This window comes from Blautia acetigignens, assembly GCF_025566865.1.
GTDB classification, from domain to species: domain Bacteria; phylum Bacillota; class Clostridia; order Lachnospirales; family Lachnospiraceae; genus Blautia_A; species Blautia_A acetigignens.
In genome coordinates, this window is record NZ_JAOQJM010000002.1 from 114,296 (window position 1) to 155,683 (window position 41,388).

The following is a 41,388-nucleotide window of genomic DNA, read 5'->3' on the forward strand; positions in this document are numbered from 1 at the left end:
TTTGCATTTGCCTTCTTGTAGTAGATTCGGTAGGAAGAGGCATTGGAAGTTTTGTTCCAGGTTACCGTTACCTTATTGTACACATTTGCCTTTACAGAAACCAGCTTCACTTTGCCCGGCACAATGGGAACTGTCACGCCTTTTCCATTTTTATCGTATGTACCCCATTTGCGGCTTGTCTTATTGTAAGCCCTTACCGTGTATACATATTTCTTTCCGCCTGCCAGAGGATTCCTGCTATTAGAAGTATGGGTATAGCTTGTTTTCCCGGAACTCACATCTGCTATTGCTTTCCAGGACCTGGCACCAGACTGCTTATAGTAAATCCGGTACTTCGTAGCATTCGAAGCTTTTTTCCAATTAATGGTTACCTTGTTGTTTCCAGTCATTTTCACACTGGTAATATTCACTTTGCCGGGTGTTTTCACTCCTGCTGCCTGTACAGACACCGCCGGAATTCCCATCAGCAGCACTGCCAGAAGCGCCAAAAACAGTGAGTAAAACGGGCAGGAAGTGACTTTCCTGCAATTTTCCTTCATACATTTTCACCTCGTTTAATAAAAATCCATTTAACGTCATTTTACACCCATTTGCTCAAATTGCCAATTGCAACAATGTCAGTAATATCAAATAATTTCCACTAACAAAAATATTCTTCAGCTGTAACTCACCATGGCTCTACTATCCGGTAAACTATCTGCTTTCATTTATTACCTCCTGAATATTTCTGTACGGTACCTGGGAAAAAATGTTCCGCAGTTCGTCTGCCATATCAAGTGCCATGGCAATTTTAGTCAGAGCCAGCAGGGAAATCTGTCCGCTGGTTTCAAAACGTTTTATGGAACCGTAGCTTACACCGCTTAAATCAGCCAGCTTCTGCTGGGAAATCTTGCGGCGTTTTCGTATTTTGCGCACTCGCAGTGCCAAATTTTTATCAAGTTCCTCAGCTGTTTCCCATATAAGCGCTTCCATCTTTTCTCTCCTTTTACAGATAATATTTTATCTATAAAAAAATCATACCACACAATGCGTGTAACGGCAACGAAAATGTCTACCCACCATTGCCAAATCCCACTAAAGATGGTACTATATTCCTATGTGATTGCTCCCTGTGAACATTTTTGCACAGGGAGCTTATTTTACCAGATGAGGAGGTACATAATGAACGATTACAGAATGGGAACAAAATGTGTGCAGGCAGGTTATAAGCCTGGAAATGGGGAGCCGAGACAGATTCCGATCATTCAGTCAACAACATTTAAATACGATACCAGCGAGGACATGGGCAAGCTGTTTGACCTTGAGGCAGAAGGATATTTTTATTCCCGCCTTCAGAATCCAACCAATGACCATGTAGCAGCCAAAATTGCAGCCATGGAAGGCGGCACAGCGGCTATGCTTACTTCTTCCGGACAAGCCGCTAACTTCATGGCTCTGTTTAATATCTGCGAATGCGGAGACCACATTGTGGCCTCTTCCTCCATTTACGGCGGAACCTTCAACCTGATTTCCGTCACTATGGCAAAGATGGGAATCACAGCAACCTTCGTTTCCCCAGACGCTACAGAAGAAGAATTAAACGCGGCATTCAAGCCGAACACCAAAGTCATGTTTGGAGAAACCATTGCCAACCCGGCACTGACAGTCCTGGATATTGAACTGTTTGCAAAGGTTGCTCATGCGCATGGGGTTCCCCTTGTAGTAGACAATACATTCCCCACACCAGTAAACTGCCGCCCGTTTGAGTGGGGTGCTGATATTGTTACCCACTCTACCACCAAGTATATGGACGGCCACGGTGCAGCACTTGGCGGTGCCATTGTAGACAGCGGTAATTTCGACTGGATGGCTCATGCTGACAAATATCCGGGACTTTGCACTCCGGATGAAAGCTATCACGGAATCACCTATGCTGAGAAATTTGGCAAAGAGGGCGCATTCATTACCAAATGTACTGCACAGCTGATGCGTGATTTTGGTTCTATGCAATCTCCCAATAATGCCTTTATCCTGAATCTTGGACTGGAGTCCTTACATGTCCGCATGCCGAAGCATGTAGAAAACGGCCAGGCCGTTGCAGAATTCCTGGAGAAGCATCCGAAGGTTGCCTATGTGAATTACCCGGGTCTTCCTTCCAACAAGTATTATGAAAGAGCTCAGAAATATCTGCCAAACGGCGGATGCGGCGTTGTTTCATTTGGCTTAAAGGGCGGACGCGAAGCAGCTTCCACTTTCATGCAGAACTTAAAGCTTGGTGCCATTGAGACACATGTCGCAGACGCAAGAACCTGCTGCCTGAACCCAGCCACCTCCACCCACAGACAGATGACCGACGAGCAGCTCATCGAAGCCGGCGTACCAGCCGAACTGATCCGCATCAGCCTTGGTCTTGAGGACAAAGAGGATTTGATTGCTGATATTTCAAATGCACTGGATGCAATTAAATAACTTTTCCATATACCAAAGGGCGGCCGGATTATTCCCGCCGCCCTTTTTTATGAAATCCCTATTTACATTTCCTTTTCCCAAAACGAAATTGCCTCGTCCATCCAGCCGTCTGCGTCTGTTCCGGCTCCGGTGCCGAAGCCGTGATATGCATGGTCGTAGGCGCGCACTTCAATGTCTTTGTCCAGATTCTTCATGATATCAATCGTCTTTTCGATATCCTTCACATTCTGTTCTCCAATAACCTTATCCTCTTTTACATAAGCAAAGAAGGTCGGCGGCTGTGTTCCATAGCATCCTGCAAAGTCCTCATCATACCAGCCGGAATATGCAAGCATTGCCGCTGCAGGAGACGGAAGCCCATACCTTTGGTAGCCATACTCATTATCCAGGCCCCATAGCTGCGAAAGCCTTCCGCCTGCCGAAAATCCCCAGACAGAATAATTCTCAGAAGACACCTGGAACTTATCCGCATGATCCAGAATATATCCCATTGCTTTTCCAAAATCCTGATTTGCAATCGCTTCCTGGCTTTTGATCAGCTCGTTCGTGGTTGTCTGTCCGGTTGCTACCCTGTATTGAAGAATAAATACATTATATCCTTCTTCATGAAGCTTTTGTGCCACCGGAAATCCCTCCCCAAAAGAACATACAGCAGTAAAGCCGCCGCCTGGTACCACAAAAGCAAAAGGTGCATTTTTTTCTCCGGGAATAAAAAATAATCCGCAAGCTTCAAGGGTCTGATCCTCTTTCATTTCTGCTTCAGAATAATAGCGGTAAAACACCTGCTGCTGATTTTCGCATACGTCTAGCATGAAATTAAACCCATTTATGATAGCTTTCGTATTATAGTGATTCATGTCACATACACTCCGAAGTGTCTGATACGGCATTACAAGACTGTTCCAACGATCCTTCCAGGGAATAATAAAATCAGAAAAATCAGAAAATGCCGGATGCTTTACAATATGTCCGAAAGAATTTTTCTCATTTATATATGCATACGTCTGGCTTCCATCTTTTGCAGTCTGATAGTAGCTGCCGTCTCTTCCGATAAAATAATTTCCTGCCGCAGCCAGTCCCCCAAGTACAATCACGCTTACTGTTATTTTCACAATTTTTCCAGCTTTCATAATACTTTTCCCTCTCAAGAATGTTGCTCTTCCTTTAATTTCTTCTCCACTGTAAAGAAAAAAATCAGAATTGCACATATAAAATAAGCCGCTGTCTCTGCTCCAATGTAGCTTACAGATATTACACTTCTCACGCCTGTATTCTGTGCTGCCGCCCCCATTGCAATATCAGCAGTCTGATCATATCCTGCCCAGTTAAGCAAAGCACTGAAAACCGCATTGCAAACAGGGGTTCCCGCAACTGCGATCGAGCTGTAAATCGACATGGTAAATCCATCTGTTCTGATAGAGTTTTTCTTCTCTATGTAATCTATAACATCAGATAACATTGCAAGAATCATATAGCATACCGGAGAGGAGCCAAGGCATTTTAAAGCCACGCCAACTGCCACCGGTATCATCTGATCTTTCCCAAGCAGTGCAATAACTCCGCCAATACCGCCAAATATCATTCCCGCCACACAAACATTTCTTTTTCCAAACTTATTGCAAAGAGGAATCACAACTACTGCCGCCATAGCCATTGGAACAGCTCCCATAATACTTAAAATTGACTGAGAAGCCCCCCACGCATCCGCTGTGCCCAAAAATGTATTATCAAGCACCCATTTACAAAAATAAGACATGGAACCATTTTTCATAGCTCCACTCCACTGAAACAGCAGATAGAACACCATGACAAGCCACCACATTTTCTCCCCTGCAGCTGCTTTTATCTGTTTTTTCACAGATATCCTCTCTTTTTCCAAATCAGAATCTTTTGCTGTTTTAAAAAGTTCTTCAGTCACTCTCTCTCGTGTATAACAATACTGCAGATAAATTGTAAATGCAGAGAAAACAGCAACTACAGCCATTGTACAGAACCATTTATACTGATTTTCTTTTAATGAAAAAGACACAAGCATTGGAAATGCCATAGAACCAATTCCCATTGCGCCAAGGCCTGCAATATTTCCAGCAGCTGCAAGTGTTCCCCTTTTCTGGCTGTTCCTTGTTGATACCGAAACCAGCACAGAATTCGCCGTACTGTAAATCGGATATGCCACACTGTAAAACAGATTATACGCAACTGCAATCCATATATATTTCATCGTCCCTTGAAATGGTACTACAAACATTAAAACAGAAGATACAGATATGGTGAATGCAGAAAGCAGGATCCACGGTCTTGCTTTCCCTGCCATACACTTCGTTCTCTCGATCAATTGGCCTACGATCAGATTTGCTGCGATAATAAAAATTGTAGACATCAGCTGCAATCCTGTCAAAAAACCAAGATTTAACCTTAATACATCTGTAAAGTAGTTCTGCAAAATACTGGTAAAAATTCCAGAAGACAGAACAGCTCCAAATGGTCCGATAAAATACCCTAATAAAATCTCCGGCATATTGACTTCTTCTCCGGTAATTTTGGATTGCGAAAGTTTACTGTCTTCAAAATTCTTATTCAAAATTTTAGCCATTTTTCAACCTCATTTTCTTGCAATAGCAGACCAGAGCATTTTCCCCAATCCAGTTAAAAGATGTCCATTCACGATTTTGACAAATCCATCCACCATTCCACTTGTAAAAATTCCATGAGTTGTATTGATCAGGCCTCTAAAAGGCATATTATAGAAAAATAATATATCCAGATTTGCTTCCCCCTTCTTTTCACTTTTTTTCATCATTTTATCAAGTATCCTATAAATGATTCTTCCAACTGTTCCCTTTGCATAATACAGCTGACAAAAAGCATCATTTTTTTCTAATTCACCATTCCATGCTCCATCTGGAATTTTATATCCAAGAAGTTTTTCATATGAATCATCTGAAACCTGCTCTACATGTCCTGTTTCGTACTCGCTAAGATGAACTTTGTATGGATTTTTGGCTCCTGTTCCTTTTTGATAAACGTTTTCCTGTAAAACACATTCTCTGGAATTTTTCGCTATCAGAATTTTATAGTTTCCTTCTTCAATTTCCCATTCTCCTGTTTGTACATTAAAATATGCAAATGTCCTTTCTTCAAATGGAATCTCAATTCTTCCAGTCTCTCCTGGCTTAAGAAATACTTTAGAAAATCCTTTCAGTTCATGCGCAGGCCTGAAAACTTCCGGGGCTTCTTTCTCAATATAGAGTTGAGCAATTTCAGCGCCAGCAAAATTTCCCGTATTGGTAATACAAAAGCTTACTCCTTTTTCTGATACGCTTAAATCCGAATATGTAAAATCCGTGTAACTCAATCCGTATCCAAATGGAAAAAGAACATCTTTTTTCACTGTATCATAGTAACGGTATCCAACGTATAAACCTTCCCTGTACTCGCTGTTTCTCTCTTTTCCCGGATAATAGGCATACGCCGGAGTATCTTCATAACAAATCGGGTAGGTTTCATTTAATTTTCCAGACGGATTTGTTTTTCCGGTAATCACATCCAACATTGCAGACGCGCCTGCCTGTCCGCCAAGGTAGCCGTGCACAACTGCTTTTACTTTTTGGATCCATGGCATTTCCACCACACTTCCGGCAGATACGATCACAACCGTTTCCGTATTCATTCCAGTAACTGCATTTATAAGTTCCAGCTGGTTTTGCGGCATTTTCATATGAACACGGTCCATTCCTTCTGACTCACTTGCCTCGTCAAGCCCAACAAACAGTAATACTGTATCTGCCTCTGCTGCTGCCTTTTTTGCACACTCGAGCAGCCTGTGATCTGTCTTTTGGTTTCTGTGATATCCTGGTTCATATATTACTTTTTTAAAAGAATATCCATCTATAATGTCCATGATATTCTCTACTTTTGTTGGATTCACAAGAGAAGAGCCTGCGCCCTGATATCTTGCCTTCTCTGCAAACTCTCCTATTACCGCTACTGTTTTATTTTCGGACAAAGGTAAAATATTATCCTGATTTTTCAGAAGTACAATGCTTTGGGCAGCTGCTTTTCTTGCAAGCTTATGATGCTCTTCCGCATCAAAACTCTTTTTCCCCATTTCGACTAACTGATGAACCGGAAGCATTGTTGTCAAAATTTCATCAATACGTTTGTCCAGTATCTTTTCATCCAGTCTGCCTTTTTGCACAGCTCTTACCAGTTCTTTCGCTGTTGTTCCGGAATTTCCTGGCATTTCAAGATTACTTCCGCATCTTACGCCCTCTGTATGGTCGTTGCTTGCCCCCCAGTCAGATACCACAATTCCATGAAATCCGAATGTATCTCTTAATAATTTCTGCAATAAATCTTGGTTTTCGTTTGCATATACGCCATTTATCTGATTGTAAGAAGACATGATTGCCTTTGGGGCAGCTTTCTTCACTGTTGTCTCAAAAGCCGCTGTATATATTTCACGCAAAGTTCTTTCATCTACTACTGAATTATTTGACATTCTTCGAAGTTCCTGACTGTTAACGGCGAAATGCTTTGGGCATGCAGCCGGGCCTTTGCTCTGAATTCCTTTTACATAAGCAGCTCCCAGTTCACCTGCAAGATACGGGTCTTCACTAAAATATTCAAAATTTCTGCCGCAAAGCGGACTTCTCTTTATATTCATTCCAGGTCCCAGAATCATGTCTACTCCAAAAGAGACTGCTTCCTCTCCCAATGCTGACGCAACTTCCTCAGCCAGCTCTGGATCCCAGCTATTTGCAATTGTTGCAGCTGTTGGAAAACAAGTTGCAGCTTTACTTTTATTAATTCCCAGCCAGTCCCCCTGTCCTTCCTGGGTTCTCATACCATGAGGACCATCTGACAGAAAAAAAGCTGGTATCCCATATGCCTCAAAATCATATGTTTTCCACATTCCCTTTCCACTTAACAGCAATGCCTTCTCTTTTAGTGTCATTTTATTTATAATATTTTTATTTTTTAATTCCACCTTATATCTCATCCTTTACCATAACATATCCAGATACAAAAGGCCTGGCAAAGATAAGACTGTATTATCATTGCCAGGTCTTTTTCGTCATTAAGCATTACCGGCTGCGTTCTCCCCGGTAATATTTAAATTTCATTTCCCTCTACAATCCCGGTAAAACCTGCCGCAACATTTAAAATCATTGCAATTGCCACTACAGCCGCATAGATCACATACGACCGGATCTGGCTGAACTGATATAATCCGGAAACTACAAGTCCAAATGCATCCAGCATAATACTGCAGCTGATAATAGCAGTAAGTGCAGTTACCACAGCATTAACAGGTCCAGCCCAGTTGAGAAGTTCTTTTGCGCCAGTCATTTTCATTCCGGCTAATACCAGTACAGCTACTATTGCCGGAATTACCGATAATCCATATACCATTCCCAACTGACTGAGAACTGTACGATAAATCAGCATACTCACCAGAGAAAGAACTGCTGCCGCCATGACCAGATAAAATCCAATTTTTTTTTCACCTGTTGTTTTTTTCATTCTGACTTCCTCCTTCTTATGCTTTCTTTAACTTTTTCGCATACACTACAATAAATAACAATGTCAGTAATGCCAGGAATGCGTCCACACCATAGAATGCTATCTGCCACCATGGAGTTACAGATTCCATTACACTTGTATTTGTAATTCCATTCATTGCATTGGATTTCACAAGATTATAAAGCCAGTATTTGATGTTCTGCTTTAAAGCTTCCTGGAAAGCTGTATCTTTTGCAATCTCTGCTTTTACATCTTCCATCAGTCCAATTTCAGAACTTGAATATGCAGAAGAGGTAAGTGCCATACCGCCGCCATTAAATACAATATCTCTCCAGTTCATATAGTCGGCACCATTGATCATATCTGTCACATAAGCGCCAGTAAAGCCCCATTCAGTTCTTGTAATTTGCTCCAAAAGACTCTTCTTGGCACCAGAATAATCAACTCCCATACGATTAAAGGCTGTCATAGCACCTCCGGCAATATTCTCTGCCATTGCTCCCTGGAAGCCTCTGAGTTCATTTTCCCTTGCAGCCTGCTCCGTAAAGAACACAGACATTCCGGAACGGTTTGTTTCCTGATGATTATAGGCAAAATGCTTTACTGCTGCCACAAGCCCCTTTGACTGGGCACCCTTACAGATTGCTTTTCCAAGAATATTGGTAAGCATGGAATCCTCGGAATAGTACTCAAAGTTTCTTGCACAATATACTGCTCTGTGAAGGTTTAATCCTGGTGCATTGATAACACTGATGTTAGACCATAATCCATCTTCGCCCAGCAGTTCTCCCTCGCGTTCCAGAAGATCTGTGTTAAATGTCGCAGCTACCACTACCTCTGTTGGGAAACTTACCATGGAAGTATCTGCATTTTCATCATCCTCTGCTACATAAGTAGGCTCATCTGATAAATCCTTTGACCATCTTGCACTATATCCTGCTACCTGATCATAAGAGAAACCAATCGGTCCATCCTGTTCATATGTTCTCGGAAGAAATACGGAATCAATATTTTCAATGTCGTCACCGCCATACTCAATGAACTGAATGGCCTCGTCCAAAGACATCTGCTCAATAAGCTGATCCCACATAGGATCATTAATATCAATCGCACCGGAATAATTTCCATTTTCATCGATAATCATCATATCAATTAATTTCAGCCCGTTATCTTTATCCCAGGTTGTTCCTGAACCATTTTCCGTAAGTTCTGTTCTGCTGTTTCTAAGACCTTCCATCATCTCTTCTGTTGGAGTAATGCTTGTAACAGCGGTCCAGCCCTTGCGCCAGTCTGTTCTGGTTGTATATTCTACTGTGTCTTCAATGACTTTATTAATGTCACAATCCTGTAATGCATTCTGTACATTTGCAGAATATGTTTCCATATCTTTTGCTGCCAGATTCCATATCTGTACATTATCCGCATTGATCACAGCATCATCATTTACAGATACAAGCCCTTCCTCGGATCCTGTTTTCTTCGCGAGAACATTATTCAGTGCTTCATGGGCGCCATTTCCAAGAGCAAAATAATAGTCACCTTCATCCAGAACCCATGCACCAGCTGTTCCATCTGCTTTCACTGCGGTTTCGTCATAGCTCGCAAAATATGCAGGATTGATTTCAATTTCCACTGTTTCAGACTCTCCTGGTTCCAGAATCTGTGTTTTGGAAATTCCTGCCAGCTGAATTGCAGATTTTTCTACTCCTCCTTCTGTATAAGGAGCCTGTACATAAAGCTGTACTGCGTCTTTTCCAGCAGTATCCCCGGTATTGGTAACGGTTACAGTGGCTTTTCCCACACTTCCTGTCTGTACTTCTACTTTTTCCAGTTTCTGTTCAAAAGTAGTATAAGAAAGACCATAGCCAAACGGATAACTTACTTCATCTGCATAATTCCATGCCTCTCCTGTGGAGGAACCTTCTGTGGTATCTGCATTTCCCTTTCCGAGAACACAATCTTCATAACGTGTTTCGTAATATTTGTATCCGTTATAAATTCCTTCTGACTCTACTTCAAACCAGTCTGCTTTATCGGTCTCGGTAAGTCCATCCTTTTCCCCGGAAACAGAACTGTTTGAATAAGTATAAATTCCAAAATTTACCATGGATGGAGCGGACAGAGAATTCACTGCATATGTATCGGAAATATGTCCGGAGGGATTCGCATCTCCGCAAAGTATATCTGCCACGCCAAGAAATCCATACATTCCAGGCAAACCGGTCCAAAGAATGGAATCAATCTCATCATCTTCCTTTAACTCTTCAATTTCAATGGGGTTATCTGAATTAATCAGCACAATGACTTTTGTACTGTGTTCCTTCGCAAGAGCGATCATCTGCCGCTCATAGTCGGATAACGCCAATGGCCGTTCAAAACTGTCGCCAGATGTTGTATTTACCATATTTGGTTCATAATCAGCTGCTTCTGAACCGTCTCGTGAAATTACAACAACAGCAGCCGTATCATCTGCACTTTTTAACAGTTCATCTGAATACTCACTTGCCGGAATCTCACCAATTGGATAATCTGTATTTACTTCATACATAGGACCAAATCCTGGTGTCAGACTATGTCCCGGCTGACCGAATCCGCCCATTCTCATATACTGTGCAGCTGTATCGCTTGAATAAAAATCAATCATATCCTGATTTACATCAAATTCTTTTTCTGCCAGAGCTTCTTCCAGTCCATAAAAGACTGCATCGTCCGGACCTGCAACAGAGGAACCAATTTCGCCTCCCAGAGTTGGCACATGGGAATTCATTCCCCACAATGTTACTTTTTCGCTTGCTTTGTTAATGGGCAGCGCAGCATTGATATTTTTAAAAAGAACACTGCCCTCTTCACTGATTTCTTCGGCAAACTGTTTTTTTGCATCAATCAGATCCTGAACAGAGGAAAATTCCGAATCAAAATAAATGGAATCGCCTGTTCCATCTCCTTTTTCAACCAGCTTAAAACTGGATGTTCCAAGTTTTGAATTGATAAAATCCGCACGTGTGGATGCAACTGCTGTGGCGGCACCGCTTATTGCCAGAAGGGTAGCCGATAAGCCAGCCAGTCCGCGCATCACATTTTTCTGTTTCATAGATGAATCCTCCTTTTTCTTGTGTAAGCGGATTATATCACCTCAGAACCTGTTATATATTTTTTTGACGTAAACCATCTTTTTTTAGCGTAATCTAACATTCTATTCAATTACATTTTATTTTTCTCTATTTTTATTGTGCATTATGCGCATTTTTCTTTTTATATTTTATGCAATTTTACCATTATATTTCATCCATGCTTTCCGGTATTGGAATCAGAATACGAAGCTCGAACCAGCCATCCTTTGCTGATACGGTCAGAGACCCTTTGTATTTTTCTGCAATTTCTTTCATACTTTTCACTCCAAAGCCATGGTATCGCCGATCCTCCTTGGTGGTAACCGGCAATTGGTTTTTCATTTTCAGTTCTCCCTGAAAACTGTTTTCTATCTTAATTCTTAGAAAACCTTTTTCCCTGGAAACCATTACATGAATCAGTCTTTTCTCTGGATTTTCTATCTTTTCTGTGCTTGTAATCGCATTATCCAGAGCATTTCCAAATAATGAGCATATATCCATGGAATTTAAAAAGTTCAGGGCTTTTCCATCCGCAACGCAGGTGATCTGAATATTTTTCTCCTGGCAAAGAAGACTTTTGGTCGTAAGGATTGTATCCAGAATATTGTTCCCGGTTTTATTCTCAGCTTCATACTGCTGAATCTCTCTTTCCATTCCGCTTAAATAGGCAAGCTTGTCTTCTTCAGAAATTTCTCTTTTCAGAAATTCGATCTGATGCTTCAAATCGTGATACTTCTGATTGATCAAATCCACACTGGTTCTGGATATCTGGTAATTTGCAAACTGCATTCTGTTCAATGCTGCCATCTGTGCCATTTCCATTTTTTCATGGGACTCTTTTAAAATAATATGATATGCTGTAAGAATGCTGACTCCTGCAAGATCTACGATTGTCCTGATAATATAAATGTCGCTTGGAATTCTGCTGGAAAACGGTGTACTGGAGCTCACATAGCTTAAATTACTTGCAGCAATCATACAGATACACATTACTGCCGAAAGAATCACTTCCCTTTTTTCTATGTGAATATGTTTCTGATCACGATTTATCCTTTTTTCTGCCAGAAGAACAATCACGAACAACACAGCTACTGTTCCCACTGTAATCAGACATTGAATGGCAGCGGAGTAGGAAACTCTTCGATTCTCAAATACATAACATACAAGCTGCCATCCAAGTGCCCCTGCAAGTTCTCCGAATGTATATGCGCGCACTGCATAGTAAATTACATTCCGGCGGTTCATATCGCATACTGCATAGATCATAAGAGCAGTAAACATAAATGCTATCATAATACTTGGAATGAACAGGACTGTTGATATATCTCTGGTAAAAAAATTATAGACCAGATACATTAACCCCAAAATCAGCAGTTCCGCATATGCCCATATATTTTTGCGCCTTCTTGGATTAAAAGCCGTATAAATGATTACTCCCAGAAAATTTGCCAGCACATAAGTAAAGCCTGGCGTTTTTGATAAATCGTACTCAAAAAAATAATTATAAATGTTTTGATACATCCACAGTGTCTCCTATTATTTTGATATTTCATTCAGATAATTATTAATAGCGTCCATCAACTGCTTCCGCCTTGGCCTGGTAACTGCAACTACATATTTTCCCAGAAGCACATCATTATTCTGGACACGTTCCACGTAAGCCAGATTGATCAGATAGCATTTGTTGCAGCGGAAAAAATGGAAATCCTTCAGAAGCTCTTCTGCCTCTTTCATCGATCCACGCGTCACGTATTTTTCACTTATCGTGTAATAAATTAGGTCATGATCCATTACTTCCACATATACCAGCTCCCGGATGTCAATGCGCTGAATTCCGTTTTTAATAGGAATGGTAGTATACTGGCGGTTTCTGGCAGCCATCCGCTCCATAGCCTGCAGCAGAGTTCTGGAAAAAGCATAATAAGTGATAGGCTTCAAAATGTAGTCAAATGCCTGCACCTTATAACCATCCATCACATACTGTGGCATATTGGTAATAAAAATAATGACTACTTCATGGTCCAGCTTCCGGATTTCCTCTGCGGCTTCCATTCCGTTCACAAAGCTCATCTCAATATCCATTAGAATAATGTCATAGTCCGCTCTGTAATTTTCCAGAATCCCATCCCCATCTTCAAATTCCCTGATCTGAAAGCTCTCCCCCATCTGTGCTTCCATCTGCTTCAGATAATCTCTATACTGGCTGCGATATTCCTTATCATCTTCTACAATTGCAATTGTAATCATATGGTTACTTCCTACTTTCCTCTGCTTTTCCTCTCTAACAGTAAAATTCAAACATTTATTTTCTGATGTTTTACAGAACCAAAGCTTATGCTGCTTCATTTTCAAATGGGCCGTCTTTTTCGACAGCCCATTGCTTTTTCCATCCTCTCACCAAATTTTAAATTGATGGAATCACATCCCATATTCTTTATATAATTTTCTTCTGATTTCTGCATTCGTAACAACTGACTGAATTTCGTCATTTCTTCCGTCCAGTATCAAATGATTAATCAGAATGCTTAAACGTTCCTCGCCCTCTGCTTTTCCGATTTCTTTTCCAACTACCTGCCCTTCTGCACGAAGCCTTTCTGTTTCCAGTTCAAGAACTTTTCCACCCATAACCTCACCAATTCCTTTCCTGACCACATCCTCATTCCAGTTCTTCTTATTATAGCCTTTTCCATTCTAATTCTCAATCTATTATTTTTTCTGTAAAGCGCCAACATCCCTTCTTGCATTTCCCAACAAGGTATGTTACAATTTACCCGGTTAACGGAATGCAGTGTCAGGGGGAGCGCCCTGGTGTTGCGGTCAGACTTTTTGATGACGAAAAACTGGTGCAGTGAACACGAAGTATCTGCCGCATTGACGCAGGATGATTTTCTCATATGCAAGACGGAGGAATGAGGCGTAGCGGTGGCTACGCCGATTGACGACAACGCAGCATATGAAAAATCAGGCAAGTCAATGTGGCGGTTACTTCGTGTTCGCTACACCAGATTGCGAGGGAGCCCGTAGGTCCGGGTTGAGAGGATCCCGTCAGGATCGACCGAAACCTGTTCACCTGAAATTACAGGTGGATTGTCAGCGTCTGCTCGAAAGTCATTTTCGGTACATGCTGAGAGGCATGTATTTTTTTTATTTCTTTCAGCAGAAATATATCACCCAATAAGGGCATGGAGGTATTTCATTATGAAGAAACACATTGTATCCGCACTTTCCATGGCATTGTGCCTGGGACTTACCGCAGGAAGCGCAGTCACTGTATTTGCAGATGACACAAAGACTATCGACTCTTTGAAAATCGCATTTTCTCCCTATGCGGATTCCGACACCATCACAACAGCCACAGAACCCCTTGAGGACTTACTGAAGGAAACCCTTCTCTCCAAGGGCTATGATGTAGAAAATGTGGACATGACAGTTGGCACAAGCTACACAGCTGTGGGACAGGCATTAAGTGCAGGCAGTGCAGATATCGGCTTTATTTCAGGCGGTAACTATGTACTGTTTTCTGATGACTGCGATGTTCTTCTTACCGCACTTCGCTACGCCATCAACAAGGATTCCGACGATCCCAAAGACTGGAACGACGGCACCATTGAGGAAAATACAGACGAAATGTCTACCTACTACCGTTCCATCATTCTTGCCGGACCAAGCGAGAAAGGCCAGACTTTGCTGGAAAAAGTAAACAACGGAGAGCAGCTCACCTGGGATGATTTAAATGATGCCACATGGGCAGTGATGGGACCGACCTCTGCTTCCGGCTACATTTACCCAAGCTTATGGCTGAATGAGAAATATGGAAAAGGCATCAGCGATCTTGCAAATGCTGTGGAGTCTGATTCCTACACCACTTCTCTTGCACGTCTTGCTTCCGGACAGGCAGATGTTATGGTTTCCTACGGACACATCCGCACCAAATATGCTCCAGAATGGCAGGAAACCTTCGGCGGCACCGATGAAATGGTGAATCAGACGGGCGTAATCGGCGTTACGGACAAGATTTATAACGATATGATCGCATACAGCAAAACCTCTGATGTAATGCAGGATGAGGATTTCCGCCAGGCACTTGGGGATTCTTTCATTGAGATTGCAAACACAGACGAGGGAAAAGATATTATCAGCGTATTCAGCCAGGTTGGCTATGAGTGGGGCGATGACGCGAACTATGACGGAGAGCGTGAGGCCCAGGAGCTGCTGAAATCTATGGAATAATAAATAGAATTTTTTGAAAATCATAACTGCCGGGTCAGAGCCTTTCAGTGCGTTTGCCTCGGCAGTCATTTTTGTTATAAAATGAGGTCATTTTCATTTATGAATTTACAAATTCAGCATGTAAAAAAGGAATTTAATCATACAATGGCACTTGCAGATGTAACTTTCGCAGTCTCACAGGGGGAATTTGTCTCTGTGATCGGACCTTCCGGGGCAGGTAAAACCACTTTGTTCCGTATTTTAAACGGAATGCTCCCCTGCACCAGCGGACAGATTCTTCTGGATGGAATCCCCTTCCAATCTCTGCACGGCAGGCAAAAGCGCCGCCTTCAAACATCCATTGCTACCATTTATCAGGATTTTTGTCTTGTGGAGAATTCCACCTGCCTGGAAAATGTGCTCACCGCCAGCCTTCCGGACCTTGGATTTTTCTCCGGTGTGCTGGGGCTTTATGGAAAAAATCGCGAAGCGGAAGCTCTGCAGCTTCTGGACCGGGTAGGACTTCTTGACAAGGCAGAGGAGCCAGTGAAAAACCTTTCCGGCGGTCAGAAACAGCGTGCTGCCATTGCAAGAGCCCTGATGCGTCACCCAGGTATTTTGCTGGCAGATGAACCGGTCGCTTCTCTGGACCCTGTGACTGGGCGGCAGATTCTTGAGCTCCTGAGAAGCATTCATGAGACAGAAGGTGTGACCATTCTGATGAACAGTCATAATCTGGAATTTTCCAGGGAGTTTTCCCAGCGACTCATTGGGCTTAGAGACGGAAAAATCGTTTTTGATGGAAAAACTGCCGAGCTGACCGAAGAAATCACAGAGCAGATTTACACCAACTCAGAAAACACAGTCAGGAAAAATGAGGTGTGATCTATGAATAAACGCAAGCTTCACCTGTTCCAAAGAGTGGCAATTCCCCTTGGTTTTCTCTGCCTTTTTTTCCTGGCTGCCAGGTTTACTGGCTGTGACCTCGCTGCCTTCTGGAAGCGCAGGAGCCATCTTACCGATCTTGTGGCAGACATGATCCCACCAGATTTTTCCTATATCCGAAAAATCCTTCTGCCCCTTTTTTATACCATACAGATGTCTGTGACTGGTACCGTACTGGGAGCGTTTTTCGCCATTGCGGCTGCTCCCTTTGCCGCGGCAAACCTGAAATTTCCTGCAGCTCCACGCAGAGTTCTCCGGATTCTCATCCAGGTTCTCCGCTCTTTTCCGGCACTGATTCTGGCGCTGACCGCCACATTTTTGTTCGGGCTTGGAACCTTTGCCGGTACTTTTGCAATTACCTTGTATACCTTTGCCATTATGACAAAGCTGACTTATGAGGACATCAGCGCAGCTGATCCAAAGCCTTACCTGGCCCTTTGCTCCATGGGAGTTTCCCGTTTCCAGGCATATGTGCATGCTGTTATTCCGGACATTGCCCCTGGATTTCTCACCAATGCACTTTATCTCCTTGAGGCCAATGTGCGCCACAGCTCCATCCTTGGATATGTGGGTGCCGGTGGAATCGGTCTGCTGCTTAATGAGAAAATCTCCTGGCTGGAATTCGACAAGGTTGGCATGATTCTCCTCATGCTGTTCCTTACCGTGTGCGCGATTGAATATTTCAGCCGTTATCTGGCTTCGCTGGTTCGCGGAGAACGAAGGATAAAAAAAGAACATGCCAGACTGCTGGTTCTGTTTCTTGCCGCTGTATTTGTTATTTGTACGGTAACTCTTTCCCCGCCGGATTTTTCCCGCACCAGCCCGCAAACTTTGAGAAATATGCTGGACGGATTCCTGCATCCGGACTGGAGCTTCTTTTTCTCCACAGGAAAAGACGGGCTTTTTTATCTGCTTTTGGAAACTGTGTGCATTGCATTTATTGGAACAGTAATTGGAGCAGTTCTCTCGATTCCGCTGGCTTTTTTGAATACCAGAAGATTTGTGCCTGCTCCGGTCTGCTTTCTTTTTAATCTGCTGATCATGGGAATCCGGTCTGTGCCATTTCTGGTATACGGACTGATTTTCATCCGCGTATCAGGCCCTGGGGCTTTTACCGGAGTCCTTACTCTGGCAGTGTGCAGCATCGGACTTCTCACCAAACGCTTTACCGAAAGCCTGGACGCCCTGGACATGCGTCCCTACCATGCGCTGCTTGCCATGGGTGTACGCCCTTTGCCAGCCATCTGCCACAGTGTGCTGCCACAGCTGAAACCGGTTTTCACCTCTATTGTGCTCTACCGTTTCGACGTGAACATCCGTGAGGCTTCCGTCCTTGGCCTTGTGGGCGCAGGCGGAATCGGCGCCCCCCTTATCTTTTCCATGAACCAATACGCCTGGTCAAAAGCCGGCGCCATCCTGCTTGGCCTGATCCTCCTGGTATGGCTCATCGACCTCTTATCATCCAAAATCGGAGAGCAGAATTAACTGCCCTCCGATTTATGCTTTATCTCTATACGCTACTATTGTTTCGTATATGGTATATCCATCCATTTCAAATTTCTTATCTTCTCTCGGAGATTTCACATTATCACAAAAACTAAGCAAATATCCTGTTTTCTGCTGTTTGATTGACAGATATGTTTTCAATTGCTCCAAAGCTTTTGTTCCTTTTCTTTGAGAATTCCATACATGGTGCCAAGATCAATTTCCGGATTATTAAACTGATACGGTATTTCTTCTCCAGTATAAAGAAGCGGAACACACGGACCAGTTATATTAAATACTCTTTCTCCCATGCAGGCTCCTTTCTGGAAATATCTTTTTACAGAAAAAAGGTTCCAAGATACCATCACTCTAACAATAAAATTATGATACCATGAAACCTGATTTCCGTAAAGGCAATCAAAAATTTTCCCTACATCATATCCCCAAACTTTTTCAGAACAATGTCACGGATCACCTCTGCGCTGTGGTCGATTCCCAGGGAGGCGCTGTTGATTGTGAAATCCATATGTTCGTAATCTCCCGGCAGATATCCGGCGTAATGTTTGTGGTATGATGCACGGGCTTTGTCTACGTCAGAAATCATTTTTTTCGCAGCGTCCGGCTTCATTTTCAATATATCTACGCAGTTTCGCATTCGCGCTTCATAAGGCGCATAAATATAAATTTTCAAAATATTATCATGATCCTGCAAAGTGTAATCTGCGCATCTGCCCACAATAATACAGTTTTCCCTGTCTGCAATATTGGTAATGATCTTCCTCTGCTCATAATAAATGTCATCATGCCTGGTAGTGTTTCCTACTCCCAGAGGAAATTTCATTGCATAAAAGGGACCTGACACTTTTTCCTCTTCTAATCGTCATAACAGACGAAAATACAGTCTGAAAGTACATATAGTTCTTGTAACCAAATACCGCAAACAACTACTAAAAGGCTCTATTGCTGATGATGTGAAACAAAAGATTCTCGATATAGCCAATACTCGTAGCTACGAAATAATTGCTATGGAAACAGACAAAGACCATATACATTTTTTGTTAAGTTATGATGCAACGGATAGAGTATGCGACATTGTTAAAATTGTAAAGCAGGAAACAACATAATACTTATGCCAAAAGTATAATTCGGTCTTATCAAAACAGTATTGGAAGAAAAAAATATTTTGGTCAGATGGTTATTTTGCTTGTAGCATTGGAGAAGTGTCATCAGCAACTATACAAAAATATATCGAGAGTCAGGGATAATAGATAACGATTTACAAGGCTCCTCCCACCGCCTAAAGGCAGTGGGAGGAGCCTATGATAAACGAAAGGATTTATTTATGAACATCTGTAAGCTTTACATTAGCCTGCAACATCTCAATAATATCTTCATAGGAATACTGGTATTTCTCTTTATCTCGTTCCAATGAACTATCTCCTAGTAGTGTCAATAGGTTCATTATTTATTTTGATACTCATATAGCAAATAATGTTGCACTAGAACGGCTTTGAAAATGGCTTTCTGCAAATTGTGACGCACATCTTGCAGAAAGCCTTTTTTTCTGAAATTTTTTCTAAAAATAAAACAGTTTGTTTTTTTAAGTAACTGGTTCTTGACAAATAATATCCCTTACATTATAATACATTTAGTAATTAGGTTAAATGTTAAATAAAGGGATGTGATGAATTTTTGGGTATACAAGATACATTAAAAGCACTGGCTGATCCAATACGACGTGAGATTTTGAACTTATTGAAGAATGGACGGCTTTCAGCCGGAGAAATCTGCGAACATTTTTCAGTAACGGGAGCATCCATATCAAGACATCTGGCAATATTGAAGGAAGCTGATTTGATCCGAAACCAAAGAGAAGGAAAGTTTATTTATTATGAATTAAACACTTCCGTATTGGAAGATGTCATGCTGTGGATCACAGATTTGAAAGGAGCATCGGACGATGAAGGAAATGATAAAAAAATATAGAGGTTCATTAATCAGCTCTATACTGGTAATTCTTGCAGGAGTCCTGGTCGGTTTTACGAGTACACACGGTAAATGGATAAATGTACTTTTTGTAGTAACGCACTGTATATTTGTAGCAATCATATTTTATGATAACAGAAGCAGACAACAGAGCCCTAAGGTTATAGGGATGGCTATATGGATGATACCTGTTATTACATTGCTTTATAATGGCATTGCCAGATTGGTAAATACCGGAGCAGATATGGAGAACCTGTTTATGGCATTCATGTATTATGGAACAGGCTTACTGTTCATGGTTATAGGAAATTATCTGCCAAAGGTAAAACAGAACAATACGATAGGGATCCGAGTTATATGGACATTGCAGGATGAAGAAAACTGGAATGCAACTCATAGATTCAGTGGGAAGCTATGGATGGCAGCAGGTATTCTGTGTATGCTCTGTGGTCTTTTTGAGGAAAATATGGCAGCCCTTGTCTTGTTTATTGTAAGCATTATGGCAGCTGCAATCATCAGCATTCTCTATTCTTATCTCTTTTATAAGAAAAAGATAGCGACCGGAGAAAAATTAAAAATTCAGTATAGCAAAAAAACAATTGTGGTATACGGAAGCATAGCCATTGTAACCATTATATTCGTTATATGGACGTTGTTCTTGGGAAGTATTGAAATTCGTTTCGAGGATAGAGATTTTACTATTGAGGCACAAGGCTGGAGCGATTATACAGTAGACTATACGCAGATTGACAGTATCTCATATGAAGAAAATCCATCTCAGAACCGGAACGATTATAGAACCAATGGTTTAGGAAATCTTAAATATGCTATGGGAAATTTTAGAAATGATGTCTATGGAGACTATATCCGGTATACCCATTCATCCTGTCATTCATATGTAGTCATGAGTATAGATGGAAAAATATTGGTCGTGAATGGTGCAAATGATTCAGAGACAAAGGAAATCTATCAGACTATTTGCGAAAAGATGTCAAATGAATTAGAATAGCATCAGGAACGCCGGGAAAATGTTCCGACTCATCAATTGATTTAATTTTTGCCATGCCAGAATTGTCAGGCAAGATGAACTAACATGTCTTGACTGACTTTCTGGCATTTTTTTAATTTTTGTTTTTTGCAGCAAAAAGGCCATTTAACAAGATGTAGTATGTGTCAACTTTTTTCTCATCAATCAATCTTCCTTAGTCCAATCCTCTAACGCTAACCCCTCAACTCTACCGTAACCACTTAAAAGACGGATAGTATCTTACAACAGCTTTTCCCACAAGCTGGTCAAATCGCACGAATTTGTTTTTCCATGAACGTGAATCTTTCGAATCATTCCGGTTATCACCAAGCATGAAATAACAATTTTCCGGAACTGTATACGGGCCATAGCTTCCGACCATTTTCTCCGGAATGAAAGAGTCATCCAATGGAGTGGGAGAACCATCAATATAAACCTTCCCATCCTTAATTTCCACTACCTCTCCCGGCAGTCCGATCACTCTTTTGATAAAAAGACGGCTTTCATCATCTGGGTATTTAAATATTACAATATCAAAACGCTCCGGATCCTTGAACTTTTCAGAGATTTTATAACCAAACAGATCAAGATTAATTCCATACGCAAGCCGAAAGCCGAAAAGACGGTCCTTCACCATAAGTGTTTTTTCCATGGAGGGTGAAGGGATTTTTGCGTTAATCAAAACAACATTATTGATAACCAGAGTAATCACCACTACTATTACAATCACTTTCACATAGCCTAACAGTTCACGCCAGATTTTCATGCTCTCCACCTACCGTTCTTCATCATTCATATATCTGAACAATCTTTTGTCGTATTTTGCTTCGCGATACCATCCAATTCCGATCATGATCACGCCTAATACAATGGTAACTGTTCTTGCCATTGTATCAGCTGAAAACAGGCAGGTGATTACAACTCCAGTTCCTGCACCTGTAAAAAAGTCAATAACGGACTTTTCCCGTTTTAATGATCCAAGCACTCTTTCTTTATCCATGGTTTTTACCATTTTGGCATCTTCCTTTATTAAGATGTCGAGAGAAATATCAAAACGGTTGCTGATGTCTATGAGAATCTGCAGATCCGGATAGCTCTTTTCATTCTCCCAATTAGACACAGTCTGTCTGGTAACATGAAATATTTTTCCAAATTCCTCCTGGGTCAGCCCCTTTTCTTTTCGTATTTTTAATATCTGCATTCCAATGTTCATATTTGCTTGTCTCCTGTTCTTCCAATCGGTTTTGCTTTCTCACTTGGATTATATAAAAATTTCTGCCAAATGAAAAGCAATTTGCCTTTTACAGCGGGAAAAACAGGTATGCAAAGCTTCTTTGACATGGGATTTTTCTTATTCTGTAGTTTTGTACTTCATACTACATTCCCTTGGCTCAGACAACCTCGACCTGACACGCTTTCATAGCCTCCAGAGCCCGTTCATGGCTATCTGGTGTCACACCTGCACAACAGAGGGAATCCACAATAACTGGCACTTCCGGCAAAAATGCTTTCAGCAGCATGGCGTTGGAAATTACGCAGATATCCGTGCAAAGACCAACCAGTGTAATACTGTCGATGGGCTCTGATTTATTAAATTCCTTTAACACTTTCCCCAAGGTTTCGCTTCCAAAGGTTGGCTTATCAATGGGAAGAGATTCCAGAAGCTCTGCAATCTCTTCCCGGATTTCCCAGCCATAGGTGCCACGAATGCAGTGCTCTACAGGAAGCATCCTGCCCTCCTGAGTCTGAAGGTAATCTTCGCCGTGAGTATCTCTCGTTGCCAGCACAAGCCCATTAAAATTCTTTACTTTATCTACTACATTTGGAACAATGGCTTCGGCCTCTGGTGTGCCAAGTGCTCCGTCAATAAAATCGTTCTGCATATCAATCACAACTAGAATGTTCATATTTTTTCTCCGTATATTATGCTTTACTTATTTCAAAAATTTATTTCGATATGGATAGATCACATCTTGCAGTCTACAGCATTCTTTCAATCATGTCAGCTTTTTCGCTTCTGCCCATCAGCCGATAGTATTTACACCATAATTATAGGGATTGCAAAGGAATGACTTCTGTTCCAAGCGTCATTCTTTCCACGATTTGTTCTTTGTCAAGAGAACAATCATAAACCTTCCCTTCGCTTACAATAGAAAATCCAGCCATAACATCAATATCAACAGAATCAATGGTGAATTCCATGAATACCTTTGTACGATACATTGGATCAGGAGCAGAAGCCGGTGGGTGAAGTTCTCCCATTTCTGATAAAATAGTCCGGACCTGTTCAGCATCATGAACAGAGACCATTAAATCAATATCATGAAATTCTGAAATAATCCCTTTAAAGTACAGCAGCATAGATGCGCCTAAAGCCCACTCTATATTTGCCTCATTAAATCGATGTGCAATTTTCTGTAGTAATTCGATTTTCTTCTGTATTTCACACATATAATAACCTCCCACTTGTATAGTTATCTGGATAAAATGTATTTGTTACTGATTCCTACGGATCACTCTGCAGGGACTGCCTGCAGCAATCACATTGTCGGGAATATTTTTTGTTACAACACTGCCTGCTCCGATCACAACATTATCTCCGATGGTAACGCCTGGCAAAATAATAGCTCCGCCACCAACCCATACATTGTTTCCAATGATAACTGGTGCTGTTTGCGTTTTACAAAATTCAAATGATCCGTCTTCTTTAGGTATCCCAAAGCGATCTATGGCATTTGTTGGATGAAATGCCGTATAAATCTGTACATTTGGTGCAATTAAGGCGTTATCCCCGATACGAATTACATTGTCATCAAGAAAAGTACAGTTCATATTTACTTCACAGTTGTTTCCGAAATAAATATTGTTACCGTAGTCAACGTAAAAAGGAGCCGTTATCCATAAATTTTTGCTTTTTCCTCCAAGAAGTTCTTTCAGAATTCTTTCTTTTTCATCCGCATCTGCAGAATTTGTCTGATTATAATCTCTTACTAAATCTTTTGCCTTATGCCATTGTGTCAGCAGTTCCGCATCTCCACAATCATATAGTTCTCCTGCCAGCATTTTTTCTCTTTCTGTCATAGGTACCTCCATCTGATATCCAATGCACATAGTTTTTTAATATTACCACAAAAACAGGACTCATGCATGATTTTATACATGAATCCTGTTCTTATGAATAGTTTTTGCATCACATCGTTTTTGAAATTTCACTATCAAATTCTGTTTTCCCGATAAAAACTCTACAAATAGTCTTCTAATCGGTTTTTTCTTTGTCATAATAAATTGTAGCGGGACTTAGTGAAGCAGTTGTTACCAGGACGTGAGTTCACAATGTATATTCATCGCAGGTCGTCGCAACACTTCGCCGAGCTAACTGTCAACTGCGACTAAACATCTCAGGAGAGCCTTCGATGTTAAGTCTTCGTAGACAGTGGATCTCGTCTCCGTTAAGAGCGCTCCTGAAATGACCTGCTCACGAATATACATTGCGAACTCACTGGTTACTGGTAAGGAGAATGTGCTAAAACGATACTTCTTCACTGGCACTGAGAGGAAATTCAGACTGGTACTTATTTACTGGCATTAAGGGGAATTCCAGCCGATGCACAGCCTCTGGACACCTGTTACTCCTAAGCAGGTCATTTCAGGTGCGCCCTTAGCCGTTAATTCACCGCTGTGCGTTGCAATATTCGGATGTGCGGATTGCGGGAATAGTTTTCAATAGCCAGCGTTCCCCCAGGTGTGCCGGGACAGACGGTTGGCGAATTTCGGGAATTTGGTGAGTAAGCGACAGGTGGGGATGCACTGTCTGAGCCCGATAGGGCGAGTTTGCTTCCCCACCTGTCAATAGGCGACGGAGCCAAATCCCGAAATTCGTCATTGGCTGTCCCGGCACACCTGGGGGAACGCGTCCGCCTTGATTAACTAAGTTCATCTTAGGCAAACAGACTGATTACAATTGCACAGATCAGTCCTGTAAAGCCTATAATCGTTTCCATCATTGTCCATGATTTTAAGGTTGTCTTCTCATCTATCTCAAGCAGGGAGCTTACCAGCCAGAATCCGGAATCATTCACATGGCTGAATGCTGTTGCGCCTCCATTGATAGCACAGACCATAGCTGCCAGATAAACAGGAGATAATCCTGCCACTCCTGGCATAGCTGCCATAATACCGGCTGCCATTGTCATAGCCACTACTGCTGCACCTACTGATGCACGGATTAATGCTGCAATCAGAAATGCCACAAGCACCAGCGGAAGACCGCTCTTCTCCAGTGCCGGTCCGATGATGTCACCCATACCACAGTCCTGCAATACCCAGCGGATAATTCCTCCACCTGTAATAACAAGCAAAATCTGTCCTGTAGGGCGCAGGGAACGGTCCATGATCTTCTTTAACTGTTCTCCGTTATAGCCATGCTTTTTACCAAGAAAATACATGGCGGATAATACAGCTATGATCAACGCTACAAATGGTGTTCCGAGAAATTCCAGTGCAGGACGGATAGCATCAATTCCCGGAATATATGCAGAAAGTGTATTGCATAAAATTAAAACCAGCGGAAAAAGGATAATACACAGCACAGTAGAGAATGCAGGAAGATTTGCTTCCTCTTCTTCCCTGACCTCCTGGATATTGAGCGGAAGTCCTGTATGAATACGGCTGCCGATAAATTTTGACCACAAAATCCCGGCAAAGATCAGAGAGAGAATACCAACCGGCACACCCACTGCAATCATAACTCCCAGATCCACATTGAGCATATTTGCAACAAGCACAGAGCCTGCTGATGGCGGAATAAATGCAAATCCTGTTGCAAGACCTGCTAATAAAGGAATCACATAATATAATGTGGATTTTTTTGTTTTTCTGGCAAGTCCGAATGCCAGTGGAATCAGAATCACAACACCTGCCTCAAAAAACACAGTTGTACCAACTACCAGTCCCGTGATTCCAAGTGCGATTCCAGCTTTCTTCTCACCAAACCTGTTTATCAGTGTCTGGGCAACGCACTGCGCGCCTCCTGACACCTCCAGAATTCCTCCAAATAAAGATCCAAGTCCGATCAATAATACAATCCCCTGCAGAGTTTCACCTGCACCCTTCTCTACTGTGCTAACCAGAGTCGGAACCGGCATGCCGGCTCCAAGCCCTATAACCAGAGCTGAGATCAGCAGGGATAATACCGGGTGAAGTTTAAACTTGATAATAAGCAGCAGTAACAATACAATACCTGCCGCTGCTGCGATCAACAGTCTTGATGGCTCAGCCGCAAATGCCGCTTCTGTCATTTTTATTTTCCTCCTGAAAATCAGTTATAGTCTCTGTCCGGCGAAAATCATCCAACATATTTGTGTATCGTTGCTCTTACAGCTCCAGGTCCTGCAAGCATCTCACGGAACATATCCTCAATCTTCTCTCCCACACCAGCTTTATAAAGATCCGTAAAGAACAGACGCTCATTGGAAAGAATTGGTTTTAACTGATCTGTGAAAGTCTCAGGTTTACCTGCTGCAATATCCTTAAACTGTTCCTGCAGCTCCTCATTCATCGGATCCGGTGCAAGCTCAAATTTATTTCCTTCATCGTCTACACCAAGCATATATCTGAGCCATCCTGCAATTCCAAGAGGTATAGCTGTCAGTCTGGAAGATTCACGGTGTTTCTGTCTGCCATATATACGCCAAAGCCTTTTTCCAGAGCCGGGCGGCCATTTGGAAAGCTGTCCTCAATTACCAGATACTGCGGTTTCTCGGCATTGACAAATGGCGCAATATATGTCTTCTTGCCTGTGATCACCGGCTGCATATTCTCAACACCCATATTTTCAAGGTCTGCTGCAATCTGCTCACTTGGACGAGGTGTGATCTTGTCGATCATTGTCCATGGAAAAGCCACTACCTTCTCATCACTTATGTAGTTCACAAATCCCTCATCAACAAATCCTGCCTTCTTCCACTCTTCTGTCATTGTCAGAACGGACTCTCTAAGCTTTGCGCCATTTTGTGAACAGTTATCCATAGAAACCAGTGCAATCGGATATCTGCCAGCTTTATATCTTTCATAAAGCATTGCAACCAGAACTGCCATAGCACCACACGCCTTATCCGGTCCGTTCTTGATATCTGCCTCAACAAACGGGAACCATGTTCCATCCGCTTTCTGCAATGCATATCCTTTCTCTGTGATCGTAAAAGAAACCATCTGCAAGGATTTACTGGTAAAGATCTCCTTCAGCCGATTCCACTGTGCTTTATCAGAGGACTGTGCTTTCACTGCTTCTGCTAAGGCTCCAATCACTTTGTATTCACGTGTACCATCGCCATGCAGGATTACACTTAATCCCAGATTGTCATAGGGATCATAAATCTTATCTACCACATCATAATCAAAGGTTTCCACACAGGTAATACCACGATCCAAAATTCCATCCTCCAGAAGGCCATCTGCAATCCCGCCGATAAATATGTGGAAAATATTTCCGATACCAAAATGAACCCATCCTGGTTCTTTCTTTGCTTTCTCAGAAACTGCTGCCACATCATAGCCCGGAAGGGTGATTCCTGCCTTATTCCATGCTTCCTGTTCCTTAATTCCATTCATTGATAACTTCATGTTATATCCTCCTAGTTTGTCTTCTTACTATACTTCTTATTTGTTGTTATGTCTTTTACTTACGCTTATATCTCAATCGTAAGTTGAGTATATATCTTTTCTTTTTAAAAATCTATTGACAGAAATAATAATTTTCAAAGAACTTTTTTGTCTATTTTTACCATTTCAATGTGATTCCTTTGTATTGCTTTTTTTTCGTTCTATGCTACAATAAGTTTGGAACTTAACATTATCTTATAACATAATCAGGAGAATATTATGAGCGAAAAGGGATTGACCAACATAAGTCTCAAAAAAATAAATAAATCAAAGGTTTACCAATATATTTACAGAAAAAAAACGACCTCCAAGCTGCAGATTGTTCAGGAGCTACAGATGGGTTTATCCACTGTCAGCCAGAATCTGAACCTTCTGGAGCAGGAAGGTCTTATAGAAAAAAATGGCTTTTTTGAATCCACCGGTGGAAGAAAAGCAAACGCCATTCAGATTGTGTCAGATTTCAAAATTTCCATTGGTGTCGGTATTTTAAAAGAAATGTTTCATATTACTGCTGTAGATCTGTATGGAAATGCTTTCTATACAGATACCATTTCGCATCCCTATTCTGACACACCGGATTACTATAAACAGGTTACAGACGCGATAAAGGAATTCCTTTTGTCACACCAGTATGACAATGACAAAGTACTTGGCATCTCCATTGCCACACAGGGCATCACCTCTCCGGATCATACTACTGTACTATATGGAGATATCATGAATAACGCAGGCATGAAGCTGGATGATTTTTCCAGATATCTTCCTTATCCCTGTTATCTGGAGCATGATTCCAAATCGGCTGCGTTCCTTGAGCTATGGAGGCATCCAGAGCTTGACAGTGCTGTTATCATCCTGCTGAACCGAAATCTGGGCGGCGGTATCATCACTAATCATCAGATTCATCAGGGACTCTCTATGCACAGCGGAACCTTTGAACATATGTGTATCAATCCTGATGGGCCACTTTGTTATTGCGGCAGCCGTGGCTGTCTGGAAACCTACTGTTCTGCCAATGCACTGGAACAGGCTGCAGGTATGCCCATCAAAGAGTTTTTCCCTCTTTTGCGCGAAAAAAAATCCCCCCAGATCATACAGATCTGGAAAGATTTTTTAAACCATCTGGCATTTGCCATGAAGAATCTTAACCTTATTGTCGATGCACCCATCATCCTCAGCGGCTATCTTGCACCTTATTTTACAGAGGAAGATATTGATTATCTGACAGAGCGTCTTCACAGGGCTGCACCATTCATGCTGGATAAAGCACAGATACTGGTGGGTACTAATGGGCAGTATACACCGGCAATCGGAGCTGCCTTGCATTATGTGGAGGAATTTGTTCAATCGATTTAAACGAAGCTGCATATAGACCATAGCTTCCGGTCACCCTTTTCCTGGTACAAACAGATGGCTCATATCCGTATGCTCCAGTTCAAGCAGCCATATTTTTTTGGCAATTCCTCCTGCATACCCTGTCAGGCTTCCATTTGTGCCTACTACGCGGTGGCAGGGAATGATAATCGAAATTTCATTATGTCCGACAGCACCGCCAACTGCCTGTGCAGACATTTTGGAAAGTCCCTGTTTTCTGGCAAGCTGGTGCGCAATTTCTCCATAGGTTGTGGTCTGTCCGTAGGGAATCTGCAGGAGGATATCCCATACAGACTGTCGGAATACAGATCCCATCGGATGCAATGGCGGAAAAAAGTCAGGTTCTTTACCAGTAAAATAAATATCCAGCCAGTGTTTCGTTTCGGAAAGAACCTGCGTTTCCTGAGACTTGTGTTCCTCTGGCAGATTGTCGGCAAAGTATTTTTCTCCTTCGAACCATAGTCCGGTCAGTCCAATTTCGTCTGCTGCCAGCAGAATCTCTCCAAGCGGCGATTTATAGCGGCAAGTATATACCATATTGCCTGTTCCTTTCAGAAAACATATTATTTGTAAGCTTGCTGCCCTATGATTTCCACCAATGTGGGCAACAGATCATCAGCCTGGATCGGCTTTGCTATATGGCCATTCATTCCGGCAGCAGCAGCCTCTCTTTTATCTTCTTCAAATACATTCGCAGTCATTGCGACGATGGGTATACAGGCCTTATCCTGGTCTGGCAGGTGCCTGATTTCCTGTGTTGCCTGATAGCCGTCCATTTTGGGCATCTGAATATCCATGAGTATCATATCATAGGTTCCCGCAGGCATCTTTTTTATCCTGTTTACACACTGAATGCCATCTTCCACACGTTCTGCTTTAAGGCCGAAACGCTCGAGTATTGCCACTGCAATCTCTGCATTCAAATCATTGTCCTCTGCCAAAAGGATATTCTTTCCTGCAAGGATTTCACTGCCTGTTCCAGGAGTTTCAACGTGCATTTTTTTATAATAGCCTTCATCTGCTATCCGGTGTTTCAGTGTAACGGTAAATATACTGCCCTTTCCAGGCTCACTTTCCACATTTATCGTTCCGCCGAGGAGCTCCACATATTTTTTTACGATTGACATTCCAAGTCCGCTTCCTGCGATTTTGCTTTTTGTGGTGTTTTGCTCACGTGTGAATGCCTCAAAAATCCTTGTCAGATACTCCTGACTCATACCGATTCCTGTATCGCTCACACTGGTCCTCGCAATCATGTACCCAGGCTCATCGCATGGCAATTCATCTACGTTTACCGTAACAGAACCACCGGATGGGGTATATTTTATGGCATTGCTCAGGATATTGGCAAAAATTTCTTTTACCTTGGTAATATCTGTGAGCACATGCTCATGCTCTACATTCACTGTGTAATGAAATGCAATATTCTTTTTCTTTGCTTCATCATCAAATATTTCCAGCAAAGTCTGCTGGATCTCTTTAATCTGACCATAGCTCTCATCAATCTCCATCTTGCCGCTCTCAATCCGGGCCATGTCAAGTACATTGTTCAGGATTGACAGAAGAAGATTTCCGGATTGCTTCAGCTTCTTCAAATGATCTAAGGTTTCAGACAGCTCTTTTCCTTTCAGTTCATCCTCCATAAGCTGTGTATAGCCCAGAATTGCATTCATAGGAGTACGGATGTCATGGGACATGTTGTGAAGAAAGCGGGTCTTTGCAAGGCTGGCATCCTCTGCTTTTTTCAGAGCGATTTCCAGCTTGTCATTAAGCTTTTGTGTATCACTTGCCGCAAGCATTGCCACTGCTTCTGCTTTCCTTGCCTTTCTTAAAAGCATGAGGATAATGCCGATTATGCTAAGTGAAAATAATCCTGCAGTGACAAAAACAGCAAGCATATTGTCTTTTATAAAGTCATAAAATGTTACCTTATCTGCTGTACTGTCATAGATAGCAAGGGCACTTGTAAGCATGCCAGAGGGCATGGTCTTCAAAGTTTTGTTCAGTATGGATAAAAGGGGACCCTCTCCGCCTTTTACTGCAAAGCATGCCTCCATTGTTTTGGTAAGGGGAACACTTTTGAAATCTCGATTGTTATCGTATTTCAGTGCCTGACTGGTTCCCAGAAGAAAACAGTCTGCTTTTTCATGGGTGACCATATCTGCCGCATCGGCAAGCGAATCGTACTCAACCAGCTTCCAATTGGGATAGCTGAAAATAATATGGTGTTTTAAGGCTTCTTTTTCCTTTGGCACCGCTACTGTATGCACTTCATTTTCATTAAAGTATTTCTCATCCGTTACTGCCATCAGGCTGTAGGTCCAGGCTGTATTGGTAAGTGCATAGCCTTTTTTTTCTGCAAAATCAGGATTCCTGCTGACATAAAAGATTGCGTCAATTTCACCCTCCTGTAACGACTGGAGCATTTCGTCATAATCATCGTATGCCTGCATATTAAATTCTAACGTCTGATTTCCCAGACAGTCCTTGGCATAAGAAATATATTCCGCCAGCGTACCGGTAAGCTTTCCGGTCTCTTCATCCATGGAAAAAACCGCCGGAGCATTGTCCAAAAAGCCGATCCGAATGTCACCATGCTCTTCCAGCCATGACTTTTCTTTCCCTGTAAGGCTCTGACTATAATCAAGGGTAAAATACTTCTTATACAGATCAGCCTTAAAAAAAGGACTGTTTTGATCCAGCTGAAGCATAGCAAAATCAAGCTCGGCCTTGATATCGCTGCGCTCTTTATTTATTGCAAAATATATGCCTGCTTTACCAATAGTGGTAACGGATGATATTCCCTGTTCAGACCAGATGGATTCCTCCAGCGATACAAAGCAATCGATCTCATGATTCGCTAATTTCTTTTCTACATCTTCATTATTATTCACATTTACATGCTCTGTATGTATGCCGTTTTTATTTTCCCATTCTGTCAGCATGATTTCAGGCTCTGTACCTAAGAGCACACCTACCCGTTTCCCGTCCATAGACTTGAAATCAGATGTTTCAATATCCGTGTGTGATAAATCCGCATAGAGGATATATTTTTCCTCACCCATAGGCTCCTCTGAAAAGAGCATCCTTTGTGCCCGTTCATCGGTGTAAGAAATATCCCCCATCACATCAATCTCACCATTTTCAAGCTTATCAAAACAGTTGGACCAGTCACATTTCACATACTCAAACTTCCATCCGGTATAGCCTGCCAGAGCCTGCATAAGTTCGTAGCCAAATCCTCTTCTGATACCATTTTCATCCACATAATCAAAGGTATCCTCAAAGGAGCCCATGCGGATAAGTTTCTGCTGCGCCACTTCCTCCTGACCTGCCATCTGTGGCTGCTTTTCATCATGATTCATTTCAGCAGCCAGGCAACATACTGACAATATCATCCACATTCCCAAGGCCAGAAATATCCCCGCGCATAGTGCGGCTGATTTTTTTCTCCTTTTATACATTGTTCTTTTCTCCATAGCTTATCGGATCATTAACCGTCACAGATTCTTTAAATTATTTTGTAATGCACAGATCAATTCCTCTATAACAATAGGCTTGGATAAAAATCCATTCATACCACATTCCAGAGCTCTTTTTCTGTCCTCATCAAAGGCATTTGCCGTCATGGCAAGGATTGTGATTTTTGCCAGTGCAGGCTCATCCAGTGCACGGATCTGCTTGGTGGCTTCATATCCGTTCATTACCGGCATCTGCACATCCATCAGCACCAGATCATAATCCCCTGGTGCTGAATTCTTAACCTTCTCCACCGCCTCTGCTCCATTTTCTGCGGTATCAACCAGAAAGCCATATTCTTTAAGGATTTCCACCGCAATTTCGCTGTTCAGTTCGTTGTCTTCCACAAGCAGTATGCATCTGCCTCTGAAATCTGAGCCTGCTGCCGGAAGGACTGCCTCTTCTGCCTCTGCCTGCATCCGACCGATAGCAGTCATTAAAGTCTCTCTGATATCTGACATAAACAAAGGCTTCGCACAAAATGCAGTTACCCCTGCTGCCCTGGCTTCTGCTTCGATATCGGACCAGTCATAAGCAGTCAGGATGATGATCGGCGTATCGTCACCAAGGCTGCGGATCTGGCGTGTGACCTCAATTCCGTTCATATCTGGCAGACGCCAGTCGATAATATAAGCATGGAATGCATCACCCAGTTCCAAAGACTGCCTTGCGCGAAGAACAGCCTCCTTGCCGGAAAGTGTCCATTCGGAACGCATTCCAACCTTTACCAGCATCTTTGTTACACTGTCACAGGTATTGAAATCGTCGTCTACAACCAAAGCCTTAAGGCCTTCCAGCTCTGCGATTTTTTCTGTATGGTGGTGCTCAGGCTGAATCCTGAATGGCAGACGGACAATAAATTCAGTACCTTTGCCCTGTTCGGTCTGAACCTCAATGGTACCGCCCATCATATTCACGATATTCTTGGTAATGGCCATGCCAAGCCCTGTACCCTGGGTTCTGCTCACAGTGGAGGTTCGCTCCCTCTCAAAAGGAGAAAAAATCTTCTGTACAAATTCCTGGCTCATACCGATTCCGTTATCCTTTACCCGAATCTCATACAGCTCACTGCCTTTTCGTGTCCCCGGATACTGTTTCAGACGGACAGAAATGGTTCCCCCTGCAGGAGTAAACTTAACCGCATTAGATAAAAGGTTCAGAAGCACCTGGTTCAGCCGTGTCTTATCACAATAGACATCCTCATTGGTAACATCCATGGCATCCATGTAAAGCTCCAGCTGCTTCGCATGGATCTGTCCGCTGATAATCGTCTTCAGATCATGAAGCACATCCGACAGGCTGACCTCCGTTTCTTCCAGCTGGATCCTTCCGCTCTCAATACGGCTCATATCCAGAATATCATTGATCAGTGAAAGCAGATGGTTGCTGGAGGAAAGGATCTTTCCAAGATAATCCCGTACCCTTTTCTGATTGTCAATGTTGCTCACAGCCAGGGTGGTAAAGCCAATAATCGCATTCATTGGGGTCCGGATATCGTGGGACATGTTGGAGAGGAAGGTACTCTTTGCCCGGCTTGCAGTCTCTGCAGCGCGAACTGCCTCAGAAAGTGCCTGATTCATTTTCCTGTCAGAGGTACGATCCGACATAACCAGGATATATTTCTTTTTTCCGTTTACCTCGCTGCACATTGCAACATTATGGAACCAACGCTGTTCCCCTGTTTTCTGATGAACGTATTCAAAATCCCCTTCCTGCTGTTCATGAACCTGGATTCTCTCCAGATAATTCTTCTCCGGAGCTTCAGATGTCCCGGAATGGAGTTTTCCCAGAATACAAATATCCTTGCGGATCTGTTCTGCAGTAATACCCAACAGCTTTTCCACATTCGGGCTGACGTAATCTGCCTTATATGTTTTTGCATCCAGCATCAGGAAAACGTCATCCACATTCATTGACAGCTTCTGAAACAGCTCATCCCTGTACAGGATCTCCGTATCCTTTTTCTTAAGATTTATCCTGCCCTTTTGAACAATAAGGCTGATAAGAAAGGCAGCAATGCAGAATACGACTGCGCCGACAAGGAGAAGCGTACTAAGCTGCAGGCTGTTCATACTGGCATTGACAATATCAGCCTTTACAAGTCCAAGAAATACCCAGTCCTGAATATCCGATTTTTCATAGACCAGATAATAGTTACTTCCATCCAGATTTACCAGCATCGCATCTGTATGTCCCTCCTTAAACTTCTCTGAAAGTTCAAGAATCTCTTTTTCGGACATATCCGAATGCTCTCTTAGAACACCCAGGAAATTATAGGCAGTTCCCCATGACTCAAGGGAATGGTCCACCACAACACGACCGTCCGGATGAACAACATAGCTCTTTGCATTTCCATTAAAAGCGGAAATATCCAGTACATTTACAATATCCGCGTTTTCATAAGCAATGGCAATGGCATCATATTCGAAATCCTGATAGGTTCCATGAGCCTTTGGGCTGACAAAAACAAGCATCTGGGATTTTCCGGGAACAACTGCATTTGTGATCACGTCATTTCCCTGCTGGATCTTATTTTCAAAGTTTTCCTGTAATCCAAGATACCCGGCTTCACCTGATACCATCTTATAATCACCGTCAGCTGACAGAAAATAGAAATATAAAAATCCGGCATCCTCCTGTGCTTTCTCTATATAATCACGGATTTCATCTTCGCTGGAGGTATCCTTCAGATACTCCCCCCACATATGAAGATATGTCAGATTCTTATTTGCCAGTTCCCGCAGCATATTGTCAGACTGATGAAAAACCTCTGTCAGATGAGAAACACTTTCCTCATAAACCGTTTCCGACACAAACTTAAAATATTGGAAAACAGTCAAAGCGATTGCAAGAAAGGCAGCTATAAAAACAGCCAGCCTGAATCGTTTTTTTATAATAGTTTTCTTTCTGTTTGTTTTACGCTTCTTAATATTCATTCTTCTCATCTCACATTAATGTAGTCTTCAGGTTCTGCAAGAATAGCATTTTCATCTGAAACATATTCTATCCAGGTATCCTTCACAAAGGTGTCCCCTCCCTCAAATACCATATTTTCATCTGCCGGATAGGCTTCCATATGCTTTGATATTGCAAGGCAGGTTACTGTAAAAGTATCATTATCCTGAATTGATTTTCCATCCTTTGTAACCTTGCTTAATGTATAGCCATCATCTGTTTCCATGACCTCCGCAGAAATACCGCTGACCACTGGCAGAGAGCCACGGTTAAAGGGAATCAATCCACCCTGATAGCCTTCTATGAAGTTTCTGACCGTCTCTTTCAGTTCGGCTCCGCTCATTTTGCAGCTGTATGCCAAAAGACTATTTGGCATGATCATGCATCTGGCCATTTTTTCTGTATAGCCAGCCTTGAGCACGTTTCCTGTAAAGCTGTTGCCTGTTGCGATCAGCACATCCGTTCCATAAATGCCGCGCAGGGTATTTGCCATAACCGAATATGCCGCATTCCCTCCACTGCTGTGAAAACGGTTGGAATAGGATTTCTGTGATTCCAGCACGATATTCTCAGAAGTATCTTCCTTTTCAAGAAGCTGAGAATTAAATGACTGATAGGCCTGCCCGGCATCGTATTCTCCTGAAATCATCCTGGAAACCACATCCTTGGAAACAGAGAAAAAGTCATTTGACGCAATGCGGATATACATATGGTTTTCTTCGATCACAGGCTTCACATCCTTCAGATATTCCGTAAGATGGATGTTTACATTCTGGCTGTAGCTTAACAGATCCTGCCCATCATAAATGATCTGGTTCTGCGCATCCTCTGAAAGCATTGTATTCAATACCTTCATTGCCTTTTTCCTGCGAGCTTCATCCTGTGCCAGATCACGGTTTAAAGCCACCTGGAAATACGGCGTGGTCATCAGCCACTTTTCGCCGTTCTCCTGAAAGAATGGAAGAAATGTTGTGTTGATGCCCTGATCCTGGAACATTTTTACACCGGAGGAGCTGCCGAAATACATGGCAAGCTTACCACTTTGGAACATCTCAATCACAGCATCATAGTTCATATCCAGATCATCCTGGCCAAGGCCTGTATCCTTGATAAACTGTTCCATGCGCTCAAAAGCCTCCGGCCAGACTGTATCGTCCAGACCTTCTCTCTTTGTGTTATCCGGATCACTGTAAGCGGTACGCCACTTGCGTCCGGCATTAGAAGACAGCTCTGATGCAGACAGACCCTGCAGTGTTTCCATGCAGGTGTAATCATAATAATAGTCTGCCGTAAACCCACGGATTCCCACCTCTTCAAATGCCTGGCAGGCAGAAACAAAGCTCTCATAATCAGTTGGAAGAGGAATATCATATTTTTCAAAAAGATCCTTGTTCACCACAAAGCCATGGGCATCTGCGCACACAGGGAGCCAGTTTATGCTGCCATCCTCATTCATAAAATTGCTGAGATATGTATCATAGACAGCCCCTGCCGCATTGGTTGTGGAAAGATCCATCAGACTGTCTTTCAGGGGACTTGCGTCATGCAGGGAAAAACGACAGCAGGTTATAATATCCGGCAATCCGCCGTTTTCATCAAGAAACTTATAAAAATCCAGATCATTATTGCCTACTACAAATTCAACATTGATATCTGGAAGCTGTTCCTGGATGTAGGGTGCATATTTTTCATACAGGCTTGTACTCCATAAATACACCGTGATAGTTTCTGCATCTTCTTTTTCTGCACTTTTTCCGCCGCAGCCTGACAGAAGTGATATGGCTGTCACCATCACCAGAAGTACAGACAAAACTCTGTTCCATTTTTTCTTTCGCATTACGAATCCTCCCTTTTTATCTCCCGAAAATCTGATCCAGATTTTCCAGAATTGCATCTGCACTGATTGGTTTTGCAATATGGCCGTTCATACCTGCCTTGATTGCCTTTTTGCGGTCTTCCTCAAAAGCATTTGCGGTCATTGCAATGATCGGTATATTTGCGCATTTTGGATCATCCAGCGTACGAATCTCCCTGGTTGCAGTATATCCATCCATCTTCGGCATCTGAATATCCATGAAAATCAGATCGTATTTTCTGCCTTCTGCAGATGACATCATATTCACAGCATCCGTGCCATCCTCTGCGATATCCACATCCAGACCAATTTCCTTTATGATCGCGGTTGCAATCTCGCGGTTCAGCTCATTATCCTCTACAAGAAGAGCTTTTTTGCCTTTATAGCTTCTCTTGCTTTCTGTCTGAGGCTTCTGATTCTCACTCTTGATCAAATCTCCTGGCTCCGGAGCAGGCTCCTGTTTCACTGCTGCTCCTGCTATTTTGCATTCAAACGCAACTGTAAATTCCGTTCCTTTTCCCACTTCACTTTCAACCTGGATTGTACCGCCCATCATATCCACAATATTTTTGGCAATTGCCATTCCAAGGCCGCTTCCTCCGATTCCGTTCTCTGTGACGGTATGCTCTCTTGAGAAGGAATCAAACACATGCTTTCGGAACTCCTGTGACATTCCGTTTCCGTTATCCTTCACCCTGAAGATAACGGTTGCAAATCCATCTCTGTTGCATGGTTTCTCTGAAACACAAATGCTGATCCTGCCACCAGCCGGTGTAAACTTTACCGCATTGCTGCTTATATTCAGAAGCACCTGTGTCAGACGCAGCTTGTCGGTAATAATATCTTCATAGAGTATATCCTGTGTATCAATAGAAAGCTTCTGCTGCCTGGAATATGAAGAGCCCTGGATGATCGTTTTCAGGTCATTCAGAATATCCGGCAGGTGTACCGCTGCATATTCAATTTCAACAGAGCCACTCTCAATTCTGCTCATATCCAGCACATCATTGATCAGACTGAGCAGATGCTGGCCAGATGTATGGATCTTTTTCAGATAATCCAGAACAAGCTCTGTATTATCAATATGTGCTGTCGCAAGTGCTGTGAATCCGATGATCGCATTCATGGGTGTGCGGATATCATGGGACATATTATTCAGAAACACTGTTTTCGCCTTGTTCGCATGCTCCGCAGCTGCAAGTGCATTTCTCAGGTTCTTATCCTGCTCTATCTCACGCTCTTTTTCCTCTGTGGCATCACGGTTTGCAACCAGAACGGTACATAGTTTCCCGTTTTTATCATATCCCTGCGGCACAATGATCATGGTCAGCCATCTTTCATCCACTGTCTGAGCTGTAAAGCTCAGCATCTCACGTTTCTCCAGACGCTTTGCCACAGTACTCATACTGATAAATTCCCGATATGCCTTCTGAAATGGCTCTGCAATAACCTGCCTTATAAGCTCTTCCTGGTGTGCTTTGGAAAGCATATCCCCTTTCTGGTCCGGCTTCATGCTCTTTGAAGCTTTTACGATCTCGATTTCCTCTGTCTTTATATTCACAAGAGAAATCGAGGAATATGCATGACCAAGTGCATCGATCACGCGAAGTCTTTTCTGATCCTGAAGGATACTTCTCTTTTCTGTTCTGCTCCTGCTCACCCGGTAAAGTGAAAAAAGAAGCAGTGCAAGCAGCACATAAATCATACATACCGTATTCCGTGTGATGTACACCTGATACTTCGGGAAAAAGATATATGCATCGTAGTCCTTTATCTTCTCCTGACGCCCATACCAGATCCCGTTTTTTGAATGAAGGCGGACAATTCTATTCACATCTGCTTTAAATTGGTTTTTATGCAGACTCTTCGCAGCTTCTATAGAGCGAGAAGTAAGCTCCTGTTTATTTGTGCTGACAACCTTGTTATCATCACAGATTACAACACTTCCATTCATCTCAAAGGGAAAATCGGAAAACAACGATGCCATGGTCAGATCACCGTTAAGCTCATTTACTTCCTCTTTCTGCGCATATGCGATCAGGATTCCTGCTGCGTCCTGCCTTGCCACTGCCGCAAAATCGTAAAGCTTTCCTTCATTTCTCAGACGGGTTGTATAGGTCTTTTCCGGATGATCAGCAATATCATGTACATAATCACATTCGATCAGCTTCTGCCACAGCGGCATGGCATCTCCATCCTTCGCTGTCTGTTCTGCCACCTTCTGGTCCTGATCCAGTACAAGGATTCCTGTCAGACGCTGTTCCCTTGCATATTCATCCAGCATCTCCTCGCTGAGATTGCCTTCCTGTGCTATGACCCGGCTTAATTCTGTTGTTTTGTCCATAAGACGTACCAGACTCTTTACCTGGTCATTAGTATTATAAATCTCATACCTTTCAATCCGGGTTTTTACAAAATCAAATGTCTCATTTAGTGTATTATTCAGTTTATTATTATCACTTGCTGTCAGCAGAAGAAAGGTCAGGATTCCGAAAAAAATCAGGATAAGTACCAGTAGACATGCATTTTTATCAAACCTCTTTTTCTGCATCTGCTTTCTTATCTTTCTGCTCATTTACTTTCCCCTTCAGGCAGAATCTCATCCGCATCCAATCCGTATTTTGAAACTATTTCTTCTGTAATGCCCTCATCCTGCATCTCTTTGAGGGTTTCTGTAAGATCAGCTGCTGCTTCCTTGTGGGTTCCTTTTTTAAAAGCAACGCCAAGCTCTGATTTATAAGGACTCTCCTTTAGCATACGGTAAGCCCCCTCACCATCCTGCACCAGGCTGCCAAGCATCGCCTCATGTCCCGCAATTGCATCTGCATAATCTTTCCTAAGTGCGGCATAAAGCTCATTTGTGGTAGAAAAGCAGTTCACCTGCTCCATCTGCGGAAGATCTGATTCAATATTATGAAGAAAAAGATCCTCTGCTTTTGTAGTAGCCTGCACTGCAATCCTCTTCCCTTTTAGATCCTGAAGCGTCTGAATTTCACTCTCAGCTCTTACAACCACCATCTGACGGCTGTACAGATAGGGGCCTGCCCACTGATATTTGTCTTCTCTTCCGTTCATGGAATAGCTGCTCCACAGACAGTCTATTGTCCCATCAGCCAGCAGTTTATCCTTGTCCTCCCAGACTATATTCTCAAATCTGGGGCGATATCCAAGCCTCTGAAAGGCTTCCCTGGCAAGCTCCACATCAACACCTTTGTATTCGCCGTCGCTTGTCTGATAGCTGTAAGGTTCGAAGTAATCTATTCCGATTACTATCTCCGGCAGTTTACTGTCTGCCTCTTTTGCTTTCTTTATTATGCATCCTCCCAGTATAAAACTGCCAGCCAGAAGAAATGCCGTAATGTAAATTCTATTTCTATGGGTATGGGAGCTGCTCTTTCGATTTTTTCTCATATCCAGTTCCTTTCCGTTGTTTGTAAAACAAAAAGAGAACAGCCGATATATATTCGAACTGTTCTCATACTTCCAAAGTCTATGCAGCAATGATATTACTGTTTCCTGATCATTTTCGTCTATATCATTTTTTATAATATCACAGGCAGTTATGTTTGTCACTTAAAAATTTGAAGTTCAAACCAAAAAATGGAAAAAGCTACAAGACAATATAACTCAAAAAATAATATATTTCAATTCACGCTCCCGCGAAGGGAGCGACCACTGATTACTTGTGGGCTTTTCAGTGATCCGCAATTTCAATCCACGCTCCCGCGAAGGGAGCGACAGCAAACCTCCTTAAAGTTTTAACAAATACTATATTTCAATCCACGCTCCCGCGAAGGGAGCGACCGAGAGCGTACCGTTTGACGGAATACAGATACGATTTCAATCCACGCTCCCGCGAAGGGAGCGACAAACAGCAGTGCAAGTACAATTGGTGAGTTCGGAATTTCAATCCACGCTCCCGCGAAGGGAGCGACAGTTTTTCAAGAGATGGGTTAATTCAACAATTGATTTCAATCCACGCTCCCGCGAAGGGAGCGACTTCTTTTCTTCTGTAGTAGTCCAAGATAATTCTCATTTCAATCCACGCTCCCGCGAAGGGAGCGACAGGCACGACTCCAACTTATCTCTAACATCTTTGATATTTCAATCCACGCTCCCGCGAAGGGAGCGACGAGTGCTTTTGCTGATATGTTCCAAAGCATGATTATTTCAATCCACGCTCCCGCGAAGGGAGCGACTGGATCCGCACTGGATATTGTAAATACACTCTTAATTTCAATCCACGCTCCCGCGAAGGGAGCGACAGCAATATTTCACAAATCCTCAAGTTA

At 42.5% G+C, this 41,388-nt stretch carries 31 protein-coding genes, 2 pseudogenes and 1 CRISPR repeat array (1 of these 34 running past the window's edge); of the genes and pseudogenes, 8 read left to right on the plus strand and 25 right to left on the minus strand.

What is annotated here, in order from left to right; all coding sequences use genetic code 11:
- Positions 1-539: the 5' portion of a fibronectin type III domain-containing protein gene (locus tag OCV70_RS03405; protein ID WP_173767365.1), read on the minus strand. It extends 1,006 nt beyond the left edge of the window; only the first 539 of its 1,545 coding nucleotides appear in the window; it begins with the start codon at positions 537-539; its stop codon lies beyond the left edge, outside the window.
- Positions 540-693: 154 nt separating this feature from the next.
- On the minus strand, positions 694-972 hold the full coding sequence (locus OCV70_RS03410) for a helix-turn-helix domain-containing protein (RefSeq protein WP_021924578.1): 279 nt from the start codon (positions 970-972) through the stop codon (positions 694-696).
- A gap of 189 nt (positions 973-1,161) precedes the next feature.
- Between OCV70_RS03410 and OCV70_RS03415 the strand changes: the two genes are divergently transcribed.
- The gene (locus tag OCV70_RS03415; protein WP_021924577.1) at positions 1,162-2,448 is read left to right on the plus strand and encodes an O-acetylhomoserine aminocarboxypropyltransferase/cysteine synthase family protein; all 1,287 of its coding nucleotides are present in this window, start codon (positions 1,162-1,164) and stop codon (positions 2,446-2,448) included.
- A 62-nt stretch (positions 2,449-2,510) separates the two neighbouring features.
- Here OCV70_RS03415 and OCV70_RS03420 read toward each other — a convergent pair whose 3' ends face one another.
- From OCV70_RS03420 to OCV70_RS03455, 8 genes are all read right to left on the minus strand, one after another.
- Positions 2,511-3,578, minus strand: a complete 1,068-nt coding sequence (locus tag OCV70_RS03420) for an alpha/beta hydrolase (protein WP_173767361.1) — start codon at positions 3,576-3,578, stop codon at positions 2,511-2,513.
- 14 nt (positions 3,579-3,592) lie between these two features.
- Positions 3,593-5,041, minus strand: a complete 1,449-nt coding sequence (locus tag OCV70_RS03425; protein ID WP_173767359.1) for an MFS transporter — start codon at positions 5,039-5,041, stop codon at positions 3,593-3,595.
- 9 nt (positions 5,042-5,050) lie between these two features.
- Entirely contained in the window at positions 5,051-7,438 is a 2,388-nt protein-coding gene (locus tag OCV70_RS03430) for a beta-glucosidase family protein (RefSeq protein ID WP_262579209.1), read from the minus strand.
- 125 nt (positions 7,439-7,563) lie between these two features.
- Positions 7,564-7,974 carry a hypothetical protein gene (locus OCV70_RS03435; RefSeq protein ID WP_173767355.1) on the minus strand — a complete coding sequence of 137 codons (411 nt, stop codon included), beginning with the start codon at positions 7,972-7,974 and terminating at the stop codon, positions 7,564-7,566.
- 16 nt (positions 7,975-7,990) lie between these two features.
- Complete coding sequence (locus OCV70_RS03440; protein ID WP_173767353.1) at positions 7,991-11,065, minus strand: glycoside hydrolase family 3 C-terminal domain-containing protein; 3,075 nt, start codon at positions 11,063-11,065, stop codon at positions 7,991-7,993.
- Positions 11,066-11,249: 184 nt separating this feature from the next.
- Positions 11,250-12,605, minus strand: coding sequence for an ATP-binding protein (locus tag OCV70_RS03445; protein WP_021924571.1), 1,356 nt, complete (start codon positions 12,603-12,605; stop codon positions 11,250-11,252).
- Between the two features lie 15 nt (positions 12,606-12,620).
- On the minus strand, positions 12,621-13,331 hold the full coding sequence (locus OCV70_RS03450; protein WP_021924570.1) for a LytR/AlgR family response regulator transcription factor: 711 nt from the start codon (positions 13,329-13,331) through the stop codon (positions 12,621-12,623).
- A 171-nt stretch (positions 13,332-13,502) separates the two neighbouring features.
- Positions 13,503-13,709: a hypothetical protein gene (locus OCV70_RS03455; protein ID WP_117852454.1), complete on the minus strand. Its 207-nt coding sequence runs from the start codon at positions 13,707-13,709 to the stop codon at positions 13,503-13,505.
- A 573-nt stretch (positions 13,710-14,282) separates the two neighbouring features.
- Here OCV70_RS03455 and OCV70_RS03460 point away from each other — a divergent pair.
- The 3 genes from OCV70_RS03460 to phnE all read left to right on the plus strand — a co-directional run bounded on the left by OCV70_RS03460 (position 14,283) and on the right by phnE (position 17,723).
- Positions 14,283-15,314 (plus strand): phosphate/phosphite/phosphonate ABC transporter substrate-binding protein, encoded by a 1,032-nt coding sequence (locus OCV70_RS03460; RefSeq protein ID WP_173767350.1) that lies wholly within the window; start codon positions 14,283-14,285, stop codon positions 15,312-15,314.
- Positions 15,315-15,413: 99 nt separating this feature from the next.
- Complete coding sequence (phnC, locus tag OCV70_RS03465; RefSeq protein WP_173767348.1) at positions 15,414-16,178, plus strand: phosphonate ABC transporter ATP-binding protein; 765 nt, start codon at positions 15,414-15,416, stop codon at positions 16,176-16,178.
- A gap of 3 nt (positions 16,179-16,181) precedes the next feature.
- Entirely contained in the window at positions 16,182-17,723 is a 1,542-nt protein-coding gene (gene phnE, locus OCV70_RS03470; RefSeq protein WP_173767346.1) for a phosphonate ABC transporter, permease protein PhnE, read from the plus strand.
- A gap of 158 nt (positions 17,724-17,881) precedes the next feature.
- Here phnE and OCV70_RS03475 read toward each other — a convergent pair whose 3' ends face one another.
- Positions 17,882-18,034, minus strand: a complete 153-nt coding sequence (locus OCV70_RS03475) for a hypothetical protein (RefSeq protein WP_021924565.1) — start codon at positions 18,032-18,034, stop codon at positions 17,882-17,884.
- Positions 18,035-18,153: 119 nt separating this feature from the next.
- Positions 18,154-18,585: a cytidylate kinase-like family protein gene (locus tag OCV70_RS03480; RefSeq protein WP_021924564.1), complete on the minus strand. Its 432-nt coding sequence runs from the start codon at positions 18,583-18,585 to the stop codon at positions 18,154-18,156.
- A 13-nt stretch (positions 18,586-18,598) separates the two neighbouring features.
- Here OCV70_RS03480 and tnpA point away from each other — a divergent pair.
- From tnpA to OCV70_RS03495, 3 genes and pseudogenes are all read left to right on the plus strand, one after another.
- Positions 18,599-18,988: pseudogene (gene tnpA, locus OCV70_RS19585) on the plus strand (IS200/IS605 family transposase); the annotation flags it as partial.
- A 427-nt stretch (positions 18,989-19,415) separates the two neighbouring features.
- On the plus strand, positions 19,416-19,709 hold the full coding sequence (locus tag OCV70_RS03490) for an autorepressor SdpR family transcription factor (RefSeq protein ID WP_147343004.1): 294 nt from the start codon (positions 19,416-19,418) through the stop codon (positions 19,707-19,709).
- Positions 19,684-20,718 carry an SdpI family protein gene (locus OCV70_RS03495; RefSeq protein WP_195587261.1) on the plus strand — a complete coding sequence of 345 codons (1,035 nt, stop codon included), beginning with the start codon at positions 19,684-19,686 and terminating at the stop codon, positions 20,716-20,718. Before OCV70_RS03490 ends, OCV70_RS03495 begins: the two co-directional genes overlap by 26 nt.
- Positions 20,719-20,944: 226 nt before the next feature.
- On the opposite strand, the gene lepB is transcribed toward OCV70_RS03495, so the two are convergent.
- From lepB to OCV70_RS03530, 7 genes and pseudogenes are all read right to left on the minus strand, one after another.
- Entirely contained in the window at positions 20,945-21,502 is a 558-nt protein-coding gene (gene lepB / locus OCV70_RS03500; protein ID WP_021925670.1) for a signal peptidase I, read from the minus strand.
- A gap of 9 nt (positions 21,503-21,511) precedes the next feature.
- Positions 21,512-21,949 carry a helix-turn-helix domain-containing protein gene (locus OCV70_RS03505; RefSeq protein WP_173766741.1) on the minus strand — a complete coding sequence of 146 codons (438 nt, stop codon included), beginning with the start codon at positions 21,947-21,949 and terminating at the stop codon, positions 21,512-21,514.
- A 178-nt stretch (positions 21,950-22,127) separates the two neighbouring features.
- Entirely contained in the window at positions 22,128-22,643 is a 516-nt protein-coding gene (locus tag OCV70_RS03510; protein WP_173766743.1) for a cysteine hydrolase family protein, read from the minus strand.
- Between the two features lie 142 nt (positions 22,644-22,785).
- Positions 22,786-23,187: a nucleotidyltransferase family protein gene (locus OCV70_RS03515; RefSeq protein ID WP_262579215.1), complete on the minus strand. Its 402-nt coding sequence runs from the start codon at positions 23,185-23,187 to the stop codon at positions 22,786-22,788.
- 45 nt (positions 23,188-23,232) lie between these two features.
- Entirely contained in the window at positions 23,233-23,817 is a 585-nt protein-coding gene (locus OCV70_RS03520; RefSeq protein ID WP_021925666.1) for a sugar O-acetyltransferase, read from the minus strand.
- Positions 23,818-24,674: 857 nt separating this feature from the next.
- On the minus strand, positions 24,675-26,033 hold the full coding sequence (locus OCV70_RS03525; RefSeq protein WP_262579216.1) for a GntP family permease: 1,359 nt from the start codon (positions 26,031-26,033) through the stop codon (positions 24,675-24,677).
- 47 nt (positions 26,034-26,080) lie between these two features.
- Positions 26,081-27,357 (minus strand): annotated as a pseudogene (locus tag OCV70_RS03530) (mannitol dehydrogenase family protein).
- 375 nt (positions 27,358-27,732) lie between these two features.
- On the opposite strand from OCV70_RS03530, the gene OCV70_RS03535 reads away from it, so the two are divergent.
- Positions 27,733-28,749 carry an ROK family protein gene (locus OCV70_RS03535; RefSeq protein ID WP_262579217.1) on the plus strand — a complete coding sequence of 339 codons (1,017 nt, stop codon included), beginning with the start codon at positions 27,733-27,735 and terminating at the stop codon, positions 28,747-28,749.
- A 30-nt stretch (positions 28,750-28,779) separates the two neighbouring features.
- On the opposite strand, the gene OCV70_RS03540 is transcribed toward OCV70_RS03535, so the two are convergent.
- From OCV70_RS03540 to OCV70_RS03565, 6 genes are all read right to left on the minus strand, one after another.
- A complete protein-coding gene (locus tag OCV70_RS03540; protein WP_021926679.1) occupies positions 28,780-29,304 on the minus strand; it encodes a methylated-DNA--[protein]-cysteine S-methyltransferase in 525 nt (174 codons plus the stop codon).
- Between the two features lie 26 nt (positions 29,305-29,330).
- Positions 29,331-32,132: an ATP-binding protein gene (locus tag OCV70_RS03545; RefSeq protein ID WP_262579218.1), complete on the minus strand. Its 2,802-nt coding sequence runs from the start codon at positions 32,130-32,132 to the stop codon at positions 29,331-29,333.
- A 135-nt stretch (positions 32,133-32,267) separates the two neighbouring features.
- Positions 32,268-35,231, minus strand: a complete 2,964-nt coding sequence (locus OCV70_RS03550) for a hybrid sensor histidine kinase/response regulator (RefSeq protein ID WP_416795298.1) — start codon at positions 35,229-35,231, stop codon at positions 32,268-32,270.
- Positions 35,228-37,078 (minus strand): ABC transporter substrate-binding protein, encoded by a 1,851-nt coding sequence (locus OCV70_RS03555; RefSeq protein WP_262579221.1) that lies wholly within the window; start codon positions 37,076-37,078, stop codon positions 35,228-35,230. The genes OCV70_RS03550 and OCV70_RS03555 overlap by 4 nt, the downstream gene beginning before the upstream one ends.
- Before the next feature lie 16 nt (positions 37,079-37,094).
- Positions 37,095-39,671 (minus strand): hybrid sensor histidine kinase/response regulator, encoded by a 2,577-nt coding sequence (locus OCV70_RS03560; RefSeq protein WP_262579223.1) that lies wholly within the window; start codon positions 39,669-39,671, stop codon positions 37,095-37,097.
- On the minus strand, positions 39,668-40,507 hold the full coding sequence (locus OCV70_RS03565; protein ID WP_021926684.1) for a substrate-binding periplasmic protein: 840 nt from the start codon (positions 40,505-40,507) through the stop codon (positions 39,668-39,670). Before OCV70_RS03565 ends, OCV70_RS03560 begins: the two co-directional genes overlap by 4 nt.
- Positions 40,508-40,737: 230 nt before the next feature.
- Positions 40,738-41,361: direct repeats of the CRISPR family, unit length 32 nt; unit sequence ATTTCAATCCACGCTCCCGCGAAGGGAGCGAC.
- The last annotated feature ends 27 nt before the right edge of the window (positions 41,362-41,388 follow it).

Bases quoted from the DNA above. Each gene is read 5' to 3' on its own strand.
- OCV70_RS03410 (WP_021924578.1), bottom strand. From the start codon at position 972: ATGGAAGCGCTTATATGGGAAACAGCTGAGGAACTTGATAAAAATTTG.
- OCV70_RS03415 (WP_021924577.1), top strand. From the start codon at position 1,162: ATGAACGATTACAGAATGGGAACAAAATGTGTGCAGGCAGGTTATAAG.
- OCV70_RS03420 (WP_173767361.1), bottom strand. From the start codon at position 3,578: ATGAAAGCTGGAAAAATTGTGAAAATAACAGTAAGCGTGATTGTACTT.
- OCV70_RS03425 (WP_173767359.1), bottom strand. From the start codon at position 5,041: ATGGCTAAAATTTTGAATAAGAATTTTGAAGACAGTAAACTTTCGCAA.
- OCV70_RS03435 (WP_173767355.1), bottom strand. From the start codon at position 7,974: ATGAAAAAAACAACAGGTGAAAAAAAAATTGGATTTTATCTGGTCATG.
- OCV70_RS03440 (WP_173767353.1), bottom strand. From the start codon at position 11,065: ATGAAACAGAAAAATGTGATGCGCGGACTGGCTGGCTTATCGGCTACC.
- OCV70_RS03445 (WP_021924571.1), bottom strand. From the start codon at position 12,605: ATGTATCAAAACATTTATAATTATTTTTTTGAGTACGATTTATCAAAA.
- OCV70_RS03450 (WP_021924570.1), bottom strand. From the start codon at position 13,331: ATGATTACAATTGCAATTGTAGAAGATGATAAGGAATATCGCAGCCAG.
- OCV70_RS03455 (WP_117852454.1), bottom strand. From the start codon at position 13,709: ATGGGTGGAAAAGTTCTTGAACTGGAAACAGAAAGGCTTCGTGCAGAA.
- OCV70_RS03460 (WP_173767350.1), top strand. From the start codon at position 14,283: ATGAAGAAACACATTGTATCCGCACTTTCCATGGCATTGTGCCTGGGA.
- phnC (WP_173767348.1), top strand. From the start codon at position 15,414: ATGAATTTACAAATTCAGCATGTAAAAAAGGAATTTAATCATACAATG.
- phnE (WP_173767346.1), top strand. From the start codon at position 16,182: ATGAATAAACGCAAGCTTCACCTGTTCCAAAGAGTGGCAATTCCCCTT.
- OCV70_RS03475 (WP_021924565.1), bottom strand. From the start codon at position 18,034: ATGGGAGAAAGAGTATTTAATATAACTGGTCCGTGTGTTCCGCTTCTT.
- OCV70_RS03495 (WP_195587261.1), top strand. From the start codon at position 19,684: ATGAAGGAAATGATAAAAAAATATAGAGGTTCATTAATCAGCTCTATA.
- lepB (WP_021925670.1), bottom strand. From the start codon at position 21,502: ATGAAAATCTGGCGTGAACTGTTAGGCTATGTGAAAGTGATTGTAATA.
- OCV70_RS03505 (WP_173766741.1), bottom strand. From the start codon at position 21,949: ATGAACATTGGAATGCAGATATTAAAAATACGAAAAGAAAAGGGGCTG.
- OCV70_RS03510 (WP_173766743.1), bottom strand. From the start codon at position 22,643: ATGAACATTCTAGTTGTGATTGATATGCAGAACGATTTTATTGACGGA.
- OCV70_RS03515 (WP_262579215.1), bottom strand. From the start codon at position 23,187: ATGTGTGAAATACAGAAGAAAATCGAATTACTACAGAAAATTGCACAT.
- OCV70_RS03520 (WP_021925666.1), bottom strand. From the start codon at position 23,817: ATGACAGAAAGAGAAAAAATGCTGGCAGGAGAACTATATGATTGTGGA.
- OCV70_RS03525 (WP_262579216.1), bottom strand. From the start codon at position 26,033: ATGACAGAAGCGGCATTTGCGGCTGAGCCATCAAGACTGTTGATCGCA.
- OCV70_RS03535 (WP_262579217.1), top strand. From the start codon at position 27,733: ATGGGTTTATCCACTGTCAGCCAGAATCTGAACCTTCTGGAGCAGGAA.
- OCV70_RS03540 (WP_021926679.1), bottom strand. From the start codon at position 29,304: ATGGTATATACTTGCCGCTATAAATCGCCGCTTGGAGAGATTCTGCTG.
- OCV70_RS03545 (WP_262579218.1), bottom strand. From the start codon at position 32,132: ATGAATCATGATGAAAAGCAGCCACAGATGGCAGGTCAGGAGGAAGTG.
- OCV70_RS03550 (WP_416795298.1), bottom strand. From the start codon at position 35,231: ATGAGAAGAATGAATATTAAGAAGCGTAAAACAAACAGAAAGAAAACT.
- OCV70_RS03555 (WP_262579221.1), bottom strand. From the start codon at position 37,078: ATGCGAAAGAAAAAATGGAACAGAGTTTTGTCTGTACTTCTGGTGATG.
- OCV70_RS03560 (WP_262579223.1), bottom strand. From the start codon at position 39,671: ATGAGCAGAAAGATAAGAAAGCAGATGCAGAAAAAGAGGTTTGATAAA.
- OCV70_RS03565 (WP_021926684.1), bottom strand. From the start codon at position 40,507: ATGAGAAAAAATCGAAAGAGCAGCTCCCATACCCATAGAAATAGAATT.